The sequence below is a fragment of the Arthrobacter sp. 260 genome (assembly GCF_013116745.1).
In the GTDB taxonomy this organism is placed as follows: domain Bacteria; phylum Actinomycetota; class Actinomycetes; order Actinomycetales; family Micrococcaceae; genus Arthrobacter_D.
The window spans coordinates 1-56,074 of the sequence record NZ_JABFOE010000017.1; the positions used below are offsets into that span (position 1 = coordinate 1).

Sequence of the window (56,074 nt, forward strand, 5' to 3'; positions counted from 1 at the left end):
TTTTCGCCTTTTAAACACGCCCATCAACGGCCACCCGATGAAACCATAGGGTTAGTAGATCTGGGGATGTGCGTTGCGGAGGCCGAGCCACCAAGCATGTCCCTATGCCTGAAGAGAAGCAGCCGCCTCCCCGTTATCTGACCGTGGAGCAAGCCGCTGTGCATTTGAACGTCAGACGGCCGCTGGTTCAGGCTCTTCTGAAATCCGGCGAACTCCGGGGGTTCCAGATCGGTGGCCGCAATACCTGGCGGATTGGTCTCGACGACATCGATAACTACGTCGAGGAGGCGTACCGCCGGACCGCTGAGCGTATCGCTGCCGGCGAGATCGACGATGCCGCTCCTGGAGACGATGACTGACCGTTCCTTTGCGAGCCAGCCGGAGTGGGAGGTTATGTACCGCCGGGGGCTGACTCAAGCGCAGATTGCAACCCTGTGCTCAGGGATTAACTGCTGCTTGGCTCAGGCGACGCGACGAACTCGCAGCGTTCATGTCGCAAGAAGGCCGTACGCCTTCGGGCGGACGTGCCGACTCCGCGGAAACGATTCTCTCTGCCGGACCATTTACGGCAACGATCATGCCCATAGAGCTGTCCCAGCAAATCAAGTGCTTGACGTCCGCGTGACCATTCCGATGATGAACGGCGTGGATTCGCTGAATGTTGCTGCGTCGTTGACGGTGGCGTTTTATGCAACGAGATGAGCCCCGAGTTGTCATGCTGAGGCTGTAAGCAGAATCAGTAGGAGGCAGGTGTGACGGTGTCTGCTTAGCGCAACGCTGCGAAGATCGAGGCAGACGCTTGGAAGATGACTAGTATTACCTGCAGCGGTAAGCCGCGAACGAGCCGCGAGCAATCCATGCCCTGGCCTTCTTTAGAACAACGTAATGATGAGAGAGGCAGCAGAATGGCACGCGCGGATTTGCTCCTCGCCCTGGTCGAATCCGGTGCAGGTGGCGATGATCTAGCGTTTCGTCGCGCCGCAGAAGCACTTATCGCCGAGGAGAATGCGAAGAAGCACGTCATCCTGGCGTCGCAGCTAGCTGACGCCTTGACCAGGCGTAGGAAGCCCGGCTCAAATGTGTCTCCGCTGACTCGGCCGCAGGAGTCGGCCGGTTTGCTCCACGAAACAGAGCCGATGCGACGACTCACCGATCTAGTACTGCCGTCAACGGTTCGCCAAGCCACAGCCGATCTTGTTGAGGAACATCACCGACGAGACCTGCTTCGCAGCCATGGCGTAGAACCACGCCATCGAGTCCTCCTGGAAGGTCCTCCTGGAAGCGGGAAAACGACGTTGGCCGAGACGATCGCGACCGAGGTAGCGGTCCCGCTGCTGACTGTTCGGTACGAGGGCCTCATAGGATCCTTTCTTGGTGAGACGGCGAGTCGGTTGGATGCTCTTTTCTCAGCAGTTCGAATTCGTCCATGCGTACTCTTCTTCGACGAGTTCGATGCCGTCGCAAAGGAGCGTGGAGACACTCATGAAACTGGGGAGATTAAACGAGTCGTCAGTTCACTTCTCTTGCAGGTCGACCGATTGCCGAGCCATGTCATCGTGGTGGCGGCGACCAACCACGCCGAGCTGCTCGACCGCGCTGTTTGGCGGAGGATGCAGATTCGCTTATCGCTGCCCAACCCAACCCGTGCCGGAAGGATTGAATGGCTTCGTGCGTGGTCGGCACGTACAGGCGTTAGGTTCGGAAAGTCTGAGCGAACCATCGCGGACCGCCTGAGCGATGTGAGTTACGCAGAACTCGAGGACTTCGCCAGGGACGTTCAGCGCCGTCAGATTCTCGACGGCTTTGACGCGGATCCATCTTCTGTAACTGACCGCTTGCTGAATATGTGGGTTCACAGATCCCGGCCTGTATCCGATGGCTGACGGGGTCTCCAACGAGAGACCGGTCCTCTTGGGTCAAGTGCGTCAGCCGGTACCGTACAACCCGATAAACCGTGGTGGGTCCAAGGTAAACGTACCGTCCCACGGTTCTCAGGGTTTGCGGCTGGGGGGCAGGTTCGAGGACATTGAGTCCGCATTCTCGGAACAGATCACCCTGACTCAGTCACTAGGCGCGAGCGACCCGCAGTTGGTCGTTGTCTTCGAGGCAATTGATGAACGCGCCGACCTTGCTCGCGTTGCGCAACTACCGGGATTGGAGATCTTGGCGGAAGTTGAGCAAGAGTACGAGCCCGATCCGAACTTCCCCCGAAGGACCGCGAATCAAGACCTGCCCGTCACAGGCTGTCTCCACGCCGTTTGCATCAACGAACAGTCACGCGGAAAGATTCTCGCTCAGTGGCGTAAGTGGCAGACGACGGGGCAAGTTGATCGTGGCTACGCGCCGTTGCGCGATATCTTCGCCCACCCTCAAGGACGTACGACCGTGGGGTCCTCAGGATCGGGTCAGATTCAATGAGCTCGCCGTCGTGTTGGCGGGGATGCTCCCTGGCGATCACACCATAGAAATTGAACTCTGGTATCGGCTCTCTAGCTCGCTGCGTCAAAAGGCCGAACTTGAGGTGACCAGTCTTATTCGGGGGAGCGGAGGGCAGGTGCTCTCCGTCGCCCAAGTTGATGAAGTCGGCTATCACGGCATGAAATGCACAGTCCCGTTGGATGTGCTTCAGCGGCTCGCTGCTGGTGACCTCGATGCGGTTGCGGCTGTGAAATCAAGTCATGTGATGTACTTGCGGGCAAGTGCACAGTCGTACTCATTCTCTGGCGAGGTGCCGGCAGGAGCCGTGAAGGCAGGTCCGATACCGACCGGTGACCCAGTTTTTTGTGTACTGGATGGTGTGCCTGTTGCTAACCATCCAAAGCTGAGCGGACGCGTGATCGTTACGGACCCGGACGATCTGTCTGCCGATTCTGCGACCGAAACCGAACACCGTCGCCATGGAACTGCTATGGCGACGGTGTCCGTCTGGGGTGACCTCTCGTCCGGTGAGAGCCCTGCGGCGAGGCCCGTGCTCGTACGACCGATATTGACTCCTGCGCTCGACACCCAGGACCACGTCGAGGAAATCGCGGCGACAGAACTCGCTCCCGACCTCATGCGCCGTATATTCCGAGAACTTTTCGACGGGGATGGAACCTCAGCACCATCCGCGGAATCCATTGTCATTCTCAATCTCTCTGTGGGGGATCCCGCGGCCCCCTTCGACGGTGTAATCTCCTCTTGGGCGAGAACCATCGACTGGCTAAGTGTTACTTACGGCGTCGTTGTCGTAGTCTCCGCCGGAAACCACGGATCCCTCGCAGTCCCGTCAGGCGTCGATGCCATTGCGAAAGCAAACGGGACGGAACGTGCAGACGCAATAAATGCCCTCGTGGCGGAGACCGTACCACGACGGAGTCTGCTCGCCCCCGCTGATTCGATGAACGCGCTGACTGTAGGAGCGCTGAACGCAGACGGATCTGGTTCAATCCTTCTTGGGTACCGTTTCGACCCGGCAGACGGCGAACTAATTGTTAATCCTACGAGCGCCCTCGGCGCGGGCTACCGTCGTTCAGTCAAGCCGGATCTGATCGCGCCAGGCGGACGTGCACTATTTCGAACGTCCGTGATGTCGGGAGAAACCGAACTTCGTCCCGCTCCCCAAGGGGCGTACGGTCCCGGCATTCGAGTAGCGGCATCCAACGGAACCGACGAGGTCTTCACGATGGGAAGCAGCCCCGCCGCCGCGCTGGTCTCCAGAGACGCCGCCCGTGTAGTCGACTCGATCCTCGGCCTCGCAGACCGCCAGCTGACCCGGTCCGAACTCGCGGTGGCGACGAAGGCGCTCGTCGCACACTCAGCTCGTGTTCCAGACGATCTTCGCGTCCACACCGGCGTTCGACCGTATGCCCATGGCTACGGTATTCCAGCTCGATCCATCGCTGACGGGTGCGAACCGCACGAAGCGAGTATCCTCTACGTCGGCAACCTTGGCGCGAACGAGCAGTCCAATCTGTCCTTCCCATTGCCAAGCGGCCTCCAACAGACGGGTCTAAAGCGAGTCACGGCGACACTTGCCTGGATGTCTCCCGTGAACTGGAGACATCGTCAATACCGCTGCGCGGCACTGGATTTTTCCAAGCCGACCGGCTTCACGGAGCTGGGTTCGGCGCTGGACGTGAACAGCGACAGCTCCAAACGCGGCACACTCCAGCACGCAGTTTGGGAAGTCAACCGAGCCATTGGATTCGGCGCAGGAAACACTCTTGACCTCACTGTTCACTGTAAGGAGCAGGCTGGCGGCCTCAAAGGGGACCGCGTGGACTTTGCGGTGGTCCTGTCTCTGTGGGTTGCGCCCACGCTGAACGTAGACGTATACACACAAGTTAAGCAGCAGCTCGCTGCGCGTGTGGCTGTGACACCCGGCTCGTAACCGCCACCAAAGAGAGCCAGCATGCCCGCTCAGGAAAGACGGATACTCGTAGAAGTCACACTGCTGGCCAGCTCCGAATGTGCGCTAATCGCGCCATGCAAACGGTGCCGGCGACGAGGGCCAATCGGCCGTGGAACATCAGCGCGGGCTGCATCTGCCGACGCCGCCTACTGTCTGCGAGAGAACGGCTCGGCAGACAATAGACTTTCGGCGTCGGGGATAAGAGGGTCGCGTTAGTAAGTCCCCGATTTCCATCTTCGGCTTGCGGATTCCCTCACTGTGAATGCGGACGAACAGTTCGCGAGCGATATTTGAAAGTCGTCGCGGATCTTGAGAGCCAGCGACACGAGCAATCGGAGGAGTAGTACGTACGCCTGTCTGTGTGCGGCCAAAGCGCCAGGATTGGCGTTGGTTCCATGCGCGTACCTGTTGCGAAGATCCGGGCCACTGAACTCGCTCTTGTTCAGGTAGAAGTTGAAGTAGCTGGCCTCAGCCGAGGTCAGAAGTGTTGAGCTGAACGTCAGCCATCCCTTATCCACGAGGGCAAGCGCAGCGGCCGATTCGTCCGTTCCGTAGTGGCCGAATGGGGCTGCTTCATGGTGGTACATATCGCGGAGGACGAGAACCAACGTCGGCTGAGAGAACTCGATAAGGCCGGAATCTACTGCAACCAATCCCTCAGAGATCAACCAGTCGACGGGTTCGTTCTGGAAATGATGAAGCTCGTCGTAGGGCAGCTCATTCTCTGTGACCAGCTGGACAAAGCTCCTGGCTCGGAGCGACTTGTTGATGTAGGTGAGCCTCGACTGGTCGTTGAACAGGAGATGTAGCGCGTGCTCACACTCGCTGGGTGACTTGATGCGCAAGTACTTGTGTTCGACGAGGCTGGGGATCTCACTCCACGGCCTTGGTGCAGACGTCATGCGCAGGAGTTCGGGACCGAGTTCGCCCTCGTGGCAGTAGAGGGTGAACTGCTTGGCGATACTCTCCATCTCTGCGGAGATGTGCCGGCACCTTTCAAGAAATGAACTGTTCGGGCTGGAAGGGGCGTAGTAGAAGCCCGCTGCACCAAGTTGGCTGGTGAGGTGCTCACCGAAGAACCAAGCCACGGTTTCCTCGATCTCGATGCCGTTCTGGCGGAGGAACTCTTCGTAGGCATGTGTTCCCCTGGCTGGCTGTTATGCAGTGACGGTTCAGCTGTTAGCAGCCATGAAAAGCTGCCCATAGGCGGCCACGAAAGTGCCCACTGACGGCCAGCAAAACTGCCCGCCGGGGCCATGAGATCTGTCCACTTCCTTACCTGGACCTGCCGCGTCTTAAGCGGCGGGGGCCTCTGCCTGGGCTTTGAGGACGGTCGTCTAGTCGCACCAAAGTCGCCCAGGAAGAGGCCCTTGTATGAAGTCTGACAGAGAGATCATGAAATCCTTGCTGCCTCCGATCTGACCGGATCGTTGCGCGCCACTGCGGAGCTGACGGGCTGCCCCCACCACATTGTTGCTAAGCATGTCGCGGCCCGGGACGCCGGACGTCCGATCACCGAACCCGCTGCCCGGGACCGTGTTACCGACCCGTTCCTGCCCAAGATCGAGGAATGGTCGAAGGCTCGAACCGATCACCCGGCGACGGTGCCCGCACTCGCCGCAGAACCAGCCCGGCAGATCAGGGCCATGCAGTCCTGCGTGCTGATACGTGAATAGATTCTCGAACCCCACGAAGCGGCAGCGCCGCCCGGACGCTGCCAATAGACCACGACGTGGCCGCAGACCAACGCGATGTCCCGCTGTCGCCGGGACGCCTGCACCGAGGTCGCGATTTCGATGAGGCTGCGCACGTGCTCGACAGCAGATGCGGTCAGAGGCGGCATAGTTCGATTCATCCGTCTATCTATGACACCCCAGCACGGACACAGGACGGGCGCCGCTGCTCCGCCGCTCCCGCACCCCAACGGCTAAACTGAGACCACACACCGGGGTGTACTTTCCATTCCTCGCTGAGGCTCGCGAGATCGCAAGTGCACCCTGCGGTGTCAACGTCCGAGGCCTGTGATGAGGCGGTTGGCCAATGAGCTGGCGATCTCGGCGGCTCCGACGGTGAACACGGCGCTTGAGACGGACTCATCCGGTGTAATACGGATAGGTCGATTGTCGCCAAATCCGAACGACGTCGCTGAGCTGGAGCTGACGCTCATCATCATCGAGCCGGCTAGCCCGATGCTGATGGCGAATCGGTCTCCGGTCAAGACGTTCAGTGCGCCGGCCAATCGCAGTTGATCGGTGACGATCGACGTGAGGATGTCGTTGTTGACGTGCGCGCCGACCTGGGCTCGCGGCAGTGTCGTCCACACCGATACCTGACCGGTTCTGGCGACGCGGACGCCACGGAACTGCGCTGGCGCATCGTGGCCATGGGACGGCTGCTCTCGTTCGGGCACCGTGATGGTGACGTGCTCGTCAGTGACGTCTGGTTCAACGCCAACAGCCATTGAGACCGCTCCGAAGGTACGCAGCGTTCCGATGAGCGCATCGGGAAGCCGATGGATCTGACGAGTGGACCAAGGCTTGCCGTCCAGAGGGGCGATGTGCAACTCGATGTATGTGTGCTCGTGACCGTGCCCCCAGCCGGACGGCTGGTCCCATTCGTTTTTCCAGACCACCACCGGCGGTGTGTCGAGGGGCCCGTATGTCAGCGGCGAGGGTGCGTTCTCAAGCCGCCGGATGGCTGAGGTCACCTGGGTGAGCAGATCGGGAACGTCAGTGTAGTCAACCCAGAATGCGCCACGGGCGTAGTCACCGACCTGGCTGATCAAGGCGGCCTGATCAGGATCAGGCTCGACGCCGTCCTTGCGGAACACGAAAGTATCGATGCCCTTGCGGCGGGCCTCAACGAGTTCGTCGTGGGTGGCGGACTGGTCGGTCTCGGGGAACCGGTAGCCATAGTGGGGCCCGAGCAGCAATAGGTACACGTCACTGCCGGCGACGCCGTCGAGGCACGCCTCTCGTGACGGGTCAACCTGAGCGCCGAAGTCCTCGAACATGACCGGCACGTGGCCCAGCGCACGGATCAGACCAGGTAGGGCGCGCCGCTCGTCCTCCAGACCACGCTTGACACTGCTGACGAATACCCGCATGACATCAGAATGCCAGCCCGGCCGAGGTAATCGGGCCTTGGCCCGTCATCGGTCGCGGGTGTGTCGCGATGTCACCGATGACGGAGGAGCCACAGGCCGCATGGATCGGTAACCACCCATCGGAGTCGCGCACCAGGTCCGCGCCTCTCGCGAGCGCGCCAACAATGAGGACGGGTCGCCATCACGAGGAGCAGGTGGCGAGCTGCGGCTCGCCTGCGTAGCAGGCGACGAGGTCCTGCGTTGCGCCGGACGCAGTTGCCGATTCGCATCTCCCCAAGATCTAGTTCGCCGTGCATCCCGCGTGCGAGGATCGGATAATGATCAGTCCTGGGGGCCGTGTGGTTGCGCGCAAGGTGTCATTTCAAGGTCGGGTGCTTGGGCGCCACGGAAGTACCTCCGAGGGCCGCGGATTCGAATGCCGATCGCTGCCCGAGGACCTCAACGTGCCGGTCTACGCAGTCTTGAACAATGACACAGGCGAGGTTCGGTTCTTCACCGCTGAAGCGATCGAACCTTTAGATGACTGAAGTCGGAGCGCCAGCGTCAGAGCAGCATTAGCAAGTTCTCCGCCAGACCTGCTCTCCCAAGGAACCACCAGCTAGCACTGCTCGTTGCCATCGCAGCCACCAGCAGGGGCAACTTGTTTCGCGCCCTGATGTGGGAGACATGGGTGACGGGGCCCCGGACGTCCTCGACCGCGACTCCAGGGGCGGGTTCCACCTGTACCCGGGCGACGGCACGGGCGGCTGTAATTCCCGCGTACAGCATGAACAGCATCTCCTAACGGTGTTCACGGAAGGGCCGTCATCTGCGAAAGCGGGTGGCGGCCTTTCTTGTATACGGTGACTGGTGATGATCCTTCCTAGCTCCGCACACATGCCTTCCATGCAGCCGATCGCCCAGCCCCGCACGCTCTCCAAGCTCCGCCGGAGCGCCAGGACACTGGCCGCAGTAGCCATTGCTGTCGTCGCCCTGAGCGGCTGTCAGGCGCCTCCAGCCGTCACGGATACACCGGCCCCTCCCGCTGCTTCTGAAGCCCCTGCGGCCACCACAGCGGCACCCGCACCGACTACTGAAGCTCCGCCCACGACCGAGCCCGCATCGGCCGGAACAGCGATGGCTCTGCTGGAGACGATCGAGGTCAAAGGACGTGCCCCGAAGACCGGTTATGACCGGGATCAGTTCGGCCAGGCATGGGCTGATACAAACAAAAATGGTTGCGATACCCGCAATGACATCTTGGAACGAGATCTCACCGGAGAGACGTTCAAGCCCGGCACGAACGACTGTGTTGTGCTCACCGGGGTGCTCGCAGACCCGTTCACCGCAACGACCATCAACTTCGTCCGCGGAGCCGACACCAGCAGCGCTGTCCAGGTGGATCATTTGGTGGCCTTGTCGGATGCCTGGCAGAAGGGAGCCCAGCAGCTGGACCCGGACACCCGTGAAGCATTCGGCAACGATCCACTGAACCTCCTGGCCGTGGACGGGCCCGCGAACCAGCAGAAGTCGGACTCTGACGCGGCCAGCTGGTTGCCGCCGATCAAGGCGTTCCGCTGCGAATTCGTGGCTTTGCAGACCGCGGTGAAAGCGAAGTACGACCTCTGGATGACCGCTGCGGAGAAGGACGCGGTCGCTGGCGTGCTTTCTACCTGCCCGGACCAGCCGGCACCGACGACCGGGGGAGTGGCGGGCACCATCCAGGCGACCCCTGCTGAAGCACCCGTGCCCGAGCCGGCACCGGAACCGGCGGCAGAAGCTCCCGCCGGAGAAGTCAGCTACGCGAATTGCACCGAGGTGAGGGCCGCCGGAGCCGCACCCATCAAAGTTGGTGATCCCGGTTTCTCCTCGAAGTTCGACGGCGATGGGGACGGCATAGGCTGCGAGTGATCGGCGGAGTCCTCACGAAGAATATGGTGACCTGCCGAACGGACTAGGCTTCCCGTATGAGCGCGCTGTCCGACCTGCTGAACGATTCCAACGTCGAGCAGTTGTCCGCCCGCCGGATTACCACCATCGCGGCATCAAAGGGCGTGGAAGTCTCCAATACGTCGATTTCCAAGTACCTGCGGGCGGTGCCGGAAGAGCCCAGCGAGAAGATCCTGCAGGCGTTCTCACTCGCCCTGGACATCCCGATGACGAAGCTCCGTGAAGCCGCCGGCCTGCCGGCGGGGGAGTTGGAGCCGTTCGTACTGCCGGAGTCGGCGAACCGGCTGAATGCCCGCCAGCGTGAGCTCGTCCTGCACACCATCCGGGTGCTCCTCAACGAGGACTGAGACTGGTCCCATATGCGGCCATTCACTCTGCCAATCTCGTTATCGATTGAACACAGGCGCCCATCGGTGAGCCAGACGTGCCGAAGCTGCTCATCGAAGGTGAGATCCGGGTAGAGCCGCCCCATGAACCAGCGGACGTTGCGATGGAACAGGTCCGTGCCGTTCGCGAAGGACTCATAAGCATGACGCATCCCGTTTTCAAGCAATGTGTCCGGACTGTCCTTGGGGTTATAGACCTCATCGGGATGGGATGGCCCGGTTCCGCGAAGACCATCACAAGTTCGACTCCTCGAGCGCACCCGTTGCGCCCAGGAAGCCGCGCGGTATGCGCCCCTGTTAGCGGCCATGAAAAACTGCCCATAGCCGGCCACGAAAGTGCCCACTGACGGCCAGTAAAACTGCCCGCCGGTGGCCATGAGATCTGCCCACTTCCTTACCTCAACCTGCCGAGTCTTAAGCGGCGGGGGCCTCTGCCTGGGATCTGAGGACGGTGTCTAGTCGCACCAAAGTCGCCCAGGAAGGGACCAAGCAGATGCGGTCAGAGGCGGCATAGTTCGATTCATCCGTCTATCTATGACACACCAGCACGAACACACACCAGCATGAACACAGGACGGGCGCCGCTTCTCCGCCGCTCTCGCACCCCACGGCTAAACTGAGACCACACACTGGGGTGTACTTTCCATTCCTCGCTGAGGCACCCGAATACCAGCGCGGCGTCCTGGAAGCCCTGAGGGAACCCCTCGAAAGCGGCGAACTGATCCTCCATCGCTCGGCGGGCACCGCGTCCTACCCCGCCCGCTTCCAGCTGGTGATGGCTCTGAATCCCTGCCCCTGTGGACTGGCGAGCGGCAAGGGAATCGACTGCGTGTGCACCGCCGAGCAGCGCCGCCGGTACTTCAATCGTCTGTCGCAGCCCCTCCTCGACCGGGTCGATCTCCAACTGGCGGTCTCCCGCGTGTCCCTGGCCGACTACGCCGACGCCTCCACTGCCGAATCCTCCAAGACCGTGGCGGCACGAGTGGCCGCAGCCCGAGCCGCGCAGCGCGAACGGCTGGCCAAGTGGGGAGCCAGCACCAACGCCGGGATGTCCTCGGCCGTCTTGAATGACGGACTCAAGCTGGCCCGGGCGGTCACAGCTCCGGTCGATCGGGCCATGCAGCACGAAACCCTCACCATGCGCGGCCACGACCGGGTGCTGCGCGTGGCCTGGACCCTCGCTGATCTCGGCGGCCGTACGTCGCCCTCCAGCGACGACGTCGAGGTTGCACTCACCCTCCGGCTTCAGGAGAGTTCCCCATGACAGCCCCTGCTGACCCCTTACTGATCGCAAGGGCCGCCCTTTCCCGGTTGCTCGAACCGTCCGACAGTGTGGGCCTGGCACTGACGGCCGCCGTGGGACCACTTGATGCTTTACGCATCGCCAGCGGCCAACTGTCTGCAGGCGGGGTGCTGGCTGGTGAGATCGCAGGACTCCTGGAGTCCAATGGCTTCAGTCCCCGGCCACACGTCCTGCAGGAGGCATTGGACCGGTGGAAGCCGAGGGTGGCGGACCTCGCCCCGGAACGCGACCTCGCAACCCTCGGCCGGCTGGGTGGTGCGCTGGTGACACCCGAGAGTGAGCTATGGCCCTCGGCACTGGACGACCTGCAACTTTCCGCGCCCTCCTGCCTGTGGGTGCGCGGGGACCTGGCTGCAGGCATCCCTGAACTCAGCCGGCTGGTCGCGGTCGTCGGCTCCCGCGACAGCACCGCCTACGGGGCGACAGTCACCGGAGAGCTCGCCGCTGGCCTGGTCACCCGCGGCTACACGGTAGTGTCCGGTGGTGCCTACGGCATTGACGCCCAAGCTCACCGGTCCGCCCTGGCCGCGGCAGGGGAGGACCGCCAGGTGCCCACCATCGGCGTCACGGCGTGCGGTGTCGACCGTTACTACCCGGCCGGGAACGAACAGCTACTACGGGAGACTGCGCGCCGTGGACTGCTGGTCGCCGAGGTGCCGCCCGGTTCCTCCCCCACACGGTGGAGATTTCTGCAGCGCAACAGGTTAATCGCGGCACTCTGCGCAGCGACGGTCGTGGTGGAGGCACGCTGGAGGTCGGGGGCGCTGAACACTGCTCATCATGCCGCGGGCTTGGGCCGGGCAGTAGGAGCCGTCCCCGGATCGGTGCACTCGGCCAACTCGGCGGGATGCCACCGGCTCCTGCGCGAGGGGAGCGCCGTGTGTGTCACGGATGCTGCCGAGGTGTCCGAACTCGCCGGACCAATCGGCAGCACCCTGGCGCCCGAGCCCGAGATCTCTCCCGCCGTCCATGATGGGCTCAGCGTCGAAGAGCTTCTCCTCTTGGATGCACTCCCGGTGCGGTCAACCTCCAGCGTCGACAAGCTTGCCTCAGTGGCCGGCCTGAGCATCCGCGGCGTCCTGGCGGGACTGAGCCGCCTTGAGTTCGGCGGCCTCGCAGAACGCTCCGACGACGGCGGTTGGCGTCGAAAGAGCACACACCCTAGGCAACAGCAGGTCGAAAGCGCACACCGTAAAAACCAGTAGAAGGGAAACCACTCATGAAGTCACACAGATTTATGACTACCCCGGCCGGTAAGCTGCTGATCGTCGTCGAAAGGGCATCGCTCACCGCTGTCTATCACGAGGTGCACAATCCACCGCCGATACCCTCGGCTGTCGGTGTCCCTTTCGCTAAGCTTTCGAAAGTGGCGGATGCAGCGGGCGAAACGCCCACAGCAGCCAGTCTGGAGGCCGACGCCGGAACCTTTTACCGCGCTCAGACCCAGTTCCATGAGTACTTTGCCGGGAAACGCCGGGCCTTCAGCCTGCCGGTCCAGCCGAACGGGACGGACTTCCAGCACCGCGTGTGGGCCGCAGTTCTCGCCGTTCCCTATGGCGAAACTCGCAGCTACAAGGAACTCGCCGCCCAACTCGGCAACCCGTTGATGGGACGCGCCATTGGCGCTGCCATCCGGGTGAATCCGTTGGCAATCATCATTCCGGGGCACAGGGTGGTCAGCTCCTCCGGTGGGGTTACCGGGTATTCGGCGGGCCCGGCCGTCAAACGACTCCTTCTGGACCTGGAGGCGGGTGATTCGGTCCGTCCGGCGGCATGAGGGCAATCTGCGAGAGCTGCGTAGTCACGGCGGCAGGCCTGAACCGAGCGTCAACATGATCCCGACTGGGGAGTGCAGCGGAGCGCCTCCTTGAGGATCGTTCCTACAGGGCGCACAGTGAACAGATGCAGCAACCGCCAGCCCCGTTCGCCGATGCGGTGGATCGGTACCGGACCTACCTGGTCGCGGAACGTAACCGCTCGGCCCACACCGTGCGCGCCTACCTCACCGATATCGGCGGGCTGCTCCGTTTCGCCCACGAGGCAGGAGTTACCCGCCTGGACGAGCTGACCCTTGCCGACCTCCGCGGTTGGCTGGGCACGATGGATGCGCAGGGCCATGCCCGGTCGACGATCGCCCGACGTGCCGCCACCGTGCGCAGTTTCCTGGCCTGGGCAGTGAGGGAAGAACTCATCAACGTCAATCCGGCCCTGCGGCTCCGGGCACCCAAGAAGGAGAAGACGCTGCCGGGAATTCTTTCGGTCAAACAACTGGACGGTATTTTCGACACTCTGCGAACAGCGTCCGCGGACGGCGACCCGATCGCCCTGCGGAACATCGCCCTCGTCGAAGTCCTCTACGGCACCGGGATCCGGGTCGGCGAGCTGGTCGGCCTGGACATCGATGACCTCGACCCGGACCGCCGGACCCTGAGAGTCGTCGGCAAGGGCAACAAGGAACGGACGGTGCCTTACGGAGTGCCGGCGGCACACGCCCTCGACGACTGGCTCCGCCGGGGGCGCCCCCTACTGGCTCATCCGACCAGCGGACCAGCCCTGTTTCTCGGTCAGCGCGGCGGACGGATGGACCAGCGGCAGGCCCGGTCCACGGTGGAGAAACTCTTCGCCGGGGTACAGGGCACCTCCGCGACCGGGCCCCACGCCCTCCGCCACAGCACTGCCACCCACCTGCTGGACGGCGGCGCCGACCTGAGGGCCGTTCAGGAAATCCTGGGGCACTCCAGCCTCGCCACCACCCAGATCTACACCCACGTCTCGGTCGAGCGGCTCCGTAAGAGCTACGAACAGGCCCACCCCCGGGCTTGACCGAGCTAGGGTAGAGGCGGATTCAGAACAAGTCCGGGACGGGCCAAGTGGCAACCAGGTAGTTACAGTGGCGCAATTAGGGTATGTAGGGCAGAATGAACCGTAGTTCGCCGTGTCGGCGGACACATTCGGACGAGTCCATTCACTGTTGCAGGTCGTTGGGGAAGACGCACCTACAGCTATGGAGGATGGAATGTCTGGTATTACGGCGCGCGGAGTGTTGTATATTCACTCAGCCCCTTCTGCGTTATGCCCTCATATCGAGTGGGCGATCGGTTCGGTGATTGATCAGCGGACCGATCTTGAGTGGTCCCCTCAGCCAGCCTCACCCGGCATGTTCAGGTCCGAACTGTCGTGGGTCGGGCCCCAGGGATCCGGAGCCCAGCTGGCATCAGCCCTCCGGGGATGGGCTCACCTCCGCTATGAGGTCACCGAAGAGCAGAGCGCCGGAGCCGACGGCGGTCGCTGGTCGCATACCCCTGAGCTGGGCATATTCCACGCCACGACTGATGTCCACGGCAACATCATGGTGACCGAGGACCGGATTCGGTACGCCTACGAGACCGGCGCAGGCGATCCCGCTGCCGTGTACCACGAGCTGTCGTTGGCGCTCGGCGAATCCTGGGACGAGGAGCTCGAACCGTTCAGGCATGCCGCCGAAGGTGCACCCGTGAGGTGGCTCCACCAGGTCGGCTAACCGATTTCCCCGATCAGGCCAGGTCAGCGGCGCACCCGATATCGGTGGTGCTGTACCCGGATCCCCTGGATTACTTCCTGAGGGTCTTCCAACAGGAGCTGACCCTGGACTGATCCGAAGTAGCGCTTCCCGGATCCGAACACCACGGGGACGACGTCCATGCGCACTTCATCGACCAGACCGGCGGCCAGCGCCTGACCGCCGACGTCGCCGGCAGCGACTTCAACGATCCGGTCACCGGCGAGTTCCTGCGCCTTGGCCACGGCTGCCTCGACGTTGCCGACGAAGTGAAATGGTGCCCCGGGGTCCCACCCCTCGGGCATCGGGCGGTGTGTCACGACAACCACATGGTCGATCCCGCCCGGTGGCTTTCCCTCCCAGCCGTCTGTCAGGTCGAAGACGCGGCGGCCAACGACTGTCGCCCCGATCTGGTCCCAGTACTGCCGGGTGTAGTCGAAGGAGGTCTGCGACACCATCACCATGCCGCTCTCATCCAGGGGGACATCGCCGTTGGTCAACCAGTCGAACAGTGGCCCGGGCTGGTCATTCTCGTCCGCGATGAACCCGTCCACCGACACTGAGCTGTACATGACTACCTTGCCCACCGGGCCCTCCTTTGCGCTGGGACGCCATAGTAGCGCGGGAGCATTATTTAAAGGCAGAAGGCGCCGACCGTGACGGTCGGCGCCTTCTGCCTTGTTGTACTCCGAGGGCGATCGAGCCGCGGGCTAGACGCTGCGGACCACGATCACTGCGTTGTGCCCGCCGAACCCAAACGAATTGCTCAGTGCCACCAGATCGCCAGCAGGCAGCGTCCGTTCGGTGGTCACAATGTCCAGCGGAATGTCGGGATCCTGCTTCTCCAGGTTGATGGTCACCGGCATCTTGCGATCGTAAACAGCCAGGACAGTCATCACAGCCTCCACCGCACCCGATGCGCCGAGCAGGTGGCCGGTCTGCGACTTGGTCGCTGACACTGCCACATTATCGATGTGGGAACCGAGGGCGGTCTTCAACGCCACGTACTCCGGCTTGTCGCCCACCGGGGTGGACGTGGCGTGGGCGTTGACATGGGAGATATCGGACGGCTGCACCCGGGCATCGAACATTGCTGCCTTCAGGGCGCGGGTAGCGCCCAGGCCACCGGGGTCCGGAGCGGTGATGTGATAAGCGTCAGCGGTCACCGAGGTGCCAGCCAGTTCACCATAGATTCGGGCGCCCCGGGCCAGTGCATGCTCTTCAGCCTCGATGAGAAGGGCCCCGGCGCCCTCACCCATGACAAAGCCGTCACGACCGGTGTCGTAGGGGCGCGAAGCGTGCTGAGGATCGTCGTTGCGCCGTGAGAGCGCCTGCATCGACGCGAACGCCGCAATCGGCATCGGGTGGATTGCGGCTTCGGCGCCGCCACACATGACGACGTCGGCCTTGCCGGAGCGGATCAGCTCCAGACCCTGGTGCAGGGCCTCAGTACCGGAGGCACACGCGGACACCGGGGTGTGGGCTCCCGCCCGGGCGCCCAGGTCAAGGCTCACTGCAGCTGCTGGGCCGTTGGGCATCAGCATGGGGACCGTCATGGGAAGGACCCGGCGGGGGCCCTTGGCGCGCAGGGTGTCCCAGGCATCAAGGAGCGTCCAGACACCGCCAATGCCGGTGGCAAACGCGACCGCGAACCGGTCGTGGTCAATTTCTTCAAGGCCGGAATCCCGCCAGGCTTCGCGGGCTGCGATGACCGCGAACTGCGTGGAGGGATCCATGCGCTTGGCTTCGACTCGTGAGAGGACCTCACTGGCAGGGGTCGTGACCTGCGCAGCGAAGGTCACGGGCAGCTCGTACTCCTGGACCCAGTCGGCTTCGATGGTTCGAGCACCGGAGACACCCTTGAGGGCGTTCTTCCACATGGTGGGGACGTCGCCGCCAATCGGCGTCGTCGCGCCCAGTCCGGTGATCACTACTTTGCGTGCCATGGTTCACTCTCTAAAACGTGGGGTGTTGCTGTGGAACGTGCGGGTGGACGCCTCCGCGGCTGTCAGCACCAAGTGGTGCTGGCAGCCACGGAGCCAAGTGGATCTAGGCCTGCGCGCCGGAAATGAAGTTGACGGCGTCGCCGACGGTCTTCAGGTTCTTGACCTCTTCGTCGGGAATCCGAACGCCGAACTTCTCTTCGGCGTTGACCACGATGGTCATCATCGAGATGGAGTCGATGTCCAGGTCATCGGTGAAGGACTTGTCCATCTCGACTGACTCGGGTGCAAGACCGGTTTCCTCGTTGACGATTTCGGCCAAGCCGGCCAGGATTTCTTCGTTGCTAGCCATGGATGGCTCCTTTTCTTGTCAAGCCGGATCAAAGACCCGGCATGGATAATCAAACCGCGGTTGACGGTTTGGCTTGGGAAAAACTAGGGAAGTACTACCACCTGCGCGCCGAACACCAGACCGGCACCAAAACCAATCTGCAGGGCCAGACCCCCGCTCAGCTGGGGGTGTTCCTGGAGCATGCGGTGCATGGCAAGTGGAATGGAAGCGGCCGAGGTGTTTCCAGCGTCAACGATATCGCGTGCCACTTCTACATGGTCGGGCAGCTTCAGCTGCTTGACCATCTCGTCGATGATGCGGATGTTCGCCTGGTGTGGCACGAAGGCCACCAGGTCCTCGGCCGTGACGCCTGCGGCGTCCAGTGCCTGCTGGGCGACCTTAGCCATTTCCCAGACCGCCCACCGGAAGACCGTTTGCCCGTCCTGGCGCATGGTGGGCCAGGAGGCTTTCGGCGTGTCTTCGAGGGATCCGCCGACGGCGCCCACTGAAGCGAGCTCGGCATCGCGGATATCCAGCAGCGAGTGGGACATCCGGATGGCCTGGTGCTTGCTGCCATCCGAGCCCCATACCGACGGTCCAATGCCGGCGCTCTCCGCCGGGCCGATTACCACGGCGCCTGCACCGTCGCCGAGGAGGAACGAAATGGTCCGGTCGGCGTTGTCGATGAAGTCGGACAGCTTCTCGACACCAACCACCAGAACGTACTCGGCGGTTCCTGCGTGCACCATCGCGTCCGCCTGGGCAATGCCGTAGCAGTACCCGGCACAGGCCGCCGAGATGTCATAGGCGGGCGCTGGCGTGGCACCGAGGCGGTCCGTCAGCTGCGCGGCAGCCGAGGGGGTGGCATAGGGGTGGGTCACTGTCGAGACGAGGACTGCGCCCAGCTGGGCGGCGTCGATTCCGGCGTTCTCCAAGGCCGACCGCGCCGCGGCCTCCGCCATGTCGATGACGCTGGTGTCGCGGTCGGCGCGGTGCCGGGTAACAATCCCGGTCCGCTGCCGGATCCATTCGTCAGAGGAGTCAATCCACTGGCAGACGTCTTCGTTGGTGACTATGACATCGGGCCGGAATACGCCGATGCCGTGGATGCGCGTGTGCTCGCGCAGTGGAGCTTGCTTCATGACGGGGGCGTTCACTAGTGTCCTTCTGCAATGGGGGAAATGACCGGATCCGGGGTGCGTGAGTGCTCCTCAATAAAGGAAGCGGCGGCATCCAGATCCTCAGGCGATTTTACGGCCAATGTGGGTGTCCCGCGCATTCCGCGCTTCATTAATCCCGTCAGCGTTCCCGCCGGCGACAATTCGAGAACCCCCGAAACCCCCATGTGCTCCAGCTGGGCCATGCAGAGGTCCCACCGGACCGGGCGCGACACCTGGGCGATCAGACTGTCCAGGTTTCCGTCCCCGGTGGTCACCGGGGCGCCGTCGTAGTTCGACAGCAGCGTGGCAACCGGATCAAGGGGTGTAAGAGTAGGCCGCAGCTCCTGGAGCGCCGCAACGGCGGGGCTCATGTGGTGGGTGTGGAAGGCACCCGCAACCTTCAGTGGGATGACCCTCGCCTTCGCCGGGGGATCGGCAATGAGTGCCGCCAGCTGGTCGAGGGTGCCGGCGGCAACAACCTGCCCGCCCCCGTTGGCATTCGCCGGTGTCAGACCGTGCCGGGCGAGTACCTCGGCGACGTCGTCGGGATCGCCGCCCAGGATGGCGCTCATCCCGGTGGGCACTACTGCTCCCGCTTCGGCCATGGCCGTGGCGCGGACCCTGACAAAGGCTGCCGCGTCCTGTTCGGACAGCGCACCGGCAATGGCTGACGCCGTGACCTCGCCCACCGAGTGGCCTGCGACCACAGTGGCCGCCGTCATCGGACGGTTGCCCAGCAGCACCCGCGCGGTCACCAGACCGGCGGCAACGATCAGGGGCTGCGCCACGGCAGTGTCCTTGATCGTTTCTTCGTCCGAGATGGTGCCGTGGCGGACCAGGTCCAGTCCGGCCTGATCGCTGAGGGACTCGAGATGCTCAGGGACGCCTGGGAGTTCCAACCAGGGGCTCAAGAAACCGGGCGTTTGGGACCCCTGACCGGGGCAGACAATTGCAAGCACGTATCAAGCTTTCCAAACTGCTAGGTGATTGTTGGGTATTCCGGTACACGAAGCTCCGGAGGCCACTTTGTAGGAAGTCTACAACGAAGGCATGGGTTACGGACGAGTAGCAGGCCGCTCCGGCGGGGCCTGGGCGGGCTGGCTGAGCCGGCCGACCACCAGTGCGGTTTGGAGGACGAACGCCTCGCGGGGGAGGAGCGGATCCCAGCCGGTGATGTCGCAGACACGCCGGAGCCGGTACCTGACAGTGTTCGCGTGGACGAAGAGTGCCCGGGAGGTCGCTTCGAGCGAGTGGCCCAGGTTCAGGTAGGCGGACAGCGTTTCTTCGAGGCCGTTGGAGGCTCCCACCAGGGGGCGGTAGATGTTCCGGATGAGGGCTTTCCGGGCGGTGTCGTCGCCGGAGATGACCCGTTCGGGCCAGAGATCGTCGGCGGCGACCGGCCGCGGGGCTGCCGGCCACGCGCGGGCCGCCGTCAGCCCGGCGAAGGCAGCCTGTGCCGAACTGCTGGCGGCGACAAGAGATTCGGATTCCGGACCGTACACCACCGGTCCCTGGCCGAACAGATCGCTGAGGCGGCTGTAGGTGTTCTCGGTGTTTTCCACCCCGCCAAGGACCAGGATCAGCCGGTCGCCCTGGATGCCCACCAGGGTGTCCTCGGCGATTCGGTCGGTGGTGCGGCGCAGCTCGTTGAGGAACATGGCGTTCGGTTCGGGCGGTGAACTGCCAACCATCACCGTGATCCGGGCCTGCGATTTCCAGCCCACCGCGGCGATCCGGGAGCGGAGGGCGTCCGAACTTTCACCCCGCAGGATGGCGTCCACCACCAGCGCTTCCAACCGCGTGTCCCAGGATCCACGGGTTTCGGCCGCCCGGGCGTAGACATCGGCGGCGGCGAAGGCAACTTCCCGGGAGTAGCGCAGCACGGCCTCGCGGAGGGCGCCCTGGTCGGCGTCGGCAGCGAGGTCGGGCACGCGGTCCTCGACCACCTGCACCACCACACGAATGAGCTGCAGCGCCTTCTGCAGGCTGATGGACCGGGTGAGTTCAGTGGGTGCCGTGCCAAAAACGTCGCTGAGGACCCAGGCAGGCGACACCGGGCGCTGGTACCAGTTCACAAACGAGGCGATGCCCTTTTGCGCCACCATGCCCAGCGCCGAGCGCTCATCCGGCCGCAGGCTGCGGTACCAGGGGAGCGACGCGTCCAGTTGTTGGAGTGTGGCGGTGGAGAGTGCGCCAATCTTGGCACGCAGCCGCTCCACCGTGTCGGGGTCGGCAACCGGGATCTCGGTCCTGCGGGAACTGGGCGGAAACGGGCGTTCGGACACAGGCATTCCATGAGCATACGTCTGAACCGGTATCTTGCTCCATTTGTGTAGAGGCTACAAACCGGCGATACCCTCGCCGGTGCCCAACAAAAAACTGCCCCGGGGAACGGGTGGATCGGTAATAACCGGTCCACCTGTTCTCCAGGGCAGTTTCTAGCGCGTGCTAGCTGTCCCCACCGGTGTTTCCGGTGGTGCCGGCGTTGACGTCGAGCAGCTTGTACTTGTCGATCGCTTCGGCGGGCGCGCTGGCGTCCACCTCGCCGCGGCGTGCCAGCATCTCGAGAGCCCGCACCACCACTGAGTGGCTGTCGATCTTGAAGAACCGGCGTGCTGCAGCCCGGGTGTCGGAGAAGCCGAAGCCGTCAGCCCCAAGAGTGGCGAACTCGTTGGGCAGGAACTGGCGGACCTGGTCCGGAACAGCCTTCATGTAGTCAGTCACGGCAACGATCGGGCCGGTGGCGCCTTCAAGCTGCTGGGTGATGAACGGTACGCGGGCTTCACCGGACGGATTGAGGAACGCTTCTTCCTCGGCGGCCAGTCCGTCGCGACGCAGCTCGGTCCACGAGGTGACCGACCAGACGTCGGCCGAAACCCCCCAGTCCTCGGCGAGGATCCGCTGTGCATCAAGGGCCCAGGGCACTGAGACACCCGAGGCGAGGATCTGGGTTCGCGGCCCGTCGATCTTCGCAGGCGAGACCAGATAAATGCCCTTGAGGAGGCCCTCGACGTCGAGCTCTTCCGGCTCTTTCGGCTGAAGGATCGGCTCGTTGTAGACGGTGATGTAATACATCAGGTTCCGGTCGTCCGAGCCTTCGCCGTACATCCGGTTCAGGCCGTCACGCATGATGTGGCCAATTTCGTAACCATAGGCCGGGTCATACGTGACCACGGCGGGGTTGGTGGAGGCCAACAGCGGTGAGTGCCCGTCCGCGTGCTGCAGTCCCTCGCCGGTCAGCGTGGTGCGGCCAGCGGTGGCCCCGATGATGAACCCACGGGTCATCTGGTCGGCGGCGGCCCAGTAGGAGTCGCCGGTGCGCTGGAAGCCGAACATCGAGTAGAACACGTACACGGGGATCAGTGGTTCGCCGTGGGTGGCGTAGGACGTACCGGCGGCGGTGAAAGCGGCTACCGATCCGGCCTCGTTGATCCCTGCGTGCAGGATCTGTCCTTCGACCGACTCCTTGTACGCGAGGACCAGGTCACGGTCGACGGACAGGTAGTTCTGGCCGTTCGGGTTGTAGATCTTCGCCGTCGGGAAGAAGGAATCCATCCCGAAGGTGCGGGCCTCGTCGGGGATGATCGGGACAATCCGCTTCCCGAACTCCTTGTCCCGCATCAGGTCCTTCAGGAGCCGCACGAAGGCCATGGTGGTGGCCGCCATCTGCTTGCCGGAGCCGCGCTTCGCGACCTCGTACGCCTTGTCGCCCGGCAGGGTAACCTCGGTGTGCTTGTTGCGACGCTCGGGGACAAAGCCGCCGAGCGCCTTGCGGCGTTCCAACAGGTACTTGATCTCGGGTGCGTCAGCGCCGGGGTGGTAGTACGGCGGGTTGTACAGGTCGTCGTCGATCTGCTCGTCAGTGATGGGAATGCGCAGGTGGTCCCTGAACGCCTTGAGGTCATCAGAGGTGAGCTTCTTCATCTGGTGGGTCGCGTTGCGCCCCTCGAAATGGGGGCCCAGGCCATAACCCTTGACCGTCTTCGCGAGAATGACCGTCGGCTTTCCCTTGAACTCGGTGGCGGCCTTGTACGCGGCGTACACCTTGCGGTAATCGTGCCCACCGCGCTTGAGCTTCCACACCTTGTCGTCGCTGAAATCGGCGACCATTTCCTTGGTCTGCGGGGTCTTCCCGAAGAAGTGTTCGCGGACAAACCCACCGGACTCGGCCTTGTAGGTCTGGTAGTCGCCGTCGGGGGTGGAGTTCATGATTCCCACCAGGGAACCATCTTCATCCTTCTCCAACAGGTCATCCCACTCGCGGCCCCAGACCACCTTGATGACGTTCCAGCCGGCGCCCCTGAAGAAGGCTTCGAGTTCCTGCATGATCTTGCCGTTGCCGCGCACCGGACCATCGAGGCGCTGCAGGTTGCAGTTGATGACGAAGTTCAGGTTGTCCAGGCGCTCGTTGGCTGCGAGCTGCAGCAGGCCGCGTGATTCCGGCTCGTCCATCTCGCCGTCGCCCAGGAAGGCCCAGACCTGCTGATCGGAGGTGTCCTTGATGCCACGGTTGTGGAGGTAGCGGTTGGACTGCGCCTGGTAGATCGCGTTCATCGGGCCGATTCCCATCGACACGGTGGGGAATTCCCAGAAGTTCGGCATCAGCCGGGGGTGCGGGTAGGAGGAGAGCGCGTGGCCTTCCTTCGACTTCTCCTGGCGGAACCCGTCGAGGTCCTCCTCGGTGAGGCGTCCCTCAAGGTAGGCCCTCGCGTACATGCCGGGGGAGGCGTGGCCCTGATAGAAGACCTGGTCACCGCCGCCTGGGTGGTCCTTACCCCGGAAGAAGTGGTTGAATCCCACCTCATAGAGGGTCGCGGCTCCTGCGTAGGTGGAGATGTGACCGCCGACGCCGATCTCGGGGCGCTGCGCACGGTGCACCATGACGGCCGCGTTCCAGCGCATCCAGGCGCGGAACTTCCGTTCGATTTCCTCGTCACCCGGGAAATCGGGTTCCTGGTCCGCCGGAATGGTGTTCACGTAGTCGGTGGTCGTCACCATGGGCACGCCGACGCTCCGCGCACCAGCGCGCTGCAACAGCGAACGCATGATGAACTGCGCCCGTTCAGTGCCCTGGACCCGGATCAGCTCATCGAGTGACTCAATCCACTCGGCTGTCTCCTCCGGGTCACCGTCGGTTCCGCCGGTCAAATTACTAAGAATTTCCGGTCCACCTTGCTCTACAGCCACGCCAAACCTCTCCCACTCCGCAGATGATGTCTACGATGCTTACAACTGACGCAACGGAACGATGCTCCGCAGCCTGTCTGTGGCCACGACCCCAAGATCGTAAGGATCGTGACAAATCACTTTTGTAACTCTAGCCGCGACGAGTCGGAGATGCGTAGTGGAGGCCCGGCAGCTGAGCGGTTTCCGCTCTCGGCGGTATTTGCGGCATCCGCCTGCGCCTGGATCCACCGGGGGCGTCCGGGCGGGACTTTCCGGCGGTTTCCTCCCTATATGGTGTACATATGCGACCGAGGATTCGCCCGGGAGACCTGCTGGCTTGATGCATGGCGTTTAAAGGTGTTGGCTGGTAATAATGCATATCAACGTAACTAGTGGATCCGCTAATCAAAGTGACCACAGTCTTTCGGGAGGAAAACAGTGAGCGAGGCCGAAGCCGCCACAACGGATACCGTGGCGGGCAAGTTGGGTTTCAAGAACGGGGACCTGCTTCAGGAACTCGGCTACGACGAGGATGTGGATTTCGACTTCCGTGCAACCCTCGAGGATGAAACCGGGTCTGAACTGCTCACTGAAGAGGACCAGGACGTTGTGGACGGTGTGCTGCTTTGGTGGCGCAACGACGACGGCGACCTCGTCGACGCACTCGTTGACTCACTGACCTGCCTCGACGAAGGCGGCACCGTCTGGGTCCTGACCCCGAAATCCGGACGCACCGGCTACGTTGCCCCCTCGATCATCCAGGAAGCCGCTCCCACCGCGGGTCTGCACGCCACGTCGTCGGCTGGTGTCTCGAAGGACTGGGCCGCTACCCGATTGGTCAGCCGACGGAAAAGCTAGCATGAGCGGGCTCCCGCTGATGGGCGAGCCAGCACCTGACTTCGCCCTGTCCAACCAGTTCGGTGAGACGGTCCGCCTCAGCGATCTGCGCGGAACGCCCGTCGCTGTGGTGTTCTATCCCTTCGCGTTCTCGGGTGTCTGCACCGGCGAACTCTGCGAGCTGCGCGACAATCTGGCTTTGTTTGACGACGACGGCGTGCGGCTTCTCGCCGTTTCGGTCGATTCCAAATACACTCTGCGTGCGTACGCCCAGGACCAAGGCTTCAGCTTCGACCTGCTGGCAGACTTCTGGCCCCACGGCGATGTCGCCGCCCGATACGGCGCGTTCGACGCCGACCGGGGTTATGCAGAACGTGCCACCTTCCTCATCGACGCGCAGGGTGTCATTGTGGCGACCCTCCGCTCCGAGCTCGGCCAGCCCCGTCCGCTCGAGGACTACCGGGCGGCGCTGACCAACCTCACCGGCCGGGTAAACCGCGTCGGACCGTCATTGTGACACCCGAGTCAGCTGGCGGAGCAGCTACACCCCCTGGCCTCGGTCTGACCGGATTCGCCAGTGGTGACCCAGCAGATCCCGCTCCCACCTTCAGCCCCGAGCAACGCACCCGAATGGCAGAGGTGGTGAGACTGCTCAGCGGCCACCGCCTCGCCGTCCTGACCGGCGCGGGACTGAGCACCGACTCCGGCATTCCGGACTACCGCGGGCCCCAATCGGTCCCACGTAACCCCATGACGTACCAACAGTTCGTCGGCGATGAAGTGCTGCGGCGCCGGTACTGGGCCCGCAACCATGTGGGCTGGCACCACCTCCGTCACGCCGACCCCAACCCCGGTCACCTCGCCCTGGCGTCGCTCGAATCCCGGGGGCTGCTCTCCGGGCTGATCACCCAGAACGTGGACAGGCTTCACTCGGCGGCAGGCAGTGAACAGGTGATCGACCTGCACGGGACCTACGACCGCGTCGTCTGCCTGCAGTGCGCCAGGAGCTATAGCCGGTCCGAGATTGCGGTCCTGCTGGAAGCGCTGAACCCCGGTTACCTGGAGCGTGAATCGAACGCGGGGGACGTCGCGCCTGACGCCGATGCCGACGTCGACGACACGAGCGATTTTGTGATGGCCCCCTGCCCCAACTGTGGCGGCATGCTGAAGCCGGACTTCGTGTACTTCGGGGAGAACGTGCCGAAGGACCGGGTTGCCGAGGCCTACCAGGTGGTGGACTCCGGCGACGCGTTGCTGGTCGCCGGGTCATCCCTGACCGTGATGAGCGGACTGCGTTTCGTCAGGCACGCCGCGAAGGCAGGGAAGCCCGTGGTAATCATCAATCGGGGCGCCACCCGTGGTGATGACCTGGCCAACATGCTGGTCAACCTGGGCGTCTCCGAGGCGCTCAGCTACCTGGCCGATGAACTGCCCGACCTGCAGTAGCGGGCAGGGCGGACGATTGGCGTTCTCTTGGGAATCCCAGTAGAGTAATTCTTCGTTGGTTGGCCGGTCCGAGGGCCGCCACCGACAGGCAAGGGTCTTTAGCTCAGCTGGTAGAGCGCCACGTTTACACCGTGGATGTCATCGGTTCGATCCCGGTAGGACCCACCACCAAAACCCCGCCCTTTCAAGCACTAACGCTTGAGACGGCGGGGTTTTTTTATCAGGAACTGCGCTACCGGTCGGAACCGGGTTGGACGAAGAGAAGGGATCTACAGTCGCGATGATCAGCAGTGGAACTTCACGCCGCACCTCAGGCGCAGCAATGCTGTGCCTGATGGTTGGCCTGGTTGGCTGCGGGACAGCCGACAGGGGGAGCGTGGCCGCCCAGGAGCGCTTCCTCACCGAGCTCCGCGAGCAGGCACCCGATTCGGCCTATTCCGGGGACGAGCAGTTGATTGCCACCGGTGAGCAGGTGTGTGCCGATCTGGAGGCAGGTGCCAACCTCGAGGAGCTGGGCGCCCGCAACCCCGCCGAGAACCTGACCGACGAAACCGTTGAACGCATCCGGATCACCCAGGCCCTCGCCGCCGAGCATCTCTGCCCCGGCGCAGCCTGAGGCACTATCGGCCGTCAGGCTGGTAGCCGACGCTACTGGACCCTGTCGATCTCTTGCCCCAACGGTCCCGCCAGCGCCCTGCTGAACGTGGTGGTGATGTGGTGCTCATCCCGGTAGACCAGCAGGTCTCCAATGATTGACGGACAAATGTCGGTACAGAGGTAGCTACTCAGGTCAATGAACGACGAGTTGCCCTCCTGCACCGCCCGCTCTTCCGCGGCAATAATCTCGCCGTCGAGCGCTTCCGCCCGGGGCAGGTCACAGGCCGCTGCCTCCTCGGTGTTCCGGGACAGGCAGTCCAGCGGGGATGCACTGTGGTTCGGGGTATCCGCGAGGACCAGTGCGTGCGATGACCCAGGCAGTGCGGCCAGAGTGGAACGCAAGCCCGCCTCCCACTGCTCCACGAGTGCGGTCGAGGTGTCAACGGGTGCCACCTCCCCGAAGTTGCTGAGCACCACTACAGCTGGATTGAGTTCATCAATGTACTCGAAGGCGCTCTGACGCCATTCCTCGCACTGGGAGTACGGGCGCTGCTCGTGGAGGATCTCAATATCCACAGATGGGCAGCTGGATTTCGTGAGATTGTGCAGACGGTAGGAGCCGTCGGTGGCGTAGGCCTCCAGAGCCGGAAACCACTGAGCGGCATGGGAGTCGCCGAAGAGCACAATGTCCACGGTGCCGTCGGGGTCCCCGTAGACGCAGTCGGTCCTGACCTCGGTCGCAGGGAAATCGGCGTGACAGCCGTCGTCGTACGTCACAGGAATGCTGTCCGGCGCATCGCGCAGGGTCGGGTTCAAGTTGGCTGGAACGAAGGTGGAGCCATTGGGGGCCACCTGCAACGGTTGCGACGCCGCGTCCCGGGTAGAGGCGATCGGTGCTGTGCTCTGCACCGCGTTGAGACCGGCGGCGACCGCCACGAACGCCAGAGACGCGAGTGCCGCAGTTGCGATGACCCGGCGTGAGCGCAACGGGCTCCCCGCCGCCGGGTGACGGAAACGATTCTCCACATACCTGTACAGCAGAACCGCCAGCGGCACGCTGAGTGCACCCAGAGTCAGGGTGAGGGCCAGCGGTAGCGGATTTTCATAGCCGACCGCCGCCTGCGGGATAACCAGCAGCGGCCAGTGCACCAGGTAAATCGAGTACGACCAGGCGCCCACCTTCTGCATCGGGGGGCGGCTCAGCAGCACTCCGGCACCGCCCGGCGGAAGGTTGCTGCCGCACACGATGACGGCGGCAGTGGACAACACCGGAAGGAGCGCAGCCCACCCCGGGAAGACTGTGTTCTCATTGAGGGCTATCAGGCTGAGGGCGATGCCAGCCATCCCCAGCCAGGTGCCGAGCGCCGCCAGCCGGCCATTCAGGCGTACCAGCCCGGAGTGCAGGGCGAAGGCCGCCAGGGCGCCGATCCCCAGCTCCCAGGCGCGGGTCGGCAGCAGGAAGAACGCTGCCGGTTGCGACGCCCCGGTCAGGACGATGCACAGGGCAAAGGAGAGGACGACCATCGACAGGACCACCCAGAACAGCCGCCGGGTCGATCTGCGCACCAGCAGGAACCCCAGCAGCAGGAGCAGCGGCCAGAACAGATAGAACTGCTCCTCAACGCCAAGCGACCAGTAGTGCTGGAACGGTGACGGCGCGGTTTCGGCGAGGTAATCAGCACCCTGCGCGGCAAAGAGCACATTGGGGACATACAGGGCGGTGGCGATGGCGTCCTCTAGAGCGCCGGGACGGGTGGCTGGGGGAAGAAACACCAGCGACGCCACGGTGGTCAGAGCAAGCACTGCGAACGAGGCGGGGATGATGCGACGGATACGTTTGGCGTAGAACTCGCCAAAGGGGATCCGGCCCTGGGCTTCCAGCATGGAGATCAACTGGCCGGTGATGAGGAAGCCGGAGATGACGAAGAAGATGTCGACGCCGACGTAGCCTCCCGGTACCGCTGACAAACCGGCGTGGTAGAGCACTACCGCCCCTACCGCTACCGCCCGCAAGCCTTGGATGTCCGGCCGGAACGGAGCCGACTGTCGGGCGGTTGGTCGCGAAATGACAAGCTCCTTCCCTGATGAATGTCTTGGGTTAATCTATATCAGTCGTGCAACGATCGTCCTCGGAAGGGTTGACCTCGGTGCCGGCAGGGGGGACACGGCCGCTTCACTATTGGTCGCCGTGTGGCCAGTAGGTATCCAGCGGTAATAAGGTGAAAGTACTGTTTCGTGGCGCGGAGCTCTTCCGGCTGCCCGCGTATCGGCCCCCGACACCCGGGGGGCAAACCCAGTATTGGAGACTTCATGAGTGCACAGATTGGTGTCACAGGCCTAGCGGTCATGGGCGCAAACTTGGCCCGCAACCTTGCCCGCAACGGTTACACCGTCGCGTTGCACAACCGGTCGATCGAGAAGACCGACGCGCTGCTGGCGAAGCACGCCGACGACGGCGACTTCGTCCGCACCGAAACCCTTGAGGAACTGGTCGATTCCCTGGAGAAGCCCCGCAGGGTCCTGATCATGGTCAAGGCTGGCGGACCCGTGGATTCGGTTATCGGCCAGCTGGAACCGCTGCTCGAGCCCGGCGACATTGTGATCGACGGCGGCAACTCCCACTACGAAGACACCCGACGACGGGAAGCCGCCCTGGCGACCAAGGGGCTGCACTTTGTGGGCGTTGGGGTCTCCGGCGGGGAGGAGGGCGCCCTGCTGGGCCCGTCCATCATGCCCGGCGGCTCACGCGAGTCCTACGATTCCCTGGGTCCCATGCTGGAGAAGATTTCCGCCAAATACAACGGTGAACCCTGCTGCCGCTGGATCGGCACCGACGGTGCCGGACACTTCGTGAAAATGGTTCACAACGGCATCGAATACGCCGACATGCAGGTGATCGGCGAAGCCTACGACCTGTTGCGCTCCGGCGCCGGCATCGAGCCCGCCGAACAGTCCAAGATCTTCACCGACTGGAATACCGGCACCCTCTCGTCCTTCCTGATTGAGATCACCGCTGAAGTGCTCGGCCACACGGATGCCAAGACCGGCAAACCCTTCGTCGACGTCGTCGTCGACTCGGCGGGGCAGAAGGGCACCGGCCGTTGGACAGTTGTGTCGGCGCTGGAACTGGGCAGCCCGACGTCGGGCATCGCTGAGTCCGTGTTTGCCCGGGGCCTGTCCTCGCAGCGGGACCAGCGGGCCCAGGCACAGGACATCCTTGCCGGTCATGAGGGCACCGTGGACCTGCCTGAGTCGTTCGTTGAGGACGTTCGCCTGGCCCTGTACGCGTCGAAACTGGTCAGCTACGCCCAGGGCATCGACATGCTCACTGCTGCTGCCAAGGAGTACGGCTGGGAACTGAAGCTCGACGAGATTGCGTCGCTGTGGCGCGCTGGCTGCATCATCCGTGCCGAACTGCTGGACGACATCATGAAGGCGTACGCTACTGCTGACGGCCAGCCGGTGAACCTGCTGCTGGCCCCGGCATTCGCCGAGTCGATTGCCGGGGCGATCCCCGCCTGGCGTCGCGTCGTGTCGACAGCCGTCCAACTCGGTATCCCAGTGCCGGTGTTCTCGGCATCGCTGGCCTACTACGACGGTCTGCGCCGTCGTCGGCTGCCCGCGGCATTGACCCAGGGCCTCCGGGACCTGTTCGGTGCCCACACCTACAACCGGGTGGACATGGATGGCACGTTCCACACTCTGTGGGGCGAGGACAAGTCCGAAATTGAAGCGGTGGACACCCACTAGCTCCTCTTAACTAGTGATGGCCCGGGCATAGTGCCCGGGCCATCACCAGTTAAGAACCAACGCCGGCTGACCGCGCTGAAAGTGGGGCGCTAAATGTACAGCGCCGGATCGATGTACTCGGCCGGATCGACCGCCGGGAGAGTCTCCCGTGTGGAGTCACGATGCCTGAACGTTGCGGGAATGCCGGTGGCAATCGAATCCGGGGGCGTGTCCTTGACGACGACGGCGTTGGCGCCGATCGCGCTGCCGGCACCAATCGTGATTGGTCCGAGCACCTTCGCACCAGCACCAATCGTTACCCTGTCACCGATCGTCGGATGCCGCTTGACCTTCTCAAGGGACCGCCCGCCCAGCGTGACGCCCTGGTAGAGCATCACGTCGTCGCCGATCTCGGCGGTACCGCCAATGACCACGCCCATGCCGTGGTCAATGAAGAACCGCCGGCCGATGGTCGCTGCGGGATGGATCTCGATCCCGGTGGCGGCCCGCGCCAGCTGTGCTAGCAGCCGTGCCGGGAACCGGAGCCCTGGTCTCGCCCACATGCGGTGCGTGAGCCGGTGCACCCAGATGGCGTGCAGACCGGAATAGACCAGTCCATTCTCGATGGAGCCACGGGCGGCTGGATCGTGCTCTCGCGCCGTCTCCAGATCCTCGTGCAGTCGCGCTAGAAAACTCACAGACTACTTTCTGTTGGTGGGGTTAGCCCCGGATATCGTCAAAAAGGACAGTGGAGATGTACCGCTCACCGAAGTCGCAGACAATTGCCACAATGAGCTTACCCGCGTTCTCTGGCCGCTTGGCGAGCTCCAACGCCGCCCACACGATGGCGCCGGACGAGATGCCGCCCAGGATCCCTTCCTGGGTTCCGAGGGCACGGGCCACCCGCACCGAATCCTCAACTGTTGCATCCATGACCTCGTCATAGGCGTTCCGGTCCAGGATTTCGGGGACAAAGTTGGCGCCGATTCCCTGGATCTTGTGGGGTCCGGGCGCGCCACCGTTAAGGATTGGCGAGTCCGCTGGCTCCACGGCAACGATCTGCACCCCGGGCTTGCGTTCTTTCAGGACCTGCCCGACGCCGGTGATGGTTCCGCCGGTGCCCACGCCTGCCACGAAGATGTCGACGGCGCCGTCGGTGTCTTCCCAGACCTCCTCGGCAGTCGTCGCGCGGTGGATTGCGGGGTTGGCCTCGTTGGCGAACTGCTGCGCCCAGATGGCGTTCTCAGTCGTCGCCACGATGTCCTTGGCCTTATCAACGGCGCCACGCATACCCTCGGATCCGGGGGTCAGCACAATCTCGGCGCCGTAGGCACGAAGCATCACGCGGCGCTCTGTGGACATCGTCTCGGGCATGGTCAGGAGCACCCGGTAGCCGCGCGCCGCACCGACCATGGCGAGCGAGATGCCGGTGTTGCCGGACGTCCCCTCCACGATAGTGCCGCCTGGCTTGAGTGCTCCGGCCTTCTCTGCAGCATCGATGATGGCGACGCCGATTCGGTCTTTGACGCTGTTCGCGGGGTTATAGAACTCAAGCTTCACGGCAACCTGGGCGTCGAGGCCCTCGGTGAGACGGTTGAGACGGACCAGGGGGGTCCGCCCCACCAGCTGAGTGACGTCGTCGTAAATCTTTGCCATTGCTACCTGCCTAGGGTCGGGGGTCGGGGGAGTGCTCGCCGGATCCTGCGCTGCGCGCTGGGATTCAGCCTAGCCGCGCGGCGTTCCGCCGTGCCGGAAGTCTAGTCAATCAGCCATTGAGCGTAATACTTGCGCGCCTTGGCCAGTTTGGGGTTGATGATCACGCGGCAGTAACCCTGTTCGGGGTGCTTTGCGTAGAAATTGTTGTGCCACTCCTCCGCCGGGTGGAACCGCGGGAGCCGGGTCACCTCGGTCACGATCGGGTCGGACCAGCTCTCCTGGTTCCGCTCGATGGCCCGCTCAAACAGTTCCTTCTGCTCGGTGTCCTGGTAGAACATCGAGGACCGGTACTGGGTACCGACGTCGTACCCCTGCCGGTTCAGCGTGGTGGGGTCGTGCGACACGAAGAACATATCCAGGATTACCTCGGCAGGGATGACCGTTTCGTCGAAGGTCACTGCCACAACCTCGGCGTGACCGGTGGTGCCTGAGCAGACCGCGTCATAGTCCGGATCGGGGGTATGGCCACCGGTATAACCGGAGATCACATCGGTGACGCCGCGGGTTTTTTGGTAAAGGGCGTCGAGGCACCAGAAACAGCCTCCGCCGAGCACGAATGTCATCATGCCTATATCAATGCGTTGCGGGCCCAGAAGATTCCCGACCCGTGCGGCCGCAGACGCCGGAAGCGCCACGAAAATTGGGCCGTTTCTACCTGAGCGGGTACAACTAGAGCCATGGAAGCTAATCCGTTGATGACTGGCCAACGCACTACCGACGGTGTCGGGAGTCCCAAACCACCCAGCGTGGCCGAGGTGCTGTTGGCGGTTGAAGACCTCTGGCCCGAAACCTTGGCGGAAAGTTGGGACGCGGTTGGCCTGGTGGTGGGAAAGCCGAGCAACAGCGCCTCGAAGATCCTGTTCGCCGTCGATCCGACGCACGAGGTCATCAGCGAGGCGCTTGAGTGGGGCGCCGACCTCATCATCACCCATCATCCGCTGATGATGAAGCCGGTCAATTCGGTGGCGGCAACCCACTTCAAGGGCAATGCAGTGCACCGGCTGATCGAAGGCGGGTGCGCCCTCACCACCGTGCACACCAATGGTGACAGCGCTGTTGGGGGAGTATCCGATGTGCTGGCGGACGCGTTCGGCCTGACGGATGTCCAACCCCTCACGTCCTCGACCGGCGGTTTGCCGGAGGAAGGGCTGGGGCGGGTAGGGAACCTGAAGACCCCCACCACCCTGGGAGACTTCGCGGGAGTGGTGTTCTCGATTCTCCCGGCGGTGGCAGGTGGAGTCCGGGTGGCCGGCGACCGGGATGGGCTTGTGCGCAGGGTTGCCGTCTGCGGCGGCGCCGGCGACAGCCTGTTCGACCAGGTACGGGCAAGCGGGGCTGACGTGTACGTGACCGCCGATCTCCGACACCACCCCGTCTCGGAGGCCCGGGAGGCAGCCTCGAACGACCGGCCTTACCTCATCGATGTGTCGCACTTCGGCAGTGAGTGGCTGTGGCTGACCCCCGCTGCGGCGGCGCTGGCCAACGTGCTGGCGGACCACGGGTTCGACGCCGACATCCGGGTGAGCAGCGTCAACACCGACCCGTGGGACTTCGTTCTCACCGCAGGGGTGCACTAGGGCACGGTACAGCCGACGGCGCGCGCCGGCGTTCTGAACGGCGGTGACCGCGGGAGGCGCCGTGCAATAGGGTAGATGGACGGGTAATCGGCAACCGCGGAGGTTTTACTGTGGCAAAAGCAGCACCGGCAGAACAGCTTCGGCTGTTGGAACTTCAGGCACTGGATTCGCGGTTGAACCAGCTGCAGCGGCAGGCCGCGACCGCGCGTGCCAATCCGGCCCTCGCCGAGCTGGCAAAGCAGCTGGAAGGCACTGACAGCGAGCTCGTTGCGACCGCGACTGTCCTCAGCGACCTGGAACGTGACCTCACCCGCGCCGAGGATGACGTGCAATCGGTGGTGAACCGTTTGGAGCGCGACCAGAAACGCCTCGACAGCGGGACCGGTAGCCCCAAGGACCTGACCGCCCTTCAGAGTGAGATCGCGTCATTGACCAAGCGCCGCTCCGACCTGGAAGACGTGGAATTGGACATCATGGAACGGGTGGACGCCGCCCGTGCCGCCAAGGAGGCAGCTCAGCAGCGGAAGGTGGAAGCGCAGGAGCGCCTCACCGCGATCGAGTCCACCCGCGACGCCGAACTGGCCACCATCGAGGAGGAGGCAGGATCCGTACGCGCCCAGCGCAGTGAACTGGCCGGAACATTCGACGCCGGACTCCTGGCGTTGTACGAGAAGACACTAGCCCGCCGCGGTGTCGGTGCGGCACGACTGTTCCATGGCACGTCGGAGGGCTCGGGAATGCAGTTGAGCCCCGGAGATCTTGCTGAGCTCAAGAAAGCCGCTGAGGACGACATCGTGTTCTGCCCAGACTCGGGTGCCATCCTGGTCCGCTCCGCCGAATGGGGCAACTAGGCCAGTGCCAGCTGAACAGACCCTCTTTGACCACCTGAGCGAGCCCACCGAACCTGCAGCACCTCCGCGCTTCCTGATCGTGGAGGCCGACGGCGGTTCCCGGGGAAACCCCGGACACGCTGGCTATGGCGCCCTGGTCCGGGACCCCGAAACGGGGGAGATCCTGGTCGAAAAGGCCGCCTATCTGGGCAAGGTGTCCAACAACGTTGCCGAGTACTCGGGGTTGGTGGCCGGCCTGGAACTGGCGAACGAGCTGGATCCCACGTGCCGCATCCTGGTCAAGATGGACTCCAAACTGGTGGTCGAGCAGATGGAGGGCCGCTGGAAGATCAAGCACGCGGACATGCGCGCCCTGGCCACCAAGGCCCGTGCGGTGCTCGACCCCTCCCGGGTCAAGTACCAGTGGATTCCCCGCGAGATCAATAAGGACGCTGACCGGCTGTCCAACGAAGCGATGGATGCCGGGATGGCCGGTATCCCCTGGGTGCCGCGCGCTTCCTCACCCTCGGCCGCCGCTTCCTCACCGGAACCTGAGCCGTCCGACGGCGGACCGGAGCAGGTCAGGCAGCCCACGGGACGGCTGCACCACGTGGAGCTCTGGGTGAGGGACCTGCAGGAGGCAAACGACTCGATCGGCTGGCTGCTCTGGCAACTCGGGTTCACCGTCAAGGAGACCTGGGCCGAGGGCACCAGTTTTGTCGGTGCCGACGGCCTGTACCTGGTGATCGAATCAGGATCGGCCGTCGCCGACGAACCCCACCAACGGTTGCACCCCGGGCTGAACCACCTGGCCTTCCGGGCAGGCACCCCGGCGGAGGTCGACTTGCTGGCACGCCGGGCCACCAGCCACGGGTGGACCCCAATGTTTGCTGCCGCCTACCCGCACGCCGGTGGCAAGGACAGCTATGCAGCGTACCTGGAAAACAAGGCCGGCTTCGAGGTGGAACTGGTCGCCGAATGGGACGGCGCCGCGGGAGACTAGGACGCGCTCAGCCGGGCAGGATGATGTTCAGCTGAGCCGGTTTGCGGGGTGTCGCGGGGATCAGTTCAGCGGTCCAGCGTTCCCGGGCGGCTTTCAACAGCTCCGCTGGGGTGCCCGGCTGCCGCGCCCGCCGGGTCAGCAGATGCCGGGCAAGCAGTCCACGGGTATGCTTCGCGGCGTGCGAGACGACTGTGCGCTTGCCGTCCCGTTCGAGCAGAACGTTGACTGCGGCGGTCCGCTCAGGGTGGCCGGCCCACGCCGTCGCGTAGGTGCTGGAACGGCAGTCGACCACCAGTGCGTCCCCGGACCGGTCGCCCAGGGGCGCAGTCAGCCGCGGCTTCCAGAATGAGGAGAGGGTTCCGGTGGCGGGGAGTGTGACTGACATGGATAACCGGTAGGCAGGAATGGCATCGGCGAAACCCAGGGCACCCCACAGCGCCGAGACCACCACCACCGACTCATGGGCTTTTCGACGCTGTACCGGGGTCAACGTGCGGTAGCCCAGCGCGTCGTACAGTACGCCGGAGTAGATCAGGTAAGCGGGGGCCGCCGGCTGGTCGCGGAGCGTGACGTTCCGTTGTACTTCGGCTCCGAGGGACTGGCCCACTCCCAGAATGCTGTGGGCGGCGGGATCGGTGCTTGCGGCGGCGAGGGCATCCAGCACAGTGTGGCGGGCCTCGGTCAGTTCAGGGAACCCGAGCATTCCCAGATCCACTGTGGGCCCCTTTACTGCGGGTGACTTACCTTCGGAGGGCGGCAGTAGAATCAGCACCGCACCACTTTACCCAAGATCTCCGGGTGTTACCGAACCGTGCCTCCGGACTGTGCGCGGGGCGAAGCTGTTCGGCGTGCGGCACGGGTCTCCGCCAGCCCGTAGAATCGATGAAGGATGGGTTGACCAGGCGGTCGCGTTGGACCGGTCGCAGTGCCTTGTGCACGGGCTCCGGTTCGCCGAGGAACGTCCGGGCTCCGCAGAGCAGGGTGGTGGGTAACGCCCACTCGGGGTAACCCGCAGGAAAGTGCCACAGAAAATAGACCGCTGCGCCAGGCAGCAATGTCTGGGGTAGTAAGGGTGAAAAGGTGGTGTAAGAGACCACCAGCGTGCCGGGTGACCGGTGCGGCTCGGTAAACCCCACCCGGAGCAAGGCCAGACAGGGCGCGTTTGAAGGCTGCTCGCCTGAGTGTCCGGGTAGGCCGCTGGAGGGCGTCGGCAACGGCGTTCGTAGATGGATGGCCGCCGCTTCTTCGCCGGCAACGGCAGGAAGCACAGAACCCGGCGTATCGGTCAACCCATCCCTCGACCCCGGTCCTCCCGGGCAGTGTCCGCTCCCGGACGAATCTCCCTGTGTCGTTATCATTGCGACATGCAAACGGTGAAGTTTGACGCCTTTACTGGCAAGAACCGTCTCCGTCTCGGGATTTCCGGAGACGTGAGCCGGGGAGAAGTGACACGATCCGAGGGCGGTATCGCCATGACGCTCGTCGACCCGGTGCTCTCGGTGGAGTGCGAAGGGGTCGACTTCGCATCCATCCACCCGGATGTGCTCGCCCTGATCGGAGTGCTGGCCTTTTTCCCCGTGCTGCCGGAGACTGATTTCGAGCTACGCACCAGTTTCCCGGTATCAGCCAACCTTCAGGCAGCACTTCGCAGACCGTGGATTCTTCCAGGGGTGTCAGTCTCTGGCAATGGTGTAGCAGGCCCGTATTTCCCCAAGGTTGACACCGTCATCAGCTATGGGGGCGGACTCGATTCCCTCGCGGCAAGCATCCTCTTCCCGGGGATCCCCTTGGTCCATGAAACACCCCTTCCGACGAGCACGGCAGCCTACACGGATGTCGTAAACGCCATTCTGCGCAGGCAGCCCGAAAATTGGGTGGTTTTCGATAACCTGAGGCAACTCTTTTCGGCGTGGGGGCTCCCTCTGTGGGTCGCGGCGTATATCTCTTCGCTGATCGTCGAGCCGCGCAACATCATTTCGGGCACCGAAATGACCGGAACCTATCTCTCCGGGGGAGTCGGCTACAAACCCCGCAACGCAAACGTCTGGTACCGGGTATTCCAGACTATCGGGGTGAATATACTTCCCACCTCCTTCCTCACCGAAATTGGCAACGCCAGAATCGTCATGGCGGGAGGACGCATGAATGATGCAGCTTATTGTGTGAAGATCGATGTACAGGACTGCAATAGGTGCACCAAGTGTCTTCGCCGCAGGCTCATCCGAGCCATGCTCAATCCGGAGGAGACCGTGATGGTTGACGAGTTTCTGCGCAGCGAATCCATTATGGAATTCCTTGCCACCCGACCCCTTTATTACGGAGACGTGTTCATTCACGCAGCAGGGTCAACAGCGCGGCCAACGTGGGTCAATGAGCATATTGCAGACCTGATCGAAGCGCACGGCTCGCTGGCTTTCCACGACGCGTATTACCCAGACGCATTCGAGCACTTCGGGTATCCGGATGAGCTGCGCAAAATGGCTGAGGAAGGAATGGCGGCCGTGGGCATTCCATCTTTCGATGCGGCAACGCGAAAACAATTCGAAACATATTCCCAGCTCTAGTCGGCGTCGTATAAACGGCGGCAAGCACAAGGGATTATCGGGGCGCAATAGCCGTGGGTCAATAGCTCCGAATGAAGTTTTCGCTGAATAGTGAAGATGGCATCTGACCGGTGTTTGCTCGGATACGCTATCCCAATGACAAACACCGTGGCGCCGCAGAAGTCGCTGCTGGTACGCAATCCAAACTTCCGTGCACTGTGGCTTTCCGGAACGGTCGGCGTTCTGGGCACAGCCGTCACCTCCATCGCACTTCCGGTCATCGCAGTGGTCGAACTGCAGGCCAGCGACTTCGCCGTTGCGGCCCTCGCGGGAATGACTTTTCTCCCCTGGCTGCTCCTCGGGCTACCGGTGGGCGTGTGGGTGGATCGGTGGCCACGGAAGCCGGTCATCGTGTGGTCCCTCATTGGCCGGATCGCGGCTTTGGCAACCATCCCCGTCACCTTCTGGCTCGGGATCATGTCGGTGGCGCAACTATTTGTCATCGCGTTCCTCGTGGGTCTCTCGGCCGTCTTCTTTACCCTGGCGGACCAGGCACTCATTCCGCAGGCTGTTTCCAAGGACGAACTTGTCGAGGGAAACGGCCTGATGACTGCCTCGTCAGCGTCAGCGGACGCGGCAGGGCGGGGCATCGCCGGCTGGCTGACGGTGGCGGTAGGCGCCTCGAACTCGCTCCTGGTCCAGATCATCACCTCCTTCGCCTCCCTCTTCGCCATCTCCTCCCTCAAGCTCAAGGAAGCCGAACCCTATCAGGGGGAGCGGCGCATCTTCCGGGAAATGAAGGACGGTCTGCGCTACACCTTCAGTACCGGACCGCTCCGGGCCATCCTGTTCAACGCTGCCCTCTGGAACCTCGGCGGCAGCATGGTCGCCTCCCTTTTGGTGCTCCTGGTGCTGCGAACACTGAATGAGTCGGAAATCTGGCTGGGGGTGCTCATGGCTGCGGCATCGGTCGGCGGAGCGCTGGGCGGCATCACCGTCAAACGGGCTACCGAGCGGTTCGGCTCGGGCCCGGTCTGGCGCTACGCAATGGTTCCCGGCGTACTCGGGTACGCGTCGCTCCTGATCATGACCCCCGGCTTCGGAATGCTCTGGGGAGTCGTGGGGATGTTCGTGATGGGCGTGTGCATCGCCTGGAACATCGTGGTCGGGTCGGCCTTCCGGCAACGCGTGTGTCCGCCCGCCATGATGGGCAGACTTGGTGCTGCCTCCCGGATGGTCAGCTGGGGCATGCTCGGCGTGGCCAGCATCCTCGGGGGAGCCCTCGCCGAGCTTGTCGGCATCTGGAATGCCGTCCTGATCGGGGTCCTGCTGTCAGTCGCAGCGCCCTTGGTGGCCATCTTCGGTCCGCTGCGCCACGTGGAGCGACTCGAGGATCTCGAACCCGGACAGGAGCCACGGGACTGACGCCCGGGCCCGTCTAGTGGCCGAACGGGTCCGGATCCACCCCCGGCATCCAGGTCAGGCCGGGAACTCCCCAGTCATTTTTCTTGATGGCTTTGCGGGCAGCCTTGGAATACGGCTCGATGAGTCGGTCCACGTAGAGCTTGCCCTCAAGGTGGTCATACTCGTGCTGCATGCAGCGCGCAAACCACCCAGTGGCAACGAACTCCAGCCGTTCCCCGAAGCCGTCGAAGCCGGTCACCTTGACCCAGTCGGCCCGCTTCAGGGGGAAGGACTCGCCCGGCACCGACAGGCACCCCTCGGACTCTTCCTCCGGGTCGGGGTCGGCCCCCGAAATTTTGGTGGTCACCAGCGAAGGGTTGACCAGTACCCCGCGCGGCGCCACGTCGTCGTCGTTCTCCATGCCGTAGACAAAGATCCGCTGACCGACGCCGATCTGGGGGGCTGCGAGCCCAACGCCGTTGGCCTCGTCCATGGTTTCGAACATATCGGCAATCAGGGCGCGGAGGTCGTCATCAAACGCGGTGACGACGGCGGCCCGGCGGTGCAGCACTGGCTCACCGGTGATGGTGACGGGACGAACAGTCATTGTGGTGTTTCCTGTGGATTGGGGAGGGACTACGACTAGTGGCAGGCGTGGGTCAGCCGGCGATGTGGCGGCCGACGACGTCGCGCATGATCTCGCTTGTGCCGCCGAAGATAGTGAGCAACCGGGTGGCCAGGAACGCCTGGGCAACCGGGTATTCGAGGATATACCCGTACCCTCCGTGCAGCTGGAGGCAACGGTCAGTGATCGACGTGGCGCGTTCGCTGGCCCACAGCTTGACCCGTGCGGCGGCGGCAGCATCCAGGGTGCCCGCGTTGAACGCGAGCATCGCCTGGTCGACGTAGGTCTCGGTGACCTCCACCTCCGTGAGGATATCGGCGAGCTGGAAGCGGGTGTTCTGGAAATCGATGACCCGTTCGCCGAACGCGTTGCGCTCCTTGGTGTAGGTGACGGTGGCCTCGTAGATCGCACGGGAGACAGCTGAGGCCGCAACAGCGATCGCGAGCCGACCCTGCGGCAATTGTTCGTGGGCGTAGCGGAGCCCGTGACCGAGCTCGCCCACCAGGTTGTCACCGCCCACCCGGACACTGTCGAAGAAGAGTTCAGCGGTATCCGAGGCCTTGAGCCCCATCTTGTCGAGCTGCTTGCCGGTGGTGTATCCCTCGCCCTTTTCGACCATGAAGAGCGAGAAGGAGTCGGCTCCGCCACGGCCCGTGCTGCCGTCGGTGCGAGCCATCACCAGTGAAGCGTCACCGCTGATGCCGTTGCCGATGAAGGTCTTCTGCCCGGAAATCAGCCAGTCGTCGCCGTCGCGCACGGCCTTGGTCCTGATCCCACGCAGATCACTGCCCGCCCCCGGTTCGGTCCAGGCCACACTCGTCACCCGTTCGCCACTGACCATTCCGGGAAGCCAGCGCGACTTCAGGTCGTCGCTGCCGTAGGCAAGCAGGTGGGGGAGCACCATGTCGTCGTGCAGGTGGAAAGCCAGTCCGACGGCGAAGTGGTTGGTTTTGGCGAACTCCTCGTCCAGGACAGCCCGGAACCGGTAGTCGGGCATTCCTGCGCCGCCGAACTCCTCGGGCACCGCCAGGCCCAGCAGGCCCTGCTCGCCAGCAGCCGTCCACAGGGTGCGGGGCATCAGATGGTCCTGATCCCACTGGGTGTAGTGCGGGGAAACCTCACGGGAGGCGAATTCGGTCGCGACCTCACGGAACAGCAGATGGTCTTCCTCGAACACTGTGCGTTCCATGCGGTCCAACCTCCACGGTGGTTCATGGCCGGCTGTCCCCGGCCTCGGTCTTACAGGTAAGGCCGCCCCCGAAGTTCTTCAGGAACGGCCTTCCAAGGTCAACCATCGACCTTCTTGGGGTGAGTAACGGGGCTTGAACCCGCGACCTCCTGGACCACAACCAGGCGCTCTGCCAACTGAGCTATACCCACCATGTGCCTTACGAAATGGCAGTCCCGCAGTTCATTCCTGCGGAAGTGTCACCTACAAAAGGCAGCGCAGACAAGTCTACACAATTTTTGCCGGGCCTTCGCCACCGCGGCTATGCGAGGGCGTTGGGGCCGGTCCGTCAGTCGGCCAGCGACCCGGCAATCGCCTTGCTGGTTGCTGAATCCGGGCCCGGGCTGGGCACGAAAACTGACTCCCGGTAGTAACGCAGCTCACGGATGGAATCGCGGATATCCCCGAGTGCGCGGTGCCCGCCGCTCTTCGCGGGGGACTGGAAGTACGCGCGGGTGAACCACCGCCGCGCGAGCTCCTTGATGGTGGACACGTCAATGATCCGGTAGTGCAGGTGGTCGATCACGGCCGGCATGTCGCGGGCCAGGAAGGAGCGGTCCGTCCCGACCGAGTTGCCACCCAACTGGGCCTTCCGTGGTTCGGGGACCCATTTCATGATGTAGCTGAGCACCTCCGCTTCGGCTTCCTTCATGGTGATGCCCTGGGGGAGCTCGGTCAGCAAGCCCGACGTGGTGTGCATGTCGCGCACAAAGTCGCCCATCTGCGCGAGCGCCGCGTCGTCGGGCTTGATGACGACGTCGACCCCGTCACCCAGGATGTTCAGCTCGGAGTCGGTCACCAGGACAGCTACTTCGATCAGTGCGTCGGACTCAAGGTCAAGCCCAGTCATTTCGCAGTCGATCCAGACAATGTGTTCATTAGATATCGGCACCTCCCAAATGTACCGCGACTCCCGGCCGGGCCGTCGTCGTACCCCTCGGACATCCCGCCTCGTGGTGCGCGGCGTTACCGGCCCCGGTACAGGGGGCGATGCTAATATCTAGCCAGTCTGCCCGGTCAGAAGTGCAGAAGTTTCGTGTTCCACCGAGGATTGGATAACAGCAGATGACCGCCCAGGTGCCAGCGGACGCCTCGCAGCCCCGGACGGATTCAGCCGTGGCTGACCGACCCAACGTGGCGGTCATTCAGGGATTCATTGGGTCCCTGCTGATGATGATCGGTTCGTACGGCGTGGGCTGGCTATCCCTGGCATCGGTGGAACTGCGCAGGATTCCGATCATCATCTGGATGCGGTTCGAACCGGCTGGCGCCGTGGTGTCGGTGTTGATCCTCGCGCTCGGCGGCATGCTGTTGGTCAGGTCCTGGCTGCGGCTCGGGCAGCGGCTCCACGGGTGGGGCCCGGAATCCCGACCGGTCATACTTCGTGCAGTCATCGCCTGGGGCGCGCCGATGTGTCTGGCGCTGCCGTTGTTCAGCAGGGACGTGTTTGCCTACATCGCCCAGGGGCAGGTGGTTCTCTCCGGGTTGAACCCCTACGTCGACGGCTATTCGCAGATCTCCAACTACCTGCAAATCGGGGCAGACGACATGTGGGCGCAAAGCCCTACCCCGTACGGCCCCGTGTTCCTCTGGATCGAAGCCCTGGTCGTGGGCATCACCAATGGGCAACCCGATTTCTCGGTGCTCCTGTTCCGACTTATCGCGATCGTCGGGGTGGCGATGTGTGTCTACTACGTGCCCAAGCTCGCGGAACTGCACGGCATCAATCCCAACCGGGCGCTCTGGCTTACCGCCGCGAACCCGCTCTTCCTGATCAACTTCATTGCCAGCATCCACAATGATGCGCTGATGATTGGTCTCGCACTCTGCGGCCTGTACCTCGCCGCGACCCAGAAGCCGTGGCGTGCGGTGGTCCTGGTCACGCTGTCGGTCGCGATCAAACCCATCACGCTGATCTTCCTCCCGTTCATCGGGCTGATGTGGGCCGGCAAGGGGGCAAGCTGGCGGCGGAAGTTCCTCTACTGGGCCCTCACGGCCGGCATCTCCTTCGGGATCCTGTGGGTGATGGGGCTGATCAACGGCTTCGGGTTCGGCTGGGTGGGTGCGCTGAGCACTCCCGGTAGCGTCTGGATCTGGTACGCGCCGATCGGTTTTCTGGGCATGGTCGTCATGATCCTCGGGGATGCGGTGGGGCTCGACGGCCAGGCCTTCGCCGAAGTGGTGTACCTGATCGGTCGGCTTGTGGCGCTGGCAATCATCGGCTGGCTGATGTTCACCGGGGAATACAGCAGACTGGTGCGCCGCCTGGCCCTGGCATTCGCTGCGATCGTCTTCCTCGCCCCCATGATCCAGTCCTGGTACGTGGTCTGGCTGATCCCGCTGTTCGCAGTTACCGGTATCCGCAACGACTGGCAGGTCAAAACCCTCTACTTCCTCGTGTCCTTCTTCATGATCTACGCCATTTCGGACCAGCTGGATATTTTCCCCTATTTCGAACTGAGCCTGACGGTCGCACGGCAGGTGGCAGCGGTCGTCGCGCTGGGCTTTGCGCTGTACCTGGTTTTTGTTGATCCGAAGACAAAAATCCTGTTCCGGAAACGGTACGAGGAGCCGGTCGCGGGCGAGCTACGCTAGCGGGCGCTGGCCGGTCAAACATGCTTTCTGTGGCCGAACCGGCGATACTTGGACGATGACCGACTCCACAGAACACATCATCAGCGGCGAATTCGAGATCTCTGTCTGGAGCCCGGAACCCTACTCAGTACCAGGTTCCTCGAGCGAACTGACCAAGGTGAGCGCGACGAAGGTCTTCAGCGGCGGGCTGATCGGCACCAGTTCAGCAGAGCTGCTGATGGCTGGCAACGACTATGGCGCAGGGTATGTTGCCTCCGAGGTCTTCACCGGTTCGGTCGATGGCAGGGAAGGCACCGTGATCGTGCAGCACTGGGGGATCGCTGAAGGCACCGCAGCCGCCAGTTCCGGCCACATCATTCCGGGATCCGGGACCGACGGTCTCAAGGGAATTTCCGGCAAGGCCGTGTATTCACAGGACGCTGCAGGGCAGCACCACCTGGAGCTCAAGGTCACTTTCGGAGACTAGCATTCACCAGTGATCGCCGGTGCGGGATTTCCCGCACCGGTACGGCGTCGGCCGTCCCCACCGAGATCCGGCCTCACCCTCAGGGCCAGCAGGACAAAGGCAAGTCCGGCGGCCGTGTGCATGCAGGCGAGCAGTACACCGGTCAGCAGGTCGTGCGCCCCCACCAGAACGAACTGAACGCTGATCGCTGCGACCGCGGCCCCAGCAACCATTACCGTCGCCGTCCAGCGAGGCGACCGATGCGCAGTGAAAGCCAGCAGGCAGGCTCCGAGCACAATCGGAAGAAGCGTCTTCCAGACGACATCCCCCGGAATGATGAGGTGGTTCGGCGCGCCCACCCCCGGGTCCACCCGAAGGGCGGCGCCCGCACCCTTCCCGATGGCATAGAGGCCAAGGTTCACCGTGGCAGCCACCAGGCTGTAGGCGGCGCTCCGGAGCGCAAACCGTCGAGCACGGCGGTAGGGCCGCCGCGGTTGGTGGGCGCCCTTGCTGGCGCTGGATAACATGTCTGCTCCTGGGTGGATCCGGCTGACGGGCTGGTAGCACCTGGGACAAGACACGCCGTCCGATCGTGACATCGGGGGACAGTTATTGCTGGACGGGAGTTATCTACCGCTGCCGCTTGCGGGCGAGGTAGACGGCGTGGATCGACCAGGCGTCCGCTACCTGGCCCAGATGGCCGAGCTTCTCCGGGTTGATCACTGAGTTGACCGACTGGACGCGCCCCTGAACAATGCTGAGCACCATGACGCTCAGAACCCGCCCTGTCTCATCCCTGAACACAGCACCGGGCTGCCCATTGACCTCCTGGCGCTCCAGGGTGATGCCGATCTGGGTGAACTGCGGCTGAACAGAAAGGAGCAGCCGTGCCACCTTGTCCGCGCCGACGACGCTCCGCTGGACGCTCGGCGCCTTCCCGCCACTGTCCGCCGCCAGCCGCACATCAGCGGCGAGGAGGCCCCGGAGTTCCTCCAGATCCCCCCTCGTCAACGCGGCGAAGAACCAGAATACGGTAGGCGACTGAGAACATCAGGGGCCGGAGATCCTCGAATTCGGTCACCCGCGCAGCATCAAAAGCACTGGACGTTTCGCCGCCCGCCCTCAGATGTTCCGGTTCACCACCCGACCGAGACATCGCCCCACTTCCGGACCGTTCAGCAGCTCTCGGGAAGCTGCTGTGGGCCCTAGGCTACGACGGCAGGAATCGGCAGTCCAGAGCGTTGACCCATCGGCGTGATTCTTGTGCCCCCGGCGCGACTCGAACGCGCAACCTACGGATTAGAAGGCCGTTGCTCTATCCATTGAGCTACGGGGGCCGACGGCGGAGATCTCCACGCCACCGCAAGTTTATCGTCAAGTTGGACGAACGCCAGTCGGCGACTCTCCCTCCACCTAGTTCCCTTCCCTCAGGATGTCCACATAACCGGATCGGGTACCGTCTGTGCCCGCGCGCAAACAGGAGACTGGATGCTGTTGGCAAGCCAGCCAGCATCCAGATATCTGCTGAAGGGTACGACCGATGAGTGACAACATCACCGTCCGCGGCTACGTGGCCACCGACGTCAAAACGGGAGTGGCAGTGAGCGGCCTCGCCTACGCGAGTTTCCGGATGTGTTCGACCGAACGCCGGTTCGACCGCCAGAACAATTCATGGACTGATGGCCAGACCAACTGGTACACCGTGTCAATGTTCCGCCAGCTTGCCACCAATGCCGGGGTGAGCATCAAGAAGGGCGACAAGGTGGTGGTCAGCGGGCGCCTGCGGGTCCGGCCCTGGATCCGTGAGGACGGCCGCACCGGTACCTCGGTGGACATTGATGCCGACACGGCCGGACACGACCTGATGTGGGGTACTGCACACTTTCGGCGTACCAGTGCTGACCGTTCCGGGACCGAGACCTCGACCGCCGGCGATCCACCGGATGTCCAGGACTCCGATGTCGATGATCCGGACGTTGATCGGGACACCGGTGAGATCTTCGACCGTCCGGGTGATGAGGCTGCTCCTGGTGGCCAGGAGACCTCCGGGGCGGACCCCTCCGACGATGCCGACCACGCCGGGGGCGAGCAATCAGGCCGTCAACTCAGCGACGCGCCGTTCTAGTACCGCTACGACTGTCGCGCCCACAAATGGGAGATAGGTGGGTGCAGCGACTAGCCTTGAGGTATGGCGGAATTTATCTACACAATGACCAAGGCACGCAAGGCTGTCGGCGACAAAGTAATCCTCGACGACGTCAGCATGTCCTTTTATCCTGGCGCGAAGATCGGCGTCGTGGGTCCCAACGGCTCGGGCAAGTCGACCATCCTGAAGATCATGGCGGGTCTTGACACTCCCTCCAACGGTGAAGCAAAGCTGAGCGCCGGCTACTCGGTGGGAATCCTGCTGCAGGAACCACCACTGAATGAGGAAAAAACTGTCCTGGGCAATGTGCAGGAAGGCGTCGGGGAAATCTACGGCAAGATCCAGCGGTTCAACGAGATCTCCGAAGAAATGGCCAACCCCGACGCGGATTTCGATACGCTGCTCGAGGAAATGGGCAAACTCCAGGAAGCTATCGACTCCGCCGACGCGTGGGACCTCGATTCGCAACTGGAACAGGCGATGGACGCTCTGCGCTGCCCACCGCCCGACACGGACGTCACGATTCTCTCCGGTGGTGAACGGCGCCGCGTCGCGCTGTGCAAGCTTCTCCTGCAGAAGCCCGACCTGTTGCTCCTCGATGAGCCCACTAACCACCTTGACGCCGAAAGCGTGCTCTGGCTCGAGCAGCACCTGAAAAGCTACTCGGGCGCCGTCCTGGCCGTAACCCACGACCGGTACTTCCTGGATCACGTCGCCCAGTGGATCGCCGAAGTGGACCGCGGTCACCTTTACCCCTATGAAGGCAACTACTCCACGTACCTGGAGAAGAAGCGCGCACGCCTTGAGGTGCAGGGCAAGAAGGACGCCAAGCAGTCCAAGCGCCTCACCGAGGAACTGGAATGGGTCCGCTCCAACGCCAAGGGCCGCCAGACCAAGTCCAAGGCACGGCTGGCGCGGTACGAAGAGATGGCTTCTGAGGCTGAGCGCACCAAGAAGCTCGATTTCGAAGAGATCCAGATCCCGCCCGGCCCACGACTGGGCAACCAGGTCATCGAGGCCACCGACCTGCGGAAGGGCTACGACGACCGGATCCTGATCGACGGACTGTCCTTCTCACTGCCCCGCAACGGCATCGTCGGTGTCATCGGCCCCAACGGTGTGGGTAAGACCACGCTGTTCAAGACCATCGTGGGGCTCGAACCGATCGACGGCGGCAAGCTGACGATCGGTGATTCGGTCAAGATTTCCTACGTTGACCAGTCGCGTGGCGGCATTGACCCAGAAAAGACCCTGTGGGAGGTCGTCTCCAACGGTCACGACTTCATCCAGGTGGGCCAGGTGGAGATGCCGTCAAGGGCCTACGTGTCAGCGTTCGGCTTCAAGGGCCCGGATCAGCAGAAGCGTGCCGGAGTGCTCTCCGGTGGTGAGCGCAACCGGTTGAACCTGGCGTTGACCCTCAAACAGGGCGGAAACCTGTTGCTGCTTGACGAACCGACCAACGACCTCGACGTCGAAACGCTCTCCAGCCTGGAGAACGCGCTCCTCGAGTTCCCCGGCTGCGCCGTGGTGGTCTCGCACGACCGGTGGTTCCTCGACCGGGTAGTCACTCACATCCTCGCCTACGAAGGCACCGAGGAGAACCCGGACAAGTGGTACTGGTTCGAAGGCAACTTCGAGTCCTACGAGGAGAACAAGGTAGAGCGCCTCGGCGCCGACGCGGCGAAGCCTCACCGCGTCACCCACCGCCGCCTTACCCGCGACTAGTACCAGCACTGCCGCAGGTCAGGCCGGCCAGGCAAGAAAAAGAGCGCGCCCTGCGGTGACCAGTCGGTGGTCACCGCAGGGCGCCCTTTTGCTTAACCTGATGACAGGGCTTGCGCCGGGACGGTCAGTCGGGCACCCGGACCATTCCCTCCTGGGCAACGGTGGCCACAAGTTCCCCGGCACGGTTGAAGATCTGCCCAGTGGACAGGCCGCGGGCTCCCGACGCGCTGGGGGACCGTTGCACATACAGCAGCCACTCGTCCACCCTGACCGGACGGTGCCACCACATGGCGTGATCCAGGCTCGCGATACTCATCCCCGGTGTAATCCAGCTCAACCCGTGCTGGCGCAGGATCGATTCCAGCAGCGTGTAGTCGCTGGCGTAGGCGAGGGCCGCCCGGTGGAGTCCCTGGTCGGAGGGCATCGGGGCGAACGTCTTCATCCACACGGCGTTGTGAGCCACCCGATCGCCGTTGTGCTGCACATAGAGCGCACCGTCCACATGCCGGATGTCGAACGGACGGTCGAAGGACCAGGCCTTCGCCAGCGGATGGTCCATCTTGCCCAACAGGTCGGCAGTGCTGGGCAGCGTCTCGGGATCCGGCATACCCTCAGGCATTCTTTCCTGGTGGCTGAGACCGTCGTCGGGCTGCTGGAACGACGCGATCATTGACAGGATCGGCACACCATTCTGGTAGGCATGGGTTCGACGCGCCGAGAAGGAACGTCCGTCCCGCAATCTCTGGACGCCAAACGTAATCGGCTGCAACGCATCGCCGGCCCGGAGGAAGTAGGCGTGCATCGAGTGGACCTCACGGGTCGGCTCAACCGTACGGATCGCAGCAACCAAAGCCTGCCCCAGTACCTGACCCCCGAAGATCCGCCGCCCCGCCTGCTGCACCGAGGTTCCCACAAAGATTTCCTCGTCGGTCTGCGCCCCGTCAGCGCTGCTTAGGTCAAGCAGATCGACCAGGGTTTGGGTGGGATCGACCGTGGACTCGACTGCCATGGATCTGGTTCTCCTTGTGGTGCGGTGAAGGGGAGGGGGTAAGGTGCCGCGCGAACGGCGCGGAAAGTACCTCTGACCTTAGACGCACCCGCGTCCACCGCTCAACATCGGCGGCGATTGTGGCTCTGGTTAGCCGGGGCCGCAACCGTTTGAGAGGATTGCAGCATGCCCCGGATTCAACGCTTCCCCATTCAGCTTCGCTTCGGCGACGAGGATTCTTACGGACACGTCAACAATGTCCGGTTCCTCCAGTACCTTGAGGATGCCCGGGTGCAGTTCATCCATCTGCCGCTGGCGGACTCGGCTCCCGACGGCGCTGGGCAGCAGGACACGTTGTTGGATCTGATTGGTCCCGACCATTTCACCCTGGTCGCACGCCACGAGATTGAGTACTCGGCGCCCCTGAACTACCGGCCGGCGCCTCTGGACATCAGCATCTGGGTGACAGGAGTCGGCGGCTCCAGCTTCGACCTCGGTTACCAGATTGCCGAGCCTGACGGGTCAGCGAGCTACGCCCTCGCGGCCTCCACCATGATCCTGGTGAACCGGACCACCGGCCGTCCGGCGAAACTCAACGATGCGCAGCGTGCCGCGCTTGAGCACTGGCTCGGCGAACCAGTGGCTTTCCGACGCCGTTCGGAGGCCTAACCGGTGGAACAACAACACTCACCGACCTCCGAGCTGGTCTTCGCAGACCAGTGGAATGTCGCCGATCTGCGCACCTTCATTGCCCGCGCCCGCGCAGCAGAGGACGGCGCCGTCAGGTTGCAGGCAGCAGGGAGCGTCCTCGCCGCCTACATCTGTATCCTTCGCCCACGAATCCTGGGCGAAGCCACGCCGACAGTCCTGGGACTGCGGACCATGCCGCTCAACGCCCCCGCCCGCGTGGACACCACGGTGGCACTGGCGTCGGTGTCGGACCGGCTTGCGCGGATGGCCGAGGACGAAGTGGTGCTGCAAATCCCGCCCACCACCGTCACCGAAAGCTGGGCGGGAGTTCTTCCGCCACGTTCCGGATGGGAGTCACAGGGGGACCTGGACGCCAGCGTGGTCGAGACCGCTGCCCGCGACGGTATCCGCGAAGTTGCCGAGACCGTGCCCAACAATCCGGGTGCCCTGATCGTGAACAGCGCCCGGGGAGCAATCTGGGGCCGCAGCATCGAGGGTCTGCCGGTGGATGTCCCCGCGGGGGCAGCCTTCGGCGCTTTCGCCCTGGGCTTCCTTGCGAAGGGCGAACGCCCGGCGATCTTCACCAATGGACGATGGACCAGGATCAGCACCTCACGCGGCCACGTGCTGTCGCGGATCCCGACCGTGCTCTAGCCAGCGGGTTCGCAGGGACGGGACCTAGCGCTCGTCGGCAGAGTTGACCATTGAATGAGCTGCCCGTTCCAGGTAGTCCCAGAGAGTCGCTTCGTGCAGGGGCGCCAGGTCAAGCGAATCGACCGCCGCGCGCATATGCGTCAGCCAATGGTCGCGTGCCTGAGGCGACACGGTAAAGGGCATGTGCCGCATCCGCAGCCGGGGGTGGCCGCGCTGGTCCCCGTATGTCTTCGGGCCGCCCCAGTACTGCTCCAGGAACATCAGCAACCGCTCCTTCGCGGGCCCCAGATCTTCCTCCGGATACATCGGCCGCAGCAGCTCATCCTCCGCGATGCCATCGTAGAAAACGTCGACCAGCCGCACGAAGGTCGGGTGGCCGCCCACCGCCTCATAGAAGTTGTCGGTGTAGGCCGGCTGGTCGAAGCGTGGCCCCACCGGGGTCAGCTTGGCCAGCGGTTCACCGAACCGGGATGGGATGGGAATGCCTTCGGGACTTCCAGCGCTGGTCATTATTTCTCTCCTGTTGGTTCGTCGGCGGCTACCGGGGCCACGTAATTGCCCTGTGAACGGTTGCCCACTTTCATGATGTCCCCGTTCCGGATGTACCAGATGGCACCGTTCTCGTCGATCAGCCGGGTGATCCGCAGCCCGACCGACTGCACCACACCCACGGTGTCCCCGACCTCGATGGTGTCGCCGATCCCATACTGGTCCTCGAGGGTGATGAAGAATCCGAGGAACGCGTCCCGGATGATCTCGCGGGCGCCGAAGCCTATCGCTATACCCACAATGCCCACGCTCGCGAGGATCGGACCGATATCCACGCCGAGCGCCTGCAGCGCCATCATGATGGCGATGATGGCGATGGTCAGTCCCGACACGCTGCGCAGCAGCGCTCCAATGGTTTCAGTGCGTTGGACCCGCCGCTTGTGGTCGAGCGTCCGAAGGACCGGCTGCGCCCACTTGAAGTGGGGCTTCTTGAAGAGGTCGGAACCGGTCCGTACCCGCCGCACCATCCGATTAATGACAAACCGGACCACCAGCCACAACACCAGCCCTGCCACGATGATGATGGCGGCGTTCAGTAGCTGGTCTCCTAGACTAATCTCCGTGGGGGACTGCATGGGGGAGTGACCGATTCCTTCACTGGCTCAGGGGGCTCTCCGCGCGCGGCGGAAAGGGTGTCTGCTCCTAGGCTAGCGCCGTAGGCTGGGCGGATGCGCATCCTGATCCTCGGCGGAACCGTATTTCTCTCCCGGCGAATTGCCGAACGTGCTCTCGAGTTGGGGCATGAGGTCACGTGCCTGGCCCGTGGCTCCGTGTCCATGCCGCCGCCGGGAGCCGATTTCGTCCAAGCTGACCGGGACGGGGCCACGCCGTATGCCGGAGTGGAGCGGGACTGGGACGTGGTGGTCGAAGTGTCATGGCAGCCCCATCAGGTCGAGGATGCCCTGCGGTCTCTGGGTGCCAGAGCCGGCCTCTGGATCTATGTCTCAAGCTGTTCCGTGTACGCCGACAATTCAGTGCCCGGTGCCGACGAGAGCGCTCCTCTCCTTCCCGCGTACGACGGCGACACCCCCGCACCCGGCGAGTCGTACGGCGAAGCAAAGGTGGCCTGTGAGGAGTTATGCCACAGGTACCGCCGCGATGGTGCGCTGATTGCCGGCCCCGGACTGATCTGCGGCCCGGGCGACCCCAGCGACCGGTTCGGCTACTGGCCGGGCCGTCTGGCCCGCGGGGGAACGGTCATCGTCCCGGCCATCCATGATCGTTGGACCCAGACCATCGACGTGGACGACCTTGCCGGATGGCTCCTCACCGCTGCCGCCCGGGGCCTGACCGGTGTGTTCAACACGGTTGGCCCGTCGACCGGGTTCGGGGATCTCATCGACCGGACGGTCTCCGTGGTGGGCTTTGAGGCGGCTCTGCGGTGGGTGGAGCCGGGCTGGCTCCTGGACCACGGCGTCGCCTACTGGGCTGGCACTGACTCCCTGCCCCACTGGTTGCCCGAAGGTTATGACGGGTTCGCCTCCCGATCGGGCGAGGCTGCCCTTGCCGAGGGGCTGTCCCAGCGGCCGGTGGAGGAGACGATCCAACGGGTGTTGGAGGATGAACGACGGCGGGGGCTCGACCGCGAGCGGAAGTCGGGGATGACCGCGGGCACGGAAGAGCAGCTGCTTGCGGAGCTCCCGGACACATAACGTCCGGACTGCCACCACTCTAGGCGTGCTGCTGGGCGTCCTCGGCGATCATCACCACAGGCTCGTGATTGACCGGAAAGTTGACCGACCGCGCAATGAAACAGGACGCGGCGGCCTCGCGGTGGATGGACTGTGCCGTGTACTTCAGCAAGTGGTCGGTGATGGTCACCCGCGGTTTGAGGGTGACGCTGAGGAACTCACCGCTGCCATCAGGGTTCAGGCGCATGGTTCCTACCGCCGTGTCCTCGTATGCCGTCACCACCACACCGTGTTTCACCGCCATGTGGAGGTACGCGAGCATGTGGCACTGGGACAGAGCGGCTAGTAGCAGCTGCTCCGGGTTCCACCGGTCTTTGTCCCCATGAAACGTGGGGTCCGCCGTGCCCAGGAGCAACGGCGGACCCTTGGCCGAGACCTCGTGTTCCCGACCGTAACCGCGGTAGGAGAGAGTGCCTTCGCCGCGGTTACCTGTCCATTTGGTAGTGACCCGATAGTGGTGCTCGGAGAGGTTCATGGCTCAAAACTACACCCGAACCCACCGGTTTCTACCGGTCGACGGCCTGCGCTTTCAGGGCCCTGGCAATCCCGTCCTGGCTCTCCACCACCAGCCGTCGCAGCGAGGTACTTTCGGCATCAAGCGTTGACAGGAACGCCGCCGATTTATCCAGGGTGTCCTGGGTGGTCAGCCTCGATGGGTACAGCCCCACAATGATCTGCTGGGCAATCTCGTGGGTACGGCTGGCCCACACCTCCGGTGCTGCGGCGAAGTACTTGTCCACGTAAGGGGCCAGGACCGCAGGGTCGTGGACCCGCACGAACCCGGTGATCGCCGAGCGCTGCGCAGCGTTGGGCATATCGGACCGTTCGACGATGCTGCGCCACGCGTCCGCCTTGGCCTCAGCCGTCGGGATGGCCGCCTTGGCCTGCGCAGCTGCGAGCTGGCCTGTCGCCGTCGCGTCGCGCTCCTGCTCCGCGTCGATCTCGGCCTGACCGAACCGGCCGCCCGCCACTAGCGAGGTGACGAGTTCCCAGCGGAGATCCGCATCGATTTCCAGCCCCTCGGGGACCAGCGAACCCGTGAAGATGGCCTCCACGGTGTCCAGGTGGGCGTCGGTCTGCGCATGGCCCGCGAATGCCTTGACAAACTGCAACTGCGAATCCGATCCGGCAGCTGCTCCGCGCGCCAGCTCCCAGAGGCTCTCCGCCGCCGCGACAGTCATCGCCAGGCGGTCACCAGGATTGACGTAGAACGCGAGCGTGGTCGCCAGCTGGCGCAACAGCACCAACACCACCGACGAGTCGGACTCGGAGGCAATATTCTGAAGGATCAGCTCAACATAGTTGCGTGCCGGGGTTTCGCCATCCCGCGCCGCGTCCCAGGCCGACGCCCAGACCAGCGTGCGGGGGAGTGAGTCGTTGAAGTCCTTCAGGTGACGGGTAGCGGTCGCCAGGGACGCCTCGTCCAGGCGGATCTTCGCGTAGGCAAGATCGTCGTCGTTCAGCAGCACCAGGTCCGGACGATTCCGACCTACCAGCTCCGCCACGTCGGTGCGTTCACCGTCGACGTCGAGCTCCACCCGATCGGTGCGCTGCAGCTTCCCTGCGCCATCCAGGTTGTAGAACCCGATCGCCAGGCGGTGGGGCCGGATGGTGGGGTAGTCGGCCACTGCCGACTGGAGCACAGCGAAACTGGTGATCACGCCGTCGTCGTCGGTCCCGATTTCGGGGCGGAGGGTGTTGACTCCGGCAGTCTCCAGCCACAGGGCCGACCATTCCTTCAGGTCCCGGCCGCTGGCTGCCTCCAGCTCGGACAGGAGGTCCACCAGTTCGGTGTTCTTCCAGGAATGCTTCCCGAAGTACTCCCTGACCCCCTCCATGAACTTGTCCTGGCCCACCCAGGCCACCAGCTGTTTGAGCACCGAGGCGCCCTTTGCATAGGTGATGCCGTCGAAGTTGACCTGGACGTCTTCGAGGTCGTTGATCTCGGCGACGATCGGGTGGGTGGACGGGAGCTGGTCCTGGCGGTAGGCCCAGGCCTTTTCCAGTGACGCGAAGGTGGTCCACGACTGTGTGAACTCGGTTGCCTCGGCGGCGGCGAGCGTGGACATGAACTCGGCGAAGGATTCGTTCAGCCAGAGGTCGTTCCACCACCGCATGGTCACCAGGTCGCCAAACCACATGTGGGCGAGCTCGTGCAGGATGGTGATCGCGCGGCGCTCGACTGTGGCGTCAGTGACCCGGGACCTGAAGACGTAACTCTCAACGAATGTGACCGCTCCGGCGTTCTCCATCGCCCCGGCGTTGAACTCGGGGACAAAGAGCTGGTCGTACTTGGGGAAGGGGTAGGGCGTTCCGAACTGCTCCTCGAAGAAGGTGAAGCCCTGCCGGGTCAGGTCGAAGACGTTCTCCGCGTCGAGGTGCTGCATCAGGGACTTCCGGGCGAAGACACCCAGGGGGATAACACGGCCGTCCGAGCTGGTGAGCTCGCTGCGCACGGACTGGTACGGGCCGGCGATCAGGGCCGTCACATAGGAGGACAGCACGCCGGTCGGTTCGAAGGACCAGGTGGACTTCGCTCCGCCATCATCAGCCGACCCGGCGGCTACGGGCTCGGGGGTGGGCGAATTGGAGATGACGTCCCAGTGTGACGGCGCCGTGACGGTGAAACGGAAGGTTGCCTTCAGATCGGGCTGCTCGAAGACCGGGAAGACCCGCCGCGAATCGGGCACCTCGAACTGGGTGTACAGGTAGACCTCATTGTCTACCGGGTCGACGAAGCGGTGCAGGCCCTCGCCGGTGTTCATGTAAAGCATCTCGGCGACGATCACCAGTTCGTTTGTCACAGCGAGGTTGGGTAGCTGGATGCGCACCCCGTCGGAAACCTTCGCAGGGTCGAGGTCGACGCCGTTCAGGGTCACCTGTGACACGTCCTTGGTCACCGCGTCGATGAAGGTCGAGGCGCCCTGGGTGCCCGTAAACCGAACGACGGTACGCGACTCAAAGACGGTGTCCCCGCGGGTGAGGTCCAGATTGATGTCATAGGAGGTGACGGAGAGCAGTTCGGCACGGGCTCGTGCCTCGTCGCGGGTCAGATTCATGCCTGGCAAGGTGGAGCCTTTCGGGAAACATGTGGGGAAGCCCTGGGGATGGCGGGCGTGTTCTGTGATGCAGCTTACGCAGCACAGTCATTCTTTCACCAGCGGCGACCATCACGCACACCCGGCGAACAAGTACCCTTGACTGCAACCACCCACCACATTCGGAACGGATTTTTCATGCGCGTTCATATCGCCACTGACCACGCTGGCATGGAGCTCAGCGCCCACCTGATCGACCACCTGCGCCGCTCCGGCCACGAAGTCATCGATCACGGACCGAAGGCCTACGACGCCGACGACGACTACCCCGGATTCTGCATCAACGCCGCACAGGCAGTGGTCATCGACCAGCAGGCGGGGCGCGATGCGTTGGGGATTGTGCTGGGTGGATCCGGCAATGGGGAGCAGATGGCTGCCAACAAGGTGCGCGGCGTGCGTGCCGCGCTGGCCTGGAATCTGGATACCGCTAAGCTGGCCCGCCAGCACAACGACGCCAACGTGGTGGCCGTGGGGGGACGGCAGCACTCGGTTGACGAGGCAACTCGCATCATCGAGGCGTTCCTGGCCGAGCCGTTCAGCGAAGCAGAGCGCCATGTCCGCCGGGTCGGGCAGATCGCTGCCTACGAGACCACCGGCAGCGTCAGCGGGTAGCGCCGGATGCCTGAAGGTCATTCGATCCACCGGCTGGCGTCACAGCTGTCGTCGGTCTTCGGCGGCCAGCGTCTGGCGGCGTCAAGCCCGC

Annotated in this window: 55 protein-coding genes, 3 tRNA genes, 1 other RNA gene and 2 pseudogenes (1 of these 61 cut by a window edge); 33 read left to right on the top strand and 28 right to left on the bottom strand. The window is 63.7% G+C overall.

All coding sequences use genetic code 11. The annotated features are described in order from the left end of the window. The first annotated feature begins 104 nt into the window (after positions 1 to 104). From HMI57_RS16035 to HMI57_RS16050, 4 genes and pseudogenes are all read left to right on the top strand, one after another. On the top strand, positions 105 to 359 hold the full coding sequence (locus HMI57_RS16035) for a helix-turn-helix domain-containing protein (protein ID WP_171587018.1): 255 nt from the start codon (positions 105 to 107) through the stop codon (positions 357 to 359). Between the two features lie 244 nt (positions 360 to 603). Further along, positions 604 to 702, top strand: a pseudogene (locus HMI57_RS19200) (rRNA methyltransferase); the annotation flags it as partial. Between the two features lie 104 nt (positions 703 to 806). After that, positions 807 to 1,883 carry an ATP-binding protein gene (locus tag HMI57_RS16045; protein WP_228721163.1) on the top strand — a complete coding sequence of 359 codons (1,077 nt, stop codon included), beginning with the start codon at positions 807 to 809 and terminating at the stop codon, positions 1,881 to 1,883. A 638-nt stretch (positions 1,884 to 2,521) separates the two neighbouring features. Continuing rightward, a complete protein-coding gene (locus HMI57_RS16050) occupies positions 2,522 to 4,372 on the top strand; it encodes a S8 family peptidase (RefSeq protein ID WP_171587019.1) in 1,851 nt (616 codons plus the stop codon). Positions 4,373 to 4,605: 233 nt separating this feature from the next. Here the strand turns inward: HMI57_RS16050 and HMI57_RS16055 are convergent, their stop codons facing one another. Further along, positions 4,606 to 5,481 (bottom strand): hypothetical protein, encoded by an 876-nt coding sequence (locus HMI57_RS16055; protein WP_171587020.1) that lies wholly within the window; start codon positions 5,479 to 5,481, stop codon positions 4,606 to 4,608. 286 nt (positions 5,482 to 5,767) lie between these two features. Between HMI57_RS16055 and HMI57_RS19205 the strand changes: the two are divergent. After that, positions 5,768 to 5,964, top strand: a pseudogene (locus tag HMI57_RS19205) (IS21 family transposase); the annotation flags it as partial. A gap of 20 nt (positions 5,965 to 5,984) precedes the next feature. On the opposite strand, the gene HMI57_RS16060 reads toward HMI57_RS19205, so the two are convergent. From HMI57_RS16060 to HMI57_RS16070, 3 genes are all read right to left on the bottom strand, one after another. Continuing rightward, positions 5,985 to 6,236 (bottom strand): hypothetical protein, encoded by a 252-nt coding sequence (locus HMI57_RS16060; protein WP_171587021.1) that lies wholly within the window; start codon positions 6,234 to 6,236, stop codon positions 5,985 to 5,987. A gap of 162 nt (positions 6,237 to 6,398) precedes the next feature. After that, positions 6,399 to 7,499 (bottom strand): DUF4062 domain-containing protein, encoded by a 1,101-nt coding sequence (locus tag HMI57_RS16065; RefSeq protein WP_171587022.1) that lies wholly within the window; start codon positions 7,497 to 7,499, stop codon positions 6,399 to 6,401. 543 nt (positions 7,500 to 8,042) lie between these two features. Then, positions 8,043 to 8,276 carry a hypothetical protein gene (locus HMI57_RS16070; protein ID WP_171587023.1) on the bottom strand — a complete coding sequence of 78 codons (234 nt, stop codon included), beginning with the start codon at positions 8,274 to 8,276 and terminating at the stop codon, positions 8,043 to 8,045. A gap of 99 nt (positions 8,277 to 8,375) precedes the next feature. On the opposite strand from HMI57_RS16070, the gene HMI57_RS16075 reads away from it, so the two are divergent. The 7 genes from HMI57_RS16075 (at position 8,376) to HMI57_RS16105 (ending at position 14,637) form a co-directional block, all read left to right on the top strand. Beyond that, positions 8,376 to 9,389: a DUF1524 domain-containing protein gene (locus tag HMI57_RS16075; protein ID WP_171587024.1), complete on the top strand. Its 1,014-nt coding sequence runs from the start codon at positions 8,376 to 8,378 to the stop codon at positions 9,387 to 9,389. A gap of 56 nt (positions 9,390 to 9,445) precedes the next feature. Beyond that, the gene (locus tag HMI57_RS16080) at positions 9,446 to 9,775 is read left to right on the top strand and encodes a hypothetical protein (protein WP_171587025.1); all 330 of its coding nucleotides are present in this window, start codon (positions 9,446 to 9,448) and stop codon (positions 9,773 to 9,775) included. A 655-nt stretch (positions 9,776 to 10,430) separates the two neighbouring features. Continuing rightward, a complete protein-coding gene (locus tag HMI57_RS16085; protein WP_228721168.1) occupies positions 10,431 to 11,078 on the top strand; it encodes an ATP-binding protein in 648 nt (215 codons plus the stop codon). Further along, entirely contained in the window at positions 11,075 to 12,322 is a 1,248-nt protein-coding gene (gene dprA / locus HMI57_RS16090; protein WP_171587026.1) for a DNA-processing protein DprA, read from the top strand. The genes HMI57_RS16085 and dprA overlap by 4 nt, the downstream gene beginning before the upstream one ends. Positions 12,323 to 12,336: 14 nt before the next feature. Beyond that, entirely contained in the window at positions 12,337 to 12,894 is a 558-nt protein-coding gene (locus tag HMI57_RS16095) for a methylated-DNA--[protein]-cysteine S-methyltransferase (RefSeq protein ID WP_171587027.1), read from the top strand. Between the two features lie 125 nt (positions 12,895 to 13,019). Beyond that, positions 13,020 to 13,940, top strand: coding sequence for a tyrosine recombinase XerC (locus HMI57_RS16100; RefSeq protein WP_171587028.1), 921 nt, complete (start codon positions 13,020 to 13,022; stop codon positions 13,938 to 13,940). Positions 13,941 to 14,133: 193 nt separating this feature from the next. Next, entirely contained in the window at positions 14,134 to 14,637 is a 504-nt protein-coding gene (locus HMI57_RS16105) for a DUF3145 domain-containing protein (protein ID WP_171587029.1), read from the top strand. A gap of 23 nt (positions 14,638 to 14,660) precedes the next feature. Here the strand turns inward: HMI57_RS16105 and HMI57_RS16110 are convergent, their stop codons facing one another. The 7 genes from HMI57_RS16110 to aceE form a co-directional block, all read right to left on the bottom strand. Continuing rightward, a complete protein-coding gene (locus HMI57_RS16110; protein WP_171587030.1) occupies positions 14,661 to 15,242 on the bottom strand; it encodes a dihydrofolate reductase family protein in 582 nt (193 codons plus the stop codon). 123 nt (positions 15,243 to 15,365) lie between these two features. Beyond that, positions 15,366 to 16,601, bottom strand: a complete 1,236-nt coding sequence (gene fabF, locus HMI57_RS16115; protein ID WP_171587031.1) for a beta-ketoacyl-ACP synthase II — start codon at positions 16,599 to 16,601, stop codon at positions 15,366 to 15,368. A gap of 103 nt (positions 16,602 to 16,704) precedes the next feature. Beyond that, positions 16,705 to 16,950 carry an acyl carrier protein gene (locus HMI57_RS16120; RefSeq protein WP_019482900.1) on the bottom strand — a complete coding sequence of 82 codons (246 nt, stop codon included), beginning with the start codon at positions 16,948 to 16,950 and terminating at the stop codon, positions 16,705 to 16,707. An 83-nt stretch (positions 16,951 to 17,033) separates the two neighbouring features. Further along, positions 17,034 to 18,086 carry a beta-ketoacyl-ACP synthase 3 gene (locus HMI57_RS16125; RefSeq protein WP_171587032.1) on the bottom strand — a complete coding sequence of 351 codons (1,053 nt, stop codon included), beginning with the start codon at positions 18,084 to 18,086 and terminating at the stop codon, positions 17,034 to 17,036. Further along, positions 18,086 to 19,048, bottom strand: a complete 963-nt coding sequence (locus tag HMI57_RS16130) for an acyltransferase domain-containing protein (RefSeq protein ID WP_171587033.1) — start codon at positions 19,046 to 19,048, stop codon at positions 18,086 to 18,088. Before HMI57_RS16130 ends, HMI57_RS16125 begins: the two co-directional genes overlap by 1 nt. A 96-nt stretch (positions 19,049 to 19,144) precedes the next feature. Continuing rightward, complete coding sequence (locus HMI57_RS16135) at positions 19,145 to 20,380, bottom strand: helix-turn-helix domain-containing protein (protein ID WP_171587034.1); 1,236 nt, start codon at positions 20,378 to 20,380, stop codon at positions 19,145 to 19,147. A gap of 157 nt (positions 20,381 to 20,537) precedes the next feature. Next, complete coding sequence (gene aceE, locus HMI57_RS16140; protein WP_171587035.1) at positions 20,538 to 23,276, bottom strand: pyruvate dehydrogenase (acetyl-transferring), homodimeric type; 2,739 nt, start codon at positions 23,274 to 23,276, stop codon at positions 20,538 to 20,540. A gap of 417 nt (positions 23,277 to 23,693) precedes the next feature. Here aceE and HMI57_RS16145 point away from each other — a divergent pair, with 417 nt between their 5' ends. The 5 genes from HMI57_RS16145 to HMI57_RS16165 all read left to right on the top strand — a co-directional run bounded on the left by HMI57_RS16145 (position 23,694) and on the right by HMI57_RS16165 (position 26,154). Further along, positions 23,694 to 24,113: a DUF3052 domain-containing protein gene (locus HMI57_RS16145; RefSeq protein ID WP_171587036.1), complete on the top strand. Its 420-nt coding sequence runs from the start codon at positions 23,694 to 23,696 to the stop codon at positions 24,111 to 24,113. Between the two features lies 1 nt (position 24,114). Next, positions 24,115 to 24,609, top strand: coding sequence for a peroxiredoxin (locus HMI57_RS16150; RefSeq protein WP_171587037.1), 495 nt, complete (start codon positions 24,115 to 24,117; stop codon positions 24,607 to 24,609). After that, the gene (locus HMI57_RS16155) at positions 24,606 to 25,538 is read left to right on the top strand and encodes an NAD-dependent protein deacetylase (RefSeq protein ID WP_171587038.1); all 933 of its coding nucleotides are present in this window, start codon (positions 24,606 to 24,608) and stop codon (positions 25,536 to 25,538) included. Before HMI57_RS16150 ends, HMI57_RS16155 begins: the two co-directional genes overlap by 4 nt. A 92-nt stretch (positions 25,539 to 25,630) precedes the next feature. Then, positions 25,631 to 25,706, top strand: a tRNA-Val gene (locus HMI57_RS16160). A gap of 112 nt (positions 25,707 to 25,818) precedes the next feature. Further along, a complete protein-coding gene (locus tag HMI57_RS16165) occupies positions 25,819 to 26,154 on the top strand; it encodes a DUF732 domain-containing protein (protein ID WP_171587039.1) in 336 nt (111 codons plus the stop codon). Between the two features lie 32 nt (positions 26,155 to 26,186). On the opposite strand, the gene HMI57_RS19625 is transcribed toward HMI57_RS16165, so the two are convergent. After that, positions 26,187 to 28,148, bottom strand: a complete 1,962-nt coding sequence (locus HMI57_RS19625; protein ID WP_216607616.1) for an acyltransferase family protein — start codon at positions 28,146 to 28,148, stop codon at positions 26,187 to 26,189. A gap of 297 nt (positions 28,149 to 28,445) precedes the next feature. Between HMI57_RS19625 and gndA the strand changes: the two genes are divergently transcribed. Beyond that, the gene (gene gndA, locus HMI57_RS16175; protein WP_171587040.1) at positions 28,446 to 29,885 is read left to right on the top strand and encodes an NADP-dependent phosphogluconate dehydrogenase; all 1,440 of its coding nucleotides are present in this window, start codon (positions 28,446 to 28,448) and stop codon (positions 29,883 to 29,885) included. Between the two features lie 89 nt (positions 29,886 to 29,974). Here the strand turns inward: gndA and epsC are convergent, their stop codons facing one another. The 3 genes from epsC to msrA form a co-directional block, all read right to left on the bottom strand. Continuing rightward, positions 29,975 to 30,562, bottom strand: coding sequence for a serine O-acetyltransferase EpsC (gene epsC / locus HMI57_RS16180; RefSeq protein WP_171587041.1), 588 nt, complete (start codon positions 30,560 to 30,562; stop codon positions 29,975 to 29,977). Between the two features lie 22 nt (positions 30,563 to 30,584). Continuing rightward, complete coding sequence (gene cysK, locus HMI57_RS16185) at positions 30,585 to 31,520, bottom strand: cysteine synthase A (protein ID WP_171587042.1); 936 nt, start codon at positions 31,518 to 31,520, stop codon at positions 30,585 to 30,587. Between the two features lie 101 nt (positions 31,521 to 31,621). After that, positions 31,622 to 32,146: a peptide-methionine (S)-S-oxide reductase MsrA gene (msrA, locus tag HMI57_RS16190; protein ID WP_171587043.1), complete on the bottom strand. Its 525-nt coding sequence runs from the start codon at positions 32,144 to 32,146 to the stop codon at positions 31,622 to 31,624. Positions 32,147 to 32,275: 129 nt separating this feature from the next. Here msrA and HMI57_RS16195 point away from each other — a divergent pair, with 129 nt between their 5' ends. The 3 genes from HMI57_RS16195 to HMI57_RS16205 all read left to right on the top strand — a co-directional run bounded on the left by HMI57_RS16195 (position 32,276) and on the right by HMI57_RS16205 (position 34,990). Continuing rightward, positions 32,276 to 33,157 (top strand): Nif3-like dinuclear metal center hexameric protein, encoded by an 882-nt coding sequence (locus HMI57_RS16195; protein WP_228721164.1) that lies wholly within the window; start codon positions 32,276 to 32,278, stop codon positions 33,155 to 33,157. A 110-nt stretch (positions 33,158 to 33,267) separates the two neighbouring features. Beyond that, positions 33,268 to 34,008: a C4-type zinc ribbon domain-containing protein gene (locus tag HMI57_RS16200; protein ID WP_171587045.1), complete on the top strand. Its 741-nt coding sequence runs from the start codon at positions 33,268 to 33,270 to the stop codon at positions 34,006 to 34,008. A gap of 34 nt (positions 34,009 to 34,042) precedes the next feature. Continuing rightward, positions 34,043 to 34,990, top strand: a complete 948-nt coding sequence (locus HMI57_RS16205; RefSeq protein ID WP_216607622.1) for a reverse transcriptase-like protein — start codon at positions 34,043 to 34,045, stop codon at positions 34,988 to 34,990. 7 nt (positions 34,991 to 34,997) lie between these two features. Here the strand turns inward: HMI57_RS16205 and HMI57_RS16210 are convergent, their stop codons facing one another. Further along, the gene (locus HMI57_RS16210) at positions 34,998 to 35,762 is read right to left on the bottom strand and encodes a peroxide stress protein YaaA (RefSeq protein WP_171587047.1); all 765 of its coding nucleotides are present in this window, start codon (positions 35,760 to 35,762) and stop codon (positions 34,998 to 35,000) included. A gap of 118 nt (positions 35,763 to 35,880) precedes the next feature. On the opposite strand from HMI57_RS16210, the gene rnpB reads away from it, so the two are divergent. The 3 genes from rnpB to HMI57_RS16225 all read left to right on the top strand — a co-directional run bounded on the left by rnpB (position 35,881) and on the right by HMI57_RS16225 (position 38,958). Continuing rightward, positions 35,881 to 36,287: RNase P RNA component class A (rnpB, locus tag HMI57_RS16215), an RNA gene on the top strand. A 67-nt stretch (positions 36,288 to 36,354) separates the two neighbouring features. Next, on the top strand, positions 36,355 to 37,554 hold the full coding sequence (locus HMI57_RS16220) for a DUF6395 domain-containing protein (RefSeq protein ID WP_171587048.1): 1,200 nt from the start codon (positions 36,355 to 36,357) through the stop codon (positions 37,552 to 37,554). 135 nt (positions 37,555 to 37,689) lie between these two features. Next, a complete protein-coding gene (locus HMI57_RS16225) occupies positions 37,690 to 38,958 on the top strand; it encodes an MFS transporter (RefSeq protein ID WP_171587049.1) in 1,269 nt (422 codons plus the stop codon). 13 nt (positions 38,959 to 38,971) lie between these two features. Here the strand turns inward: HMI57_RS16225 and def are convergent, their stop codons facing one another. The 4 genes from def to orn form a co-directional block, all read right to left on the bottom strand. Continuing rightward, entirely contained in the window at positions 38,972 to 39,544 is a 573-nt protein-coding gene (gene def / locus HMI57_RS16230) for a peptide deformylase (protein ID WP_171587050.1), read from the bottom strand. Between the two features lie 52 nt (positions 39,545 to 39,596). Then, complete coding sequence (locus HMI57_RS16235; RefSeq protein ID WP_171587051.1) at positions 39,597 to 40,751, bottom strand: acyl-CoA dehydrogenase family protein; 1,155 nt, start codon at positions 40,749 to 40,751, stop codon at positions 39,597 to 39,599. 115 nt (positions 40,752 to 40,866) lie between these two features. Continuing rightward, a tRNA-His gene (locus HMI57_RS16240) sits at positions 40,867 to 40,942 on the bottom strand. Positions 40,943 to 41,079: 137 nt separating this feature from the next. Next, positions 41,080 to 41,682: an oligoribonuclease gene (orn, locus tag HMI57_RS16245; protein WP_171587052.1), complete on the bottom strand. Its 603-nt coding sequence runs from the start codon at positions 41,680 to 41,682 to the stop codon at positions 41,080 to 41,082. Positions 41,683 to 41,855: 173 nt separating this feature from the next. On the opposite strand from orn, the gene mptB reads away from it, so the two are divergent. Together mptB and HMI57_RS16255 are read left to right on the top strand one after the other, a co-directional pair. Beyond that, complete coding sequence (gene mptB, locus HMI57_RS16250; protein WP_171587053.1) at positions 41,856 to 43,385, top strand: polyprenol phosphomannose-dependent alpha 1,6 mannosyltransferase MptB; 1,530 nt, start codon at positions 41,856 to 41,858, stop codon at positions 43,383 to 43,385. 55 nt (positions 43,386 to 43,440) lie between these two features. After that, the gene (locus HMI57_RS16255) at positions 43,441 to 43,851 is read left to right on the top strand and encodes a DUF3224 domain-containing protein (protein ID WP_171587054.1); all 411 of its coding nucleotides are present in this window, start codon (positions 43,441 to 43,443) and stop codon (positions 43,849 to 43,851) included. On the opposite strand, the gene HMI57_RS16260 is transcribed toward HMI57_RS16255, so the two are convergent. The 3 genes from HMI57_RS16260 to HMI57_RS16270 form a co-directional block, all read right to left on the bottom strand. Continuing rightward, entirely contained in the window at positions 43,848 to 44,357 is a 510-nt protein-coding gene (locus HMI57_RS16260) for a DUF6069 family protein (RefSeq protein WP_171587055.1), read from the bottom strand. The genes HMI57_RS16255 and HMI57_RS16260 overlap by 4 nt on opposite strands. 103 nt (positions 44,358 to 44,460) lie before the next feature. Further along, positions 44,461 to 44,841: a hypothetical protein gene (locus HMI57_RS16265; protein ID WP_171587056.1), complete on the bottom strand. Its 381-nt coding sequence runs from the start codon at positions 44,839 to 44,841 to the stop codon at positions 44,461 to 44,463. Positions 44,842 to 45,094: 253 nt separating this feature from the next. Continuing rightward, a tRNA-Arg gene (locus HMI57_RS16270) sits at positions 45,095 to 45,167 on the bottom strand. 203 nt (positions 45,168 to 45,370) lie between these two features. Here HMI57_RS16270 and HMI57_RS16275 point away from each other — a divergent pair. Continuing rightward, the gene (locus tag HMI57_RS16275) at positions 45,371 to 45,955 is read left to right on the top strand and encodes a single-stranded DNA-binding protein (protein ID WP_171587057.1); all 585 of its coding nucleotides are present in this window, start codon (positions 45,371 to 45,373) and stop codon (positions 45,953 to 45,955) included. A 63-nt stretch (positions 45,956 to 46,018) separates the two neighbouring features. Next, positions 46,019 to 47,701, top strand: a complete 1,683-nt coding sequence (gene ettA / locus HMI57_RS16280) for an energy-dependent translational throttle protein EttA (protein WP_171587058.1) — start codon at positions 46,019 to 46,021, stop codon at positions 47,699 to 47,701. 124 nt (positions 47,702 to 47,825) lie between these two features. On the opposite strand, the gene HMI57_RS16285 is transcribed toward ettA, so the two are convergent. Next, entirely contained in the window at positions 47,826 to 48,710 is an 885-nt protein-coding gene (locus tag HMI57_RS16285) for an acyl-CoA thioesterase II (protein WP_171587059.1), read from the bottom strand. A 165-nt stretch (positions 48,711 to 48,875) separates the two neighbouring features. Between HMI57_RS16285 and HMI57_RS16290 the strand changes: the two genes are divergently transcribed. Both HMI57_RS16290 and HMI57_RS16295 read left to right on the top strand, forming a co-directional pair. Then, a complete protein-coding gene (locus HMI57_RS16290; protein WP_171587060.1) occupies positions 48,876 to 49,358 on the top strand; it encodes a thioesterase family protein in 483 nt (160 codons plus the stop codon). Between the two features lie 3 nt (positions 49,359 to 49,361). Further along, positions 49,362 to 50,033: a hypothetical protein gene (locus HMI57_RS16295; protein ID WP_346655243.1), complete on the top strand. Its 672-nt coding sequence runs from the start codon at positions 49,362 to 49,364 to the stop codon at positions 50,031 to 50,033. Between the two features lie 24 nt (positions 50,034 to 50,057). Here the strand turns inward: HMI57_RS16295 and HMI57_RS16300 are convergent, their stop codons facing one another. Together HMI57_RS16300 and HMI57_RS16305 are read right to left on the bottom strand one after the other, a co-directional pair. Then, entirely contained in the window at positions 50,058 to 50,543 is a 486-nt protein-coding gene (locus HMI57_RS16300; RefSeq protein WP_225668053.1) for a globin, read from the bottom strand. After that, the gene (locus HMI57_RS16305) at positions 50,543 to 51,157 is read right to left on the bottom strand and encodes a mechanosensitive ion channel domain-containing protein (protein ID WP_171587061.1); all 615 of its coding nucleotides are present in this window, start codon (positions 51,155 to 51,157) and stop codon (positions 50,543 to 50,545) included. The genes HMI57_RS16300 and HMI57_RS16305 overlap by 1 nt, the downstream gene beginning before the upstream one ends. 93 nt (positions 51,158 to 51,250) lie before the next feature. Here HMI57_RS16305 and HMI57_RS16310 point away from each other — a divergent pair, with 93 nt between their 5' ends. Then, a complete protein-coding gene (locus tag HMI57_RS16310; protein WP_171587062.1) occupies positions 51,251 to 52,234 on the top strand; it encodes an NAD-dependent epimerase/dehydratase family protein in 984 nt (327 codons plus the stop codon). 19 nt (positions 52,235 to 52,253) lie between these two features. Here HMI57_RS16310 and HMI57_RS16315 read toward each other — a convergent pair whose 3' ends face one another. Next, positions 52,254 to 52,748, bottom strand: coding sequence for an OsmC family protein (locus HMI57_RS16315; RefSeq protein ID WP_171587063.1), 495 nt, complete (start codon positions 52,746 to 52,748; stop codon positions 52,254 to 52,256). Positions 52,749 to 52,779: 31 nt separating this feature from the next. Next, complete coding sequence (gene pepN / locus HMI57_RS16320) at positions 52,780 to 55,332, bottom strand: aminopeptidase N (RefSeq protein WP_171587064.1); 2,553 nt, start codon at positions 55,330 to 55,332, stop codon at positions 52,780 to 52,782. 177 nt (positions 55,333 to 55,509) lie between these two features. On the opposite strand from pepN, the gene HMI57_RS16325 reads away from it, so the two are divergent. Beyond that, entirely contained in the window at positions 55,510 to 55,983 is a 474-nt protein-coding gene (locus tag HMI57_RS16325) for a ribose-5-phosphate isomerase (RefSeq protein WP_171587065.1), read from the top strand. 6 nt (positions 55,984 to 55,989) lie between these two features. Beyond that, positions 55,990 to 56,074: the 5' end (the start) of an Fpg/Nei family DNA glycosylase gene (locus HMI57_RS16330; protein WP_171587066.1), read on the top strand. 833 nt of this gene lie beyond the right edge of the window; only the first 85 of its 918 coding nucleotides appear in the window; it begins with the start codon at positions 55,990 to 55,992; the stop codon falls past the right edge of the window.

Excerpts from the sequence above, each read along its gene's own strand:
- HMI57_RS16035 (WP_171587018.1), top strand. The coding sequence starts at position 105 with ATGCCTGAAGAGAAGCAGCCGCCTCCCCGTTATCTGACCGTGGAGCAA.
- HMI57_RS16045 (WP_228721163.1), top strand. The coding sequence starts at position 807 with ATGACTAGTATTACCTGCAGCGGTAAGCCGCGAACGAGCCGCGAGCAA.
- HMI57_RS16060 (WP_171587021.1), bottom strand. The coding sequence starts at position 6,236 with ATGCCGCCTCTGACCGCATCTGCTGTCGAGCACGTGCGCAGCCTCATC.
- HMI57_RS16065 (WP_171587022.1), bottom strand. The coding sequence starts at position 7,499 with ATGCGGGTATTCGTCAGCAGTGTCAAGCGTGGTCTGGAGGACGAGCGG.
- HMI57_RS16070 (WP_171587023.1), bottom strand. The coding sequence starts at position 8,276 with ATGCTGTTCATGCTGTACGCGGGAATTACAGCCGCCCGTGCCGTCGCC.
- HMI57_RS16075 (WP_171587024.1), top strand. The coding sequence starts at position 8,376 with ATGCCTTCCATGCAGCCGATCGCCCAGCCCCGCACGCTCTCCAAGCTC.
- HMI57_RS16080 (WP_171587025.1), top strand. The coding sequence starts at position 9,446 with ATGAGCGCGCTGTCCGACCTGCTGAACGATTCCAACGTCGAGCAGTTG.
- dprA (WP_171587026.1), top strand. The coding sequence starts at position 11,075 with ATGACAGCCCCTGCTGACCCCTTACTGATCGCAAGGGCCGCCCTTTCC.
- HMI57_RS16095 (WP_171587027.1), top strand. The coding sequence starts at position 12,337 with ATGAAGTCACACAGATTTATGACTACCCCGGCCGGTAAGCTGCTGATC.
- HMI57_RS16100 (WP_171587028.1), top strand. The coding sequence starts at position 13,020 with ATGCAGCAACCGCCAGCCCCGTTCGCCGATGCGGTGGATCGGTACCGG.
- HMI57_RS16105 (WP_171587029.1), top strand. The coding sequence starts at position 14,134 with ATGTCTGGTATTACGGCGCGCGGAGTGTTGTATATTCACTCAGCCCCT.
- fabF (WP_171587031.1), bottom strand. The coding sequence starts at position 16,601 with ATGGCACGCAAAGTAGTGATCACCGGACTGGGCGCGACGACGCCGATT.
- HMI57_RS16120 (WP_019482900.1), bottom strand. The coding sequence starts at position 16,950 with ATGGCTAGCAACGAAGAAATCCTGGCCGGCTTGGCCGAAATCGTCAAC.
- HMI57_RS16135 (WP_171587034.1), bottom strand. The coding sequence starts at position 20,380 with ATGCCTGTGTCCGAACGCCCGTTTCCGCCCAGTTCCCGCAGGACCGAG.
- HMI57_RS16150 (WP_171587037.1), top strand. The coding sequence starts at position 24,115 with ATGAGCGGGCTCCCGCTGATGGGCGAGCCAGCACCTGACTTCGCCCTG.
- HMI57_RS16165 (WP_171587039.1), top strand. The coding sequence starts at position 25,819 with ATGATCAGCAGTGGAACTTCACGCCGCACCTCAGGCGCAGCAATGCTG.
- gndA (WP_171587040.1), top strand. The coding sequence starts at position 28,446 with ATGAGTGCACAGATTGGTGTCACAGGCCTAGCGGTCATGGGCGCAAAC.
- cysK (WP_171587042.1), bottom strand. The coding sequence starts at position 31,520 with ATGGCAAAGATTTACGACGACGTCACTCAGCTGGTGGGGCGGACCCCC.
- msrA (WP_171587043.1), bottom strand. The coding sequence starts at position 32,146 with ATGATGACATTCGTGCTCGGCGGAGGCTGTTTCTGGTGCCTCGACGCC.
- HMI57_RS16195 (WP_228721164.1), top strand. The coding sequence starts at position 32,276 with ATGACTGGCCAACGCACTACCGACGGTGTCGGGAGTCCCAAACCACCC.
- HMI57_RS16220 (WP_171587048.1), top strand. The coding sequence starts at position 36,355 with ATGCAAACGGTGAAGTTTGACGCCTTTACTGGCAAGAACCGTCTCCGT.
- HMI57_RS16225 (WP_171587049.1), top strand. The coding sequence starts at position 37,690 with ATGACAAACACCGTGGCGCCGCAGAAGTCGCTGCTGGTACGCAATCCA.
- def (WP_171587050.1), bottom strand. The coding sequence starts at position 39,544 with ATGACTGTTCGTCCCGTCACCATCACCGGTGAGCCAGTGCTGCACCGC.
- HMI57_RS16235 (WP_171587051.1), bottom strand. The coding sequence starts at position 40,751 with ATGGAACGCACAGTGTTCGAGGAAGACCATCTGCTGTTCCGTGAGGTC.
- mptB (WP_171587053.1), top strand. The coding sequence starts at position 41,856 with ATGACCGCCCAGGTGCCAGCGGACGCCTCGCAGCCCCGGACGGATTCA.
- HMI57_RS16255 (WP_171587054.1), top strand. The coding sequence starts at position 43,441 with ATGACCGACTCCACAGAACACATCATCAGCGGCGAATTCGAGATCTCT.
- HMI57_RS16260 (WP_171587055.1), bottom strand. The coding sequence starts at position 44,357 with ATGTTATCCAGCGCCAGCAAGGGCGCCCACCAACCGCGGCGGCCCTAC.
- HMI57_RS16275 (WP_171587057.1), top strand. The coding sequence starts at position 45,371 with ATGAGTGACAACATCACCGTCCGCGGCTACGTGGCCACCGACGTCAAA.
- ettA (WP_171587058.1), top strand. The coding sequence starts at position 46,019 with ATGGCGGAATTTATCTACACAATGACCAAGGCACGCAAGGCTGTCGGC.
- HMI57_RS16285 (WP_171587059.1), bottom strand. The coding sequence starts at position 48,710 with ATGGCAGTCGAGTCCACGGTCGATCCCACCCAAACCCTGGTCGATCTG.
- HMI57_RS16290 (WP_171587060.1), top strand. The coding sequence starts at position 48,876 with ATGCCCCGGATTCAACGCTTCCCCATTCAGCTTCGCTTCGGCGACGAG.
- HMI57_RS16300 (WP_225668053.1), bottom strand. The coding sequence starts at position 50,543 with ATGACCAGCGCTGGAAGTCCCGAAGGCATTCCCATCCCATCCCGGTTC.
- HMI57_RS16305 (WP_171587061.1), bottom strand. The coding sequence starts at position 51,157 with ATGCAGTCCCCCACGGAGATTAGTCTAGGAGACCAGCTACTGAACGCC.
- HMI57_RS16310 (WP_171587062.1), top strand. The coding sequence starts at position 51,251 with ATGCGCATCCTGATCCTCGGCGGAACCGTATTTCTCTCCCGGCGAATT.
- HMI57_RS16315 (WP_171587063.1), bottom strand. The coding sequence starts at position 52,748 with ATGAACCTCTCCGAGCACCACTATCGGGTCACTACCAAATGGACAGGT.
- pepN (WP_171587064.1), bottom strand. The coding sequence starts at position 55,332 with ATGAATCTGACCCGCGACGAGGCACGAGCCCGTGCCGAACTGCTCTCC.
- HMI57_RS16325 (WP_171587065.1), top strand. The coding sequence starts at position 55,510 with ATGCGCGTTCATATCGCCACTGACCACGCTGGCATGGAGCTCAGCGCC.